The sequence below is a fragment of the Kitasatospora sp. Ki12 genome (assembly GCF_054601375.1).
This window is the reverse complement of the sequence record NZ_BAAIHT010000001.1, coordinates 2,792,927-2,848,963: the sequence shown is the minus strand read 5'-3', so window position 1 is coordinate 2,848,963 and position 56,037 is coordinate 2,792,927. Positions and strand designations below refer to the sequence as shown.

The window sequence follows — 56,037 nt, the reverse complement described above, 5'->3', positions numbered from 1 at the left end:
AAGCACTCGCCGACATGGCCAGGGAGCGGGACTCGGCCTGGTGGGATGAGTATCGAACGACACTCGCAGCCGCCCCGATCGATGTCGCGGAGATCGAAGGACGCGCGAAGCGGCTCAAGAGCTTCACCATCGGCATCATCCCGGGACTGCTGCAGACGAACTCGTATGCGACCGCGGTGTTCGCGACAGGGTTCACCCCTCTCCCCGAGCGAGAGGTCGATCGCCGAGTGAAGTTCCGGCTGCGGAGGCAGCAGATCATCCAGGCCGGCGAAACGCCGTACACAGCACTCGTCCACGAAGCGGCGTTGCGCATCCAGTACGGCGGGCCCACGGTGCTCAGGGAGCAGCTCGAATCCCTCATCCGGGACTCCGAACGCCCAGCCGTCTCATTGCGAGTCGTGCCCTTTGCGACAGCCAACTTCCCCGGCCCCAGTGAGAACCTGCTCTATGCGGAGGGACCGGTACCAGAGCTGGACACGGTCCAGGCCGACTCGTCTCATGGCTCCCACATCTTCGACTCACCCGCCCAGCTGGCGGGCTATCGCGCAACCTTGGAGCGCATCGAGGCCGTCGCGCTCCAAGAGAGCGAGTCACGGGATCACATTCGCTCGATCATGAAGGAAATGAACGACAGGCATGAATAGCACCGAGTGGCAGAAGTCCAGTTTCAGCGAGGCGAACAACAACTGCGTTGAGGTGCGCGCACGTGAAGAGGTGGTCGAACTCCGGGAGTCCGACGACGCGGACGTCATAGTCCGGACCACCCGCCTCAGGTTCGCCGCCTTCCTCCAGGGTGCCAAGGTCGGCGAGTTCGACCACCTCACCACCAACCCCTGAGCGAATCGTTCCGGCGGCCTCTTGCGCCCCGCAAGAGGCCGCCGGTGACTACCCTGGCTCCATGACCGGTTCTGCGTGGCAGAAGTCCAGTTTCAGCGAAGCCGCCAGTAACTGCGTCGAGGTGCGCGCTCTTGCCGGGGCGATCGAACTTCGCGAGTCCGACGAGGGCGATGTCATCGTCCGCACCACCCACTCCAAGTTCGCCGACTTCCTCCGGGGTGCCAAGGCCGGCGAGTTCGACCACCTCACCGCCAACCCCTGAACGAATCGTTCCGGCGGCCTCTTGCGCCCCGCAAGAGGCCGCCGGTGGCTGAGGGGCGGTGGGTAGCAGGCGCCTCCTCCCGGCCACGTGCAGGCCTCCCGACCTGGGGAGATGAGCAGGGCCCCTGTTATCGTGCGCCGATGTCAACGATCAGACAGTTCCAAGTGACCTTCGACTGCGCGGACCCTGTCCGCCTCGCCGCTTTCTGGTGTGAGGTGCTGGGGTACGTCCTGCCGGCGGTCCCGGAGGGCTTTGCCACGTGGGAGGAGTGCTACCGCTCGCTGCCGCCCGAGGATGCGGTCTACTTCGCGTGCACCGATCCCTCGGGTGTGGCCCCGCGTTTGCTGTTCCAGCGGGTTCCCGAGGGCAAGGTCGTCAAGAACCGGGTGCATCTCGACGTGCGGGCCGGCGTCGGGCTCGTGGGTGAGGAGCGCCTGGCCACGCTTGAGGCCGAATGCGCGCGGCTGATGGCGCTCGGTGCGAAGCACGTGCTGACGCAGCGCGCCGACGGCGTCAACGAGTCGTGCATCACGATGCAGGACATCGAGGGCAACGAGTTCTGCCTCGCCTGATTCTCCTCCGGGGCGCCAAGGCCGGCGAGTTCGACCACCTCACCGCCAACCCCTGAGCAGCACATCGCCCCGTCGAGCACCGGCTCGACGGGGCAACGGGGCGACGAGAAGCAGTCGGCCCGTCTTGGGGCGTCAGGACATGCCGCCGTGTAGGCGGCGGTCATCAGCAGGGTCGCCACGTCTCCCAGTACGCTGCTGAAGCTGGCCGACCAGCCCAGCGCCCGCACTTGCCCGGTCTGTGGGTCGGGCGCCACCTACCAGACGATCGACGGCCGATGGGGCTGCACCGCTTGCGGCTCCACCTGGGCCTGACCCCGGGGAGGACCCGATGGCGGCCTGCACGCAGTGCTCCGCTCCTGCGGTGATCGAGGACCTCGACGCACAGCCGCCGAAGCCCTGGTGCCTCGGATGTGCGACCGCCCTCGTACGAGCCGGTGATCCGGTGCTCAACTACCGCCAGCTCAACGGCGGGAGCGAGTACCGGCACATCCTGGCCGGTGGCAGCACCCAGGTCCTGCCCTTCGGCTGACGGACACACCGGAGCGGCCCGCTCCCTGCGCGCAGGGAGCGGGCCGCTCGTGACCATGGTCGCGGACTCAGACCTCCCGGGCGCCCGCGCGCCAGACCGCGGCCGTCAGCGGCACGCCCGGGCGGTACGCCAGGTGGACGTGCGAGGGCGCGTCGAGCAGCAGCAGGTCCGCCCGCGCGCCGACCGCCACCGTCCCCACGTCCGTCCGCCGCAGGGCGTGGGCGCCGCCCGCGGTGGCCGCCCAGACGGCCTCGTCCGGGGTCATGCCCATCTCCCGCACCGCCACGGCGACGCAGAACGCCATCGAACTGGTGAAGCTGGAGCCCGGGTTGCAGTCCGTCGAGAGCGCCACCACCGCCCCCGCGTCCAACAACCTGCGCCCGCTCGGGTACTCGGCCCGCGTCGAGAACTCCGCCCCCGGCAGCAGCGTCGCGACCGTCGCCGATCCCGCCAGCGCCGCCACGTCCTCGTCGGTCAGGTGGGTGCAGTGGTCCGCCGAGGCGGCCCCCAGCTCGACGGCGAGCTGCACGCCCGGCCCGTACGTGAGCTGGTTGGCGTGCACCCGCGGCGTGAGGCCCTTCTCGATCCCCGCAGTGAGGACGGCCCGCGCCTGGTCGCCGTCGAACGCGCCCTTCTCGCAGAACACGTCCACCCAGCGGGCGTGCGGCGCGCAGGCGTCCAGCATCTCGCCGGTGACCAGGTCGACGTACCCGGCCGGGTCCTCGGCGTACTCGGGGGCCACGATGTGCGCCCCCAGGTACGTCGTCTCCGGGGTGTGCTTGGCCGCGATCCGCAGCGCCCGGGCCTCGTCCTCGACCGTCAGCCCGTAGCCGGACTTGCACTCGATGGTGGTGGTGCCCTGCCGCAGCGCCTCCCGGACGAACCCGGCCAGCCTGGCCTCCAGCTCGGCGTCCGAAGCCGCCCGGGTGGCCGCCACCGTCGTGCGGATACCGCCCGCCGTGTACGCCTGCCCGGACATCCGGGCGTTGAACTCGGCCGTACGGTCCCCCGCGAACACCAGGTGGGCGTGCGAGTCGACGAAGCCGGGCAGCAGGGCCCGGCCCTCGGCGTCGAAGCGCTCGTCCGCGGCCGGGGCCTGCGCCGCCGGGCCGACCCAGGCGATCGTGTCGCCCTCGACCACCACGGCCGCGTCGGCCAGCAGGCCGAGCGGCCCGGTGCCCTGACCGGGGTCGTTGGTGACCAGGCTGCCGATGCCCGTGATCAAGGTGGTCCTGGTGCTCAAGACAACGCCTTCCGAAGGGAGCCAAACAGAGGAATCAGTAGTCCAGCGCGCGGATGGCGGACCGCAGCGCGCCCGGCACGTCGGCCACCAGCTGGTGCACCCCGTCCCGGACGACGTGCCGGCCGCCGACCACCAGGTGCCGCACGTCCGCCGCCGAGGCCGCGAAGACGGCGATCTCGGCGCCGAGCCGGGGCGGCGGCCCGGCCGTACGCACCGAGTCCAGCGCGATGACCGTGAAGTCGGCGAGCGCCCCGGCCTCGATCCGGCCGGCCTCCGGCCAGCCGAGCGAGGCGTGCCCGTCCTCGGTGCCGGCCCGCAGCAGCGCGTTGGCCGTCCAGTGCCCACGGGTACGGGTGCGCAGCCGCTCGTCCAGCTCCAGCGCGCGGGCCTCCTCGAACGGGTCGATGACCGCGTGGCTGTCGCTGCCCAGGGTGATCGGGCTGCCGCCCGAGGCGAGTCGGCGGGCGGGGCCGATGCCGTCCGCGAGGTCCCGCTCGGTGGTGGGGCACATGCAGACGGTCGTGGAGGAGTCGGTGAGGAGCCGGACGTCCTCGTCGGTGAGGTGGGTGGCGTGCACGACCGAGGTGCGCGGGCCGAGCGCGCCGTGGTCGGCGAGCAGCCGGGTCGGGGTGACGCCGTGCGCGGCGAGGCAGGCGTCGTTCTCGGCGGTCTGCTCGGACAGGTGGACGTGCAGCGGCGCTTGGCGCATCGCCGTCCAGTGCGCCACGGTGGCCAGCTGCTCCGCCGGGACGGCCCGGACGGAGTGGATGGCGGCGCCGATCCGGGCGTGCTCGCGCGGCTTCAGCGCGTCCGCCCGCTCGGCCCAGGCCTGCGCGTCGCCGTCGCTGAACCGCTGCTGCGGCTTGGTCGGCTCGGCGCCGAAGCCGGCCGACAGGTAGCAGGTGTCCAGCAGGGTGATCCGGATGCCGGCCCGGGCGGCGGCCTCGATCAGCGCCTCGCCCATCGCGTTCGGGTCGTCGTAGCGGGCCCCGCCGGGCGCGTGGTGCAGGTAATGGAACTCGCCGACGGCGGTGATCCCGGCCAGCGCCATCTCGGCGTAGACGGCGGTGGCGAGCTCCAGGTAGGTGTCCGGGTCGAGCGCCCCGGCGAACCGGTACATGGTGTCGCGCCAGGTCCAGAAGGTGCCGGAGCCGACCTGCACGTGCCCGCGCAGCGCCCGGTGGAAGGCGTGCGAGTGGGCGTTCGCCTGGCCGGGCAGCAGCAGCCCGTCGAGGCGGACGGCGCCGGGCGGGCAGGGCCCGCTGTCCGGCGTCACCGCGGTGATCAGCCCGCCCGGGCCGGTGGCGATCAGCACGTCCCGTTCGACCACCGGACCGTTGGGGTGCGGCAGCCACGCGTACTGCGCCCAGTAGCTCACTGCGGTCGCTGCGGTCACTGACACGCCAGGTCCTCCAGTACGTCGGCGAGGGCGGTCACCCCGGCCAGGCAGTCGGCCACCTCTGCGTGTTCGGCCGGGGAGTGCGAGACACCGGTGGGGTTGCGCACGAACAGCATGGCCGTCGGGATGGCGGACGCCAGGATCCCGGCGTCGTGTCCCGCGCCGGTGGGCAGCACCGGGGCGTCCAGCAGCTTGGCGAGCCGGTCGCGCAGCGGGCCGTCGAAGTCCACCACCGGGGTGTAGGACTCGCGGACCAGCTCGACCCGGACGCCGTCGCGCTCACCGCGCTCGGCCGCGGCCCGCTCGATCTCGGCGACCAGCGCGGTCAGGGTGCGCTCGTCGGCCGCCCGGGAGTCCAGCCAGCCGCGCACCAGCGAGGCGATCGCGTTGGTGCCGTTGGGCTCGACCGCGACCTTGCCGAAGGTGGCCAGCGCGCCCGCCTGCGCCGCCTTCTTGCGGGCGGCGAGCACGGTGTTGGCGTAGGTCAGCATCGGGTCGCGGCGGTCCTCGATCCGGGTGGTGCCGGCGTGGTTGGCCTCACCGTGGAAGTCGAACCGCCAGCGGCCGTGCGGCCAGATCGCCCCGGCCACGCCGACCGGCTGCCCCTCGGCGAGGTAGCGGCCCTGCTCGACGTGGAGTTCGACGAAGGCGCCGATCCGGGCCAGCCGGTCGTCGTCCGCGCCGATCCCGGTCGGGTCGTAGCCGGCCTTCTCCATCGCGTCGGGCAGCCGGACGCCGCCGGCGTCGCGCAGCTCGTACGCGGCCTCCGGCGAGAGCACACCGGCGGTGAGCCGGGAGCCGATGCAGGCCACGCCGAACCGGGCGCCCTCCTCGTCACCGAAGTTGACGATCGCCAGCGGCCGGGTGAACTCGGCTCCCCGGGCGCGGAGTTCGTCCAGCGCGGCGAAGGAGGAGACCACCCCGAGCGGGCCGTCGAAGGCGCCGCCGTCCGGCACCGAGTCCAGGTGCGAGCCGGTGACGACGGCCCCGCCGGCCTGCGGGTCGCCCAGCCAGGCCCACTGGTTACCGTTGCGGTCCAGCTCGTACGCCAGGCCGCGGTCGCGGGCCTGCTGCTCGAACCAGGCGCGGCACTCGGCGTCGGCCGAGTTCCAGGCGAAGCGGCGGTAGCCGCCGGACGAGGCGGAGCGGCCCACGGGGAGCAGCTCCGCCCACATCTGCTCGAAAGAAGGAGCCGTCACAGCTCACCCATCGGGATGCGGACCCCGCGCTCGGCGGCGACCTCGTCGGCGCGGTCGTAGCCGGCGTCCACGTGCCGGATGACGCCCATGCCCGGGTCGTTGGTGAGCACCCGGCGGATCTTCTCCCCGGCCAGCGCGGTGCCGTCGGCGACGGTGACCTGCCCGGCGTGGATCGAGCGGCCGATGCCGACGCCGCCGCCGTGGTGGATGGAGACCCAGGAGGCGCCGGAGGCGACGTTGACCATGGCGTTGAGCAGCGGCCAGTCGGCGATCGCGTCCGAGCCGTCCAGCATCGCCTCGGTCTCCCGGTACGGGGAGGCGACCGAGCCGCAGTCCAGGTGGTCGCGGCCGATGACGATGGGCGCGGCCAGCTCGCCCGAGGCGACCATGTCGTTGAAGCGCTCGCCGGCCTTGTCGCGCTCGCCGTAGCCGAGCCAGCAGATGCGCGCCGGGAGGCCCTGGAAGTGCACCTTCTCCTGGGCCATCTTGATCCAGCGGTGCAGCGACTCGTTCTCCGGGAACAGGTCGAGGACGGCCTTGTCGGTCTTGGCGATGTCCTGCGGGTCGCCGGACAGCGCGGCCCAGCGGAACGGGCCCTTGCCCTCGCAGAACAGCGGGCGGATGTACGCGGGGACGAAGCCGGGGAAGGCGAAGGCGCGGTCGTAGCCGGCCAGCTGGGCCTCGCCGCGGATCGAGTTGCCGTAGTCGAAGACCTCGGCGCCGCGGTCCTGGAAGCCGACCATCGCCTCGACGTGCCGGGCCATCGACTCGCGCGAGCGCTGGGTGAACTCGGCGGGCTTCTCTGCCGCGTAGGTCGCCATGTCGTCGAAGGAGACGCCGACCGGCAGGTAGCTCAGCGGGTCGTGGGCGCTGGTCTGGTCGGTGACGATGTCGATCGGCGCGTCCATCGCGAGCAGCTGCGGGAAGAGCTCGGCGGCGTTGCCCAGCAGGCCGATGGAGAGCGGCTGCTTCTTGTCGCGGGCCTCGGTGGCCAGCTGCAGGGCGTGGTCGAGGTTCTTGGCCTCGACGTCGAGGTAGCGGTGCTCGATCCGGCGGGAGATGCGGGACGGGTCGCAGTCGATGCAGATCGCCACGCCGCCGTTCATGGTGACGGCCAGCGGCTGGGCCCCGCCCATGCCGCCGAGGCCCGCGGTGAGGGTGATGGTGCCCTCCAGCGTGCCGTTGAACCGCTTGTTGGCGACGGCCGCGAAGGTCTCGTAGGTGCCCTGGAGGATGCCCTGGGTGCCGATGTAGATCCAGGAGCCGGCGGTCATCTGGCCGTACATGGTGAGCCCGAGGCTCTCCAGGCGGCGGAACTCCTCCCAGTTGGCCCAGTCGCCGACGAGGTTGGAGTTGGCGATCAGCACGCGCGGCGCCCACTCGTGGGTCTGCATCACGCCGACCGGGCGGCCGGACTGGACCAGCATGGTCTCGTCCTGCTTCAGGCCCTGCAGCGTCTTCACCATCGCGTCGAAGGAGCGCCAGTCCCGGGCGGCCTTGCCGGTGCCGCCGTAGACGACCAGCTTCGACGGGTGCTCCGCCACCTCGGGGTCGAGGTTGTTCATCAGCATCCGCAGGGCGGCCTCCTGCTGCCACCCCTGCGTCGTGAGCCCCGTCCCCCGCGCGGCGCGCACCTCACGCGGTCCGCTCGTCTGCTGCTGCACCATGGTCCCGGCCTCTCTGCGGATGGATTCATTCATGTTCTCTTCGACTGAATATAACTAAACAGATGGGTTTCGACCAGACCCCGGAACAATCCGATCAGCCGGGAGCCCCACCGGCCCCCAGGCACGCCGAAGCGCCCGTCCGGCAGTGCCGTACGGGCGGTGCGGGCAGGGCTCAGGCCGCCGCGCCGCCGTCCCAGTCGATGCCGATCTCGGCCAGCCAGCGGCGGTCGGCGGCGTCGGGGGCGGGCGGGGACGGCGGGCGGGGGACGTTCTGGACGGGGCCGAGGCCGTACTTCTCGGCCGCCACGGCGGCGGCGTCGGGTTCGATGACACCGACGTGGACGGCGGACTCGTCGCCCGGATCGAGGACGGTCAGTTCGGGTTCGGGCAGGCGCCGCAGGGTGACGCGGCGTCCGCAGGCGGGGCAGGACCATTCGTCGGCGCCCGAGGAGAGGCGGGCGACGAACTTCATCTCGTGGATCACGCGCATGGGCGGCACCCCCTGCAGTAGGGGATGCCCGGGTTCGTGACGACTACTCTCCCGCCGCCGCTCCGGCCTGTGCTTGTTCCTGGCTTCGCCTATTCCGGCCCGCGCTTATTCCAGGCTGTGCTTATTCCAAGAAGAGCCCGCGTGCCGTCGCCGACTGCTCGATCGCCTCCAGGCGCGCCTCGGCGCCCGGGAGTTCGTCGCACATGGCCTGCAGCAGCACCCGGCCGAGCATCATCGGCGCGCAGGCGGTGTCGAAGACCAGGCCGGTGCCGACGGCGGCCGGCAGCATCAGGTCGGACAGCTTGGCGACCGGGGCGAAGGCGCTGTCGGCGACGGTGAGCACCGTCAGCCCGCACTCCCGGGCCACCGCCAGAGCGTCCATCAGCTCGCGCGGGTAGCGCGGCAGGGCGAAGCAGAGCAGTGCGCTGGCGCCGGCCGCGGTGGCCTGTTCCAGCCGGTCGGCGAGCATGCTGCCGCCCTCGTCCAGCAGCCGGATGTCCGGGTGCACCTTGGCGGCGAAGTACGCGAAGCCGCGCGCCTGCGCCGAGGCGGCCCGCAGGCCGAGCACCGGCAGCGGGCGGGAGGCGGCGAGCAGCCGGGCGGCCCGGATGATCGGCTCCGGGTCGGCGAGCAGTTCGGCGAGGTGGCGCAGGTGGGCGATCTCGGCGAGCACGGCCTGCTGGTGCTCGTTGCGCACGGCGTCGTCCGGGCTCTCCGGCGCGGCGGGTTCGCCGCCCCCGAGCTCGCGCAGCTGCTTGCGCAGCGCCGGGTAGCCGTCGTACCCGAGCGCGACCGCGAAGCGGGTGACGGAGGGCTGGCTGACGCCGGCGAGTTCGGCGACCTCGACACTGGACAGGAACGGCGCCTCGGTGGCGTGCCGCACCAGCGAGTGGGCGATCCGGCGCTGGGTCGGCGTCAGCCGGTGCCCTTCGAAGAGCTGGAGCAGTCGGGCGGAGGGGCCGACGCTGCCGGTCTCGTCGATGGCGGTCATCAGCGGTACCTCCGGATGCGAGCGGGTCGGACGACGACTGTGCAGCAGCGCGTCGCGCCTGGCAAAGACGTCTCGTACGGCGGGACGTCGGGTGAGACGTCCGATGGGGCGTTCGGGGAGACGTCCCGGCGGGACATCCGGGGAGACGTCCCGGGGAGCGGACGGAGGGAGGCGGCATCCGGACGGTGGCCGGCCCCCGGCTAGGGGTAACCCTGATTTGTCCCTGAGCCCGCCCGGATTCCCCCCGCGAACGGATGGACCGGACGCCCCGGCGGGCCCACGCTGTTCTCCATGGACACTCGCCAGGACGATCTGCGGCGCGACCTCGACGCCACCCTGCAGGCCCGCAAGGAGCTCGGCAAGGAGTACGAGGACGAGCTCGTCGACTCCTTCATGAAGCGTCTCGACGCCCGCCTGGACGCGCGGGTCGAGCGCTCCGTGGCCCAGCGGATGGACGACTACGAGCGCCCCTACCACCACCGGGACCAGCGCCCCCGCCGCCAGGGCTGGGGCAAGCGCTCCGGCAACGGACTCGCGGTGGTCTCGATGGTGCTCGGCATCCCACTGACCGCCATCGCCACCAGTCCGGGGACCGGCGGCTTCGCCGGCCTGATGGTCTGCTGGGCGGGCATCGTCGGGGTCAACGTCGCCGCCGCGTTCGGCGAGCGCCGCAACCGCGAGGAGCGCCGGCCGCGGAGCGACTGGGACTAGGGCCTGGCTCGTGGATCCTTGCCCGGCCCTGGTCCCGGCCGCCCCGCGGCGAGGGGGCGTCAGGCCAGCGGGCCGGTGACCTTCTCCACCGCGCGCACCAGCTCGCCGGAGGCGACCAGCGCCGCCGCCGCCTCCAGGTCCGGCGAGAGGAAGCGGTCGCGGCCGGCGCCGCCGACCCCAGCCTCCCGGGCGACGGCCAGCGCGGCCGCGGTCGCCGGGGCGATCCGGCCGGTGGTGTCGGCCTGCTGGCGGATCTCCAGCGCGCGGGCGGAGGCGGTGAGCTCGACGGCGAGGATCCGGCCGAGGTTCTCGACGGCCTGGCGCAGCTTGCGCGCGGCCGACCAGCCCATCGACACGTGGTCCTCCTGCATCGCGGAGGACGGGATCGAGTCGACCGAGGCGGGGACGGCGAGCCGCTTGTTCTCGCTGACCAGGGCCGCCTGGGTGTACTGGGCGATCATCAGGCCGGAGTCCACGCCCGGGTCGTCGGCCAGGAAGGCCGGCAGGCCGTGCGAGCGGGCCTTGTCGAGCAGCCGGTCGGTGCGGCGCTCGGAGATCGAGCCGAGGTCGGCGGCGGCGATGGCGAGGAAGTCCAGCACGTACGCGACCGGGGCGCCGTGGAAGTTGCCGTTGGACTCGACCCGGCCGTCCGGCAGCACGACCGGGTTGTCCACCGAGGCGGCCAGCTCGCGGGAGGCGACCAGCTGGGCGTGGGCCAGGGTGTCCCGGCCGGCCCCGGCGACCTGCGGGGCGCAGCGGATCGAGTACGCGTCCTGGACCCGCGGCGCGTCGTCCTGGTGGTGGCCGGTGAGGCCGGAGTCCTTGAGGACGGCGAGCATGTTGGCGGCGCTCAGCGCCTGGCCCGGGTGCGGGCGGATCGGGGCGTGCAGCTCGGGGGCGAGCACCTTGTCGGTGCCGAGCAGCGCCTCCAGGGACATCGCGGCGGTGATGTCGGCGGTGGTGAACAGCCGCTGCAGGTCGGCGATGGCCATGACCAGCATGCCGAGCATGCCGTCGGTGCCGTTGATGAGGGCCAGGCCCTCCTTCTCCAGCAGCTCGACCGGCTCGATGCCGGCGGCGGCGAGCAGCTCGGCGGCGGGCTTCTCCATGCCGTCCGGGCCGGTGGCGGTGCCCTCGCCCATCAGGACCAGCGCGCAGTGCGAGAGCGGCGCGAGGTCGCCGGAGCAGCCGAGCGAGCCGAACTCGCGGACCACCGGGGTGATGCCGGCGTTGAGCAGGGCGGCCATGGTCTGCGCGACGAGCGGGCGCACGCCGGTACGGCCGGAGGCCAGGGTCTTCATCCGCAGGAACACCAGCGCGCGGACCACCTCGCGCTCGACCGCCGGGCCCATGCCGGCGGCGTGCGAGCGCACCAGCGACCGCTGCAGCTGCGCGCGCAGCTCGGGGCTGATGTGCCGCACGGCGAGCGCGCCGAAGCCGGTCGACACGCCGTAGACGGGACGCGGCTCGGCCGCGAGGGCGTCGATCCGCGCACGGGCGGCGGCCATCTCGGCCAGCGCGTCGGGACCGATCTCGACCCGGGCGTTGCCCCGGGCGACGGCCAGAACGTCCTCGGCGCTGACGTCGGCCTTGCCGACCAGGACCAGCGGAGCGTCGGGGGCCACAGCACTGTGCATATCCATATACACCATCACATCAGGTGAATGAAGATATGACAACAGGTGTTCGCCATCCGGATTCACCTTCGTCCGGATTCTCCGCCGTCCGGCTCCGCGCCGCACGCCGCGCCCCCCGTACGCCCCCCGCCCCGCAGCCGCCCCCGTACGCCCCCGCCCCGAGGCCGCCCGGGTCTCACCGCCGCCCGAGTTCCGCCTCGATCAGGTCGGCCGCCCGGGCGGTGCCGCCCTCGGCCCGGCCGGCAGCGGACAGCTCCCGCAGCCGCCCGGCCACCGCCGGATCACCGACCAGCTCCAGCAGCGCGGCGCGCAGCGCCTCCGGCGTCGCCTCCTCGGTGTCCAGTCGGCGGGCGACGCCCAGGCCCACCAGCGCGTCCGCGTTGGCGAACTGGTCGGTGGCCTGCGGCACCGCGATCATCGGCACCGCGTGGAACAGCCCCTCGCTGGAGCCGCCCATGCCGGCGTGGGTGACGAAGGCGTCCGCCTGGGCGAGCACCGACAGCTGCGGCACCCAGCGGTGCACCTCGACGGTGTCCGGCACCTCGCCGAGCTCGGCCGGGTCGGTGTGCGCGCCGATCTGCAGCACCGTGTGCCAGCCCGGCAGGTCCCCGAAGGCCTGGACGCAGGCCCGGTAGAACGCCGGGTGGTGGGTGAACGCGGAGCCCAGCGAGACCAGCAGCACCTTCTCGGCGCCGGCCGGCCGCTGCCACCGCCCCTGGTGGGCCCGGTCGCCGAAGCAGGGGCCGACGAAGCTGATCCGCCGGTCGTCGACCCGGTCGGCGTTGGGCTGCAGGGCCCGCGGGACCAGCGCGACCGCCCGCTCCGGACGGTTCTTGAAGATGTCCACGTTCTTGAAGGCGTCCACGTCGCGCCGCACCGCGCCGGCCTCGGCCAGCCAGTCGGCGAACCGGCGGTAGTGCTCGGCGCCGCCCGGGCCGGTGCGGATGGCCTCGAACATCTCGGCCAGGTCCTGCTCGAAGCCCTCCCAGCCGACGAAGGTCGGCGACAGCTGCACCACCGGCACCCCCAGCCGCTCGCCGAGCGCCCGGCCCGCGTAGCCCGCGATGTCGCAGAGCACCAGGTCGGGCCGGTCCTCGGTGAAGGCCTCCAGCAGGACGGGCCACATGGAGAGCGCGTCGTCCAGGAACAGCTCCTGGATCGCCACCGGGTCCTCCATCCAGCCGTTGGGGTCGTCGGCGAGCGGCAGCTTCGTCGGATAGGGGACGAAGGTGGCGCCGGTGGACTCGACGGTCTCCCGGAAGGAGGGGTCGTTGACGTAGCTGACCCGGTGGCCCCGGGCGACCAGCTCGGTGATCACGGCGAGGCTCGGGTTGACGTGCCCATGGGCCGGGACGGAGACCATCAGGATGTGTGCGGGGCGGAACACGGGCACCTCCGGGGGTAGCGGATGAGACGAGACGGATCGTCTCGCACTGTTCGCGAGACGATCCGTCTCGCGAGGTCTTGAGGAGACAATACGTCTCGTCTCGCCATTTCGCCTAGACTTTTCCTCCATGACCTCCAGAACCGCTCCCGACCCCGCCCGCCGCAGCGAGCGCTCCCGCGCCGCCGTCCTCACCGCCGCCACCGAACTCGTCGCCGAGGTCGGCTACGGCAAGGTCACCATCGAGGCGATCGCCGCCCGCGCCGGAGTCGGCAAGCAGACCATCTACCGCTGGTGGCCCTCGAAGGGGGCGGTCGTCTTCGACGCCTTCCTCGCCGCCAGCGAGCACGAGGGCAGCCTCGCCCTTCCCGACACCGGCGACCTCGCCGCCGACCTCCGGACCGTCCTGCGCGCCAGCTCCGACGAACTCGCCGACCCGGCCACCGACCGCACCTTCCGGGGCCTCGCCGCCGAGATCCTCAACGACCCCGCGCTGCACGCCGAGTACCGCACCCGCCTGCTGGACCCGCTGCTGGAGATCACCCGCGACCGGCTGCGCACCGCCCGCGAGGCCGGCCAGATCGCCCCCGACGCCGACCTCGACCTGGCCGTCGAACTCTTCTACGGCCCGCTCGCCTACCGCTGGCAGTACCGGCTCGGCCCGCTCAGCCACGACCACGCGGACCGGCTCGTCGACGCCGCGATGCTGGCCCTCACCCCGCCCGCGGCCAGGACGGGCCCTAGCGGCGGTTCCGGCTCCTGACCCAGAGCACGACCAGGACCGTGGCCAGCAGGCCGACCAGCAGGACCACGGCCAGCCAGCCGAGGAAGCCGTGGAAGAACCCGTGGAAGAAGCCGCGCTTGACCTTCTTCTTCGTCTTGGACTTCGACTTCGACCCGGCGAGCTGGCTGATCCGGTGCGCCCGGACGCCGTCCCGCGCCAGCGGCGCCCGCTCCGGTGCCGTCCGTGCCGGAGCCGTCCGCGCCACACCCGCCGGCCGCACCACCGCGGCCGCCGACGCCGGAGCGGCCATCGCCACCCCGCCGCCGAGCACCAGCACCCCGGCGACCGCCGCGCCCACCAACCGTCTGCCCATGACCCGCCCCCGTTCCCGTCCGGCCGACCGACCGACCGACCGGCGGTCCACCATCCCACCGCCCCACCCACCCACGGCACCCTCCGACCCCGACCGCGACCCACCCGCGACGCGGCGGTCACCGAATCGACACATCCCTCCAGGGCCCACGGGCCCGACGGGGAAAGGCGAGTCCGGGACCGGCCGAGGCAATCCCGACCCCCGACGAGCGCCGCGTGGATATGCTGGAGCAGCGGAGTCCGGGGTGCCGAACCGGCGATCCGGGGAGCCGCCCAGAACGGTCGTCCGGGGGGCCTGTGTCGAACGAAGAAGCAGTCAAAACCGCCTGGCAGATCCATGGTTCGCTGACCGAGGTGACCGGCAGGGTCGACTCCAAGGCCTCCTTCGCCCTCACCATCGAGTCCGCCGCGCTCGGCGCGATCGTCGCCCTGTCCGGCACCGGCACCGCCCTCGGCCGCACCTCCGGTGCCCTACCCGCGACGGCCTTCTGGCTCGGCGTGGCCGTCCTCGCGCTGGCCGCGGTCGCCGCCGTGTCGGTGGTCGTACCACGCGGCGGAGGCAAGCAGGAGAGCGACCCGCCGAACTTCGTCTACTACGGCCAGCTCCGGCACTGGACGCCCGACCGGCTCGCCACCGAGCTGGACGGTGCGGACCTGCTCCCCCTGCTCAGCAGGCAGTTGGTGGAGATGAGCCGGATCATCTGGATAAAGGACCGCCGGGTGCGGCAGTCCCTCCTGCTCGCCGTCGCCGGCTGCGGGCTGGTCACACTGGCGGGGCTGCTGGGATGAGAGCGGCCGGACCGGCGTCAGGCGGACGCGTGCCGTTCTGGCAGCTGCTCGACGCCCCGGCCCGGGCCGAACTGGCCGCCGTCGCCCGCCGGGTGCACTACCCGGCGGGCTGCTCACTGCTCCAGCAGCACGAGCACTCCGACCACCTGCTGGTGATCGAACGCGGCTGCGTCAAGGTCCTGGTGGAGTCGGGCGCGGGCTACCGCGCGATCCTCGCCATCCGGGGCGACGGCGACCTGCTCGGTGAACAGGCCGGCCTCGACGGCGGCTCACGGTCGGCCACCCTGTTCGCGCTGACCGACGTCACCGCGCTGCACATCCCGCTCAGCCGGTTCGGTGCCATCAAACACGCCGACCCCGCCGTCGCACAGGCCCTCCAACAGGTGCTCTCCGGCCGGCTGCGGGACGCCGACCAGCACCGGGCGGCTACCGGTTCCGCCGTCGTCCGCCCCCGCCTGGCCGCCCTCCTGCTGGAACTGGCCGAACGCTACGGCGATTCGGCGCCCACCGGCGAGGTCAGGATCTCCCTGCCGCTGTCCCAGGACGACCTGGCCGGCCTGGTGCTCAGCTCCCGGCGGACCGTCAACCGACTGCTGGAGGAGTGGCGGGATGCCGGCTGGCTGCGCACCGGGCGCCGGGTGATCGAGCTGCTCCACCCGGCGGAGCTGGAGAGACTGGCCCGTTCCGAGGGCCGGCTGCCGCCTTAGCACCCGAAGTCCGGCATTCAGCGTCGTCAGGGACCTGCGTTCGGCGTTCAGATGGCGTCCGGGTCGCAGTGGGCCAGCCCGTAGCGGTCCGCCAGCGGGTTCCACCCGGCGGCGAAGGCCTTCTTGGCGGCGGTCGCCAGCTGGCTCTGGCCGTACGCCTCGTTCCAGTCCGCGGTGTGCGGCGCGTTGCCGTCGCAGCCGGCCACGTCGTCCGCCCACCGCGCGAACGCCCGGTCGGCCGCGGCGGAGGCCTTCCAGGCCGAGGACAGTTGGGCCACCAGGTCCGTGCCGCCTGGCAGCGCCGAGGCGTCGACGCCCTGCAATCGGGTGACCAGGGAGTCCCGGCCGACCGCCGCCTGGCGGAGCTGGGAGGCCCGGTACCTGACATCCACGGCGCTCCCGCAGCCGTCCGCGGCCTCGACGGCGGACGTGACGACCTTGCGCGTCCCGTCGTTCCGGTTCAGCAGGATGTCGATGGCCTTCGCCTGGTTGACGGGGTCGCCCACCGGTGTCCCTCCGCCGCCGACCGTGCCTCCGCCGCCGGTGCCGTTGCTCCCGTTCGGGGTCGTCCAGTACGTGGACACGGCGGTCGGCGAGGACTCGGTCGACGGCGAACCCGTGCCGGAGTGGTCCCCGAGCGCGGACACCCCCTTGACGCCGGCCCACGCGAGCAGGCCTGCCACCAGCACCGCCGCCAGCACCCGTCCCGGCCCGGGCGGGGTGGCGGGGGGCGAGGCGGAGGCGTCCGGCCCCCGCGAGTGGGACGTCGGGTTCCGCGCGTCCGCCGTCAGCGTCGCCCTGATCCACGCCGTCACCTCATCCGGGTCGGGGCCCGACGGCTTCCGCAGCTCCTCGATCGCCTGCAGCAACGGCCTTTCCCAGTCCGCGAGTTCGGGGCGGCCTCGCGGGTCCGTGCGGAGCGCCGCCTCGGCGAGCCGGCCGAGGTCCGCCGAGAGCGTCCCGACCACCCCGGTGTCCCGGCTGTCCTGCTCCCCGGCGAGCAGCCGGACCACCAACAGGCCGAACTTGTACGAGTCCCCGCGTCCGGTCGCCGGCGGCTCGCCCTCCGGCAGGCTCCAGTCCGGGGTCTCCCGCTGGTCGAGCGCGTCCCGGCCGTCGACCCGCATCGCGTCGCAGTCGATCAGGAAGCAGCTCGGTTCCGCCCCCAGCCGGAACAACACGTTCTTCGGCGAGAGGTCGCCCACCACGACGCCCAATCGGTGCAGGCCGGCGAGCGTCCGGGAAAGGTCGAGCAGCAGCTGGAGCCGCTGCTCGACCGTGATCGAGATCCCGACCCGGCGCAGGTAGCCCTCGTCGTTCAGCAGGAACTGGAAGCCCGCGAGGTTCCGCCCGGCCTGCGGCGAGTCGATGAAGAAGCTGTCGGGAACCAGGCGCATCAGGATGCCGCAGCGGCCCCGGTCGTCCAGCACGACGGCCGCCGGCCAGGCCAGCCGCTCGCACAGCCAGAGCCCGGTCTCGGTGGGCAACCCGGGCACGAACTCCACCATCGCGTCCAGGGCCGGGCCGTCCAGTTCGTTCCGGCAGACGGCGGAGTACTCCTTGTACGCCACCGGCCATTCGCCGTTGATCTTCCGGCCGGGCAGCTCCCAGACGGTGCCCTGGCCGCCCTGGCCGAGCTTGTCACCCCTGGTCAGCCGCTCGACCCGGACCTTCGTCACGACGGGACCTCCACGGCGGAGGCCGGCCAGACCACGAGCAGGGTGCGGTCGTCGTCGAAGGTCTCCCGGGAGAAGTCCAGCAGGTGGGCGAGCCCGCGCGGCTCCAGCGTGGGCGCCAGATGCTCGGCGAACAGCCGGCCGACCGGGCCGGTGCCGTCGCCGAGCGGGCCACCGAAGCCGTCCGTGCCGACCAGCAACCGGTCCGAACCGGACACGAGGACGGAGTGCACCCGGACGTCGGCGGACACCCGGGGCAGCGCCACCACCGCCGAGGAGGCCACCGGCCCGCCGGCGCCGACGGGTTCTCGGATCACCGACATGAACCGGCCGCCCGCCGACAGCAGCCAGGCCCCCGAATCCCCGGCGGAGACCAGGTGCACGTCCAGCCCGAGCCGGACGGGCACCGCCACCCCCGTCACCAACGTGGTGGCCATCAGGCGCTCGGCCGCCGCCGCGTCCTCCCGGGACAACCTGAGGATCTTCGCCGTCTGCGCGACCAGCTGGTAGGCGGCGTGGTTGAGCACCTTGGCCCAGTTGAGCCGGTCCGGGCTGCAGCCCTCGTCCAGCTGTCTGGTCACCGTGTCCACCGCCGTCCGGCAGGCAAGGGTGGCGCCCAGGTGCGACTGCTCGGCGCCGGAGACACCGTCCGCGACCGCGAAGACCAGGGTCCCGGAGCCGTGCAGCCCGACCGCGATGTCGTCCTCCCGCGGCCGCCCGTTGCCCCGGTGCGCGTAGCCCCGGACGGAGGCGAGCCGGACCCGCACGTGCTCGCCGGACCAGCCATCGAAGACCGTGTCCGGCCGGTACGAGGAACCGGACGGCGGCTTGGGCTCGAACCGGTCCACCGGGCGGTCCAGTTCGACCGGTGCCCAGCGCGAGGGGGGCACCGCGTACACCGAGTCGCCGACCGGAGGGACGGGCACCGCCGCCGGGTGCGACGACCGGACCGGGGAGGGCAGGAAGCCGACCGGGCCCGGTCCGGCGGCCGAGGGCTGCCCGGGCGGCAGCGGCGGACGCCGGACGGGCGGGGGCACGGGCGGCAGCGCGGCCCGGTCGTCCGGACCGGCCGCGCGGTGCTCGGGGCCCATCGTCACACCACGTCGATCGCCATGCGGAAGCCCTCCGGCTTGTCCACCACCAGCTCTGCGTTCCCAGAGGCGAGCGACATCCCGGACGCGATGATGCTCGTCGTCAGCGCCGAGCAGAACTTGGTGATCGCCGCGCCGATGTCGGCCCCCGGGATCTGCACGAAGGCGTAGTTCTGCTCGGTGGCGACGTTCAGGATCGTGGACGCGTCGGCGGCACCGATGCCGAAGGCCGCGATGTTCGGTGCCACGCCCCGGGACCGGTCGGTCAGCTGCCGGTGCACGCTCGCCCAGTCCTCGTTGCTGTTGGGCTGGCCGTCGCTCAGGAAGAACACCGTGGGCCGGTAGACCGTGTATCCGGCCCGCTTCAGCTCCTGCACGTCCTGCGGGATGCGGGTGAGCAGCGCCGTGAACGCGGCCCGGTAACTCGTCCCGCCGCCGGTGCTGGACAGTACCGGCAGCTCGTCCTCCTGCCGCAGGTCGGCCAGGCTCATCCGGACGTCGACTCCGTTGGAGAAACCGAGTACGGAGAATCTGACTTTCGCCGCCGCCATCGGTTCGGCCAGCAGCGCGCGGTGCAGCGAGGCCAGTCCGGCGTTGAGTTCGCCGAGGACGGGTGTCATCGAGCCGGACTCGTCCGCCACCACGTACATCGGGATGAGGTTGCCACGGTTGTCGGCCATGGTCGGGACTGCCTTTCGTCGGGTGTGGTTCAGCGGTCGGGTCGGGGGTGGCTCAACCGGTGCCGCCGAGCCGGCGCAGGCCGGGCGGGCACTCGATGAACAGGTCGGGTCGGCCGCCGGCGAGGCTGCGGCTCAGGTACAGCACGGAGTCGCGCAGCAGCGAGGCGAACCTCTCGGCTGCGGTGGTCAGGTCGAGCCCGGGCTCGGCGAGGAATGCGAGTTCCGGGTAGCGGGCGATGGCACGGATCTCCGCCTCGTCCGCCCGGCCGATGCCCACCGAGATGATCGTCGGATGACGGGGGTTGGCCACCGGGTCGGTCAACGCCCTGACCGTCTCCCGCCAACGCGCGCCCTCCTCGCAGACCCCGCCGAACAGCACGAACAGCACCGGGCGGTGAACCACCTGGTGCTCGGCCTTGAGTCGCGCCACGTCCTCCGGGACCAGCTTGCGCAGCCGCTCGAACGCCAGGTCGTGCCGGGCGCCGGCCCGCACCGTCAGCCTCGGCATCACGGTGGTCCATTCGACCGCCGACATCGGCAGGTGCGCCGTGGTGTCCCCGGCCGCGCCGAGCACCGACATCCGCAGCCCGCTGGCCGCCTCCGGCGGGGTCAGCAGGGCAGAATGCAGGCCGCGCAGCGCGTTGTTGAGGCCGTCGAGGCAGCCCGCGACGGCCGCTGACTCGTCGATCAGCAGGTAGACCGGGAGCACCCCGTTCGCCGGACCGCCCCCCTGAGCGTCCGCGACCACCGTCCCCACCAGCGCGGACGGCCCGGACGGCACGAACGGCCCAGACGGCGCGGACGGTACGAACGGCGCGGACGGGCCCGAGGAGCCGGCCGGACCGCCCCACCGGACGGGCGGCAGCGCCGTGGCCGCCCCGCCTGCGAGCGTCGCGCCCTGCGCCCGGTGCAGCGCCTGCTGCCGGATCACCTCGACGTCGGCCGGCTGGATGAGGTCGTTCGCGACCATGAACTTGAAGACCTCGACCGAGCGTTCGTCGAACTGCTCCTGTCGGCCGACCAGCGCTGTCTCCCAGCGGCTGCGCATCTCGACCGCCTCGGCGATCCGGTCCGGGTGCTCCAACACGAACAGCCGGATCAGACCACCGATGTCGAGGTCGCCCTCGCCCAGGAGCCGGCGCCGCTCCTCCTGCAGCTCCAGCTTCACCCGCTGTTCCTGCTTCTCCCGGGCGAGCCGGCCGTCCAGCTTGATCCGGTCGACCACCTGCTCGCCCCGGGCCTCGGCCTCGGCCCGCAGCTGCGCCGATTCGGCCAGCCGCAGCTCCCGGTCCGCCCTGGTCAGGCTGGTGATGTAGTGGCGCGCCGCCTCGTCGGGGCGCAGGTCGACCATGCAGCGGTAGATGGTGATGCCCTCCGGCAGCACAATCTCCCGGGCGCAGTCCTGGTTCATCCGGTGCTCGGCCAGGGCGGCCTGGTCGATCGGGTAGCCGCGGGCGATCACCCGGAGCACGGCGGCGATGTGCCCGTAAACCACGATCAGGGCGTCGGTGACGTTCCGTCGGACCACCTCGACCGGGTCATGGACCCGGAAACCGACGTCCACGACGGCGTCGAAGCAGTGGGCCTGATCCTGGGAGGGCAGCGGCCAGCTCTTCAGGTGCGCGGTGCGCCGGTGGTCGCTGAGGTCCACCTCGTACCTGGTCCGGTACTTGCCGAGGAACTGCTGGGACCAGCTCAGCGGTTTTCCCTGGAACCACGCGAGTTCGCCGTCGTAGGAGGCATACACGGCAGCGGCGCTCGGCTTCAGCGATTTCACCGGGCCGGACAGCCCCCGTGGCACCGGCTCCTCGCCGATGATCAGCGGCAGGGTGGGGGTCATCTCGGGCTCTCCTGTCGGTCCAGTTCGGCCGTGACCGCAGCGGCGGTCCTCGACGCCGGGGCGATGCTGTGGGCGCCGGCCCAGTCGGCGGCCTGGCGGCGCAAGATGGTGGCGGTCCGCGGGTCGCCGTCCGCCAGCGCGCCGACCATCCGCACGAGGAGCACCCGCAGCCCCGGGTCCGTCTCGGCCAGCCGGGCCCACAGCCGCAGGACGTACTCGGAGGCTGTCCGGTGGACGGCCTCGTTCAGCGCCGCGCGCCACAGCTGGACGAACGGGGCGCGCAGCACCGGCTCCCGGTCCGTCCGCACCAGCAGGGCCGGCCAGTTCGGCGCCACGGCCGGCTCCGGGAGCGTCTCGGTCTCCACCACCCACTGGGCGCCGACGGCCAGGAAGGCCAGCAGGACGGAGGGGCGGGCCCGGTGGTCGGCCAGTGCCGTGCACAGCCGGCCGAGCACCACGGCGGTCAGCCGGTCGTCCTCGGCGAGGATGTCGGCCAGGCTGTCGCCGACCGCGATGGCGACCTGGATGTGGTCGACGACGCAGAGCCGGGCCAGGGCGTCGACCGCGGCCAGCGGCCCAGCGCCGCTGAGGCTCAGTGCGTACACCCGGGCGGCCGTCGCCTGGGCCAGCGGCCGGTCGGTGTCGCCGAGCCAGCCGGCCGCCAAGGTCTTGACCATGCCGAGCAGTTCGGGGTTCTTCGCGCTCACCGACAGGGCGTGGGCCACTGCGGTGCGCCGCCGACGGTCCGGGCTGGCCGCCCAGGGGTGGAGCACATGGTCCAGCAGGTACTGGAAGGACCGGTCGGCGAGCACCCCGAGCGCCACCCCGGCGTGCGTGCGGACCTGTTCGGACGGGTCGGCGACCAGTTCGCCGAGCCAGTCCAGCAGCACCTCGTGCAGCGGGTACTCCGCCCAGACGTGCTGGATCAGCCGGCGCGGGTAGCCCGGGTCCTTGTACTCCAGGCCGTCCGCCGGCACCCGCCCGGTGGCGCTGAAGAACCGCACCTGCACCACCTGGGCGCGCAGTCGGGCGAGCCGCCGGCGGCGCGGCACCTGGTACGGCTCGCGCACCCGCGGCAGGTGGCCGTCCGCGTCGGCCAGGACGGTGTAGTCCTCCGTGCCCAGGCGGCGGTGGAACGCACGGGCAGCCGCAGCGACGTCCTCCTGCGGGAGGCCGTTGAGCACCGCCAGGGCGACGGCGTAACAGCGCAGGAAGGGCTCGTCCAGGTTCTCGGCCCAGATCTCGAAGTCCTCGACGCCGCGGCGGGCCAGCTTCTCCCGGACCTCCGCGAGGTCGGGTACGCCGCCGGCCGCGGACTCGGCGGACTCACACAGCGCGGAGGCGAGTCCGGCCGCCGCCCGGCAGGCGCCGTCCGCGCCGAGGTGCTCGTCGAGCAGTTCCGGTACGCCCGGGCGCGTCAGCAGCAGGGTGGCAGCGGGCTCGCCGAGCCGCCAGTCCAGGTAGTGGCGGACGATCCGGGCGGGGTCCGGCGGTGCGGACAGGTCGATGACGTGGCCGAGGACTTCGGAGTCGACCAGTCCGCTCTCCTGGCCAACCGTCAGGACCAGCCGGGCCCCGGCCCGGTGGAGGGCGCCGCCCAGCCCCTGCACGAGCGAGCCGTCCAGGGTGGAGCAGTCCCCCGGCTGGTCGACCAGGAAGCCGACCGGCTCGCCCGGGCCGTCCTGGGCATCGGCCTCCAACCGCTCGATGAGCGCTCCGAGGTCGGAGGTGCGGTCCAGGTGGTAGATCCGGTCGACCGAGCATCCGAGCAGGAGCCGCAGCGCGGCCGTGGTCTTGCCGGAGCCGGCCGGGCCGCGCAGGATCGCCAGGTCCTGTTTGCCGAAGGCGGCCCGTATCCCGTCCCAGTCGGCCGGATCCGCGAAGGCGCTGCGCACCCGTTCCAGGACCAGCGGGGAGACCAGGCGCAGGGGTGCCCGGCCGCCGCCGACCAGGAAGACGTTCTTGTCCCCCGCGACCATGTCGCCGTCGATGCTCGCGAGCGCGTGGCGCACGGTGTCGCGGCGCAGCATGCCCTGGGCGAACTGGGTGGCCTCCGCGCTCTCCCGGGCCGCTCCACTGCGGGCGGAGCCGCCCTCCGCCCGCTCCCCGCCGGCGTCGCCGGACGACCCGCCGTCGGCACCGTCGCCGACCGGCGGGCCGTCCGGGGGAGGCCCGTCCGGCCCGGCGGCGGGCGGTGCCGCCGGACCGGTGGAGCCCCCTCCCCCGTCGACCGGCGGAACCCCCGTTACCGCCGGCCCGGTGTCCCCGGGCGTCGTCATCGACGGCCCGGGGCGTTCGGTGCGTGGTGGACGTTCTTGTCACCGGCCACCTGGTCCCCGTGCACCACCCCGGCGTGGAAGACCACCCCGCCCTCGGGCCGGCCGCCGGGGATGGGACCGGACACGGGGATGGGTGCGGGACCGGAGGCGGGACCGAGGCCCGCGTCCAGCCCGGGCGGAGCCGGGTACCCGGGCACGGTGATCCAGCCGCGGGCGGCGATCCCGTGCTTGGCCTCGAAGCCGACCGGCAGGTAGGCGGCCGGATCGACGGTGCGGTACTCGTGCCGGACCACGGCCTGGTAGACCTCGTCGGAGACGATGAACGCCAGATTGGCCCGGCCTGCCCGGGCCAGCACCTCGCGCAGCGGCGCGGCGTCGACCAGCCGGAATGTCCAGTTCACCGCGTCCCCTGACCAGCCGTCCGTGTCACGGCTGACCAGCCCTTGGTGCAGCGCGACCCGGAAGCGCAGGGCATGCGCCTCATTGAAGATCCGCGCCTTCTCCGCGAGGCAGTCGTCCAGGGCCCGGACGAGCGCCCCGGCCAGCAGCACCGGCGGGACCTGCGGCTGCACCAGGATCAGCACGCCGTCCCCGCGGTCCTCGGTGGCGACCGCCCCGGCCGGCAGGCCGGCCTCCGCCAGCGCGTCCCGGAGCACCTCGTACATCGCTTCCCGCAGCGACCGCTGGACGGGGTTCGGCCGTGCGCTGAACCCCTCGATGTCGAGCACCACGATCCAGTGGTGCACGGCCGCCAGTGTCATCCCGGCTCCTCTCGGCTCGGCGTCGACCAGTACCCCATTGGTACGCCACCGGGAGGCACACTTCTGCGCCAAATGACGCACAGGAGGTACTTTCTGACTTCACGCCAGGTGGCAGGTCGCGGGCATCGGCCAGGGTACGAAGGGCGTCCGGGCGCCTGCTCGACCTTGTCCGGATCGTTACTCCCCCGCAGCAGACCGCCCGCGAACGCGCCCCCGCGTGCGCCCCGGCGCATAAGGCCTTCCGCCTGCGCCGCTCACACCGCCGGCGGTGAGGCCGCGCCCGACAGGGCGACGGCGACCAGGGCCCGCATGGCGCAGGCGGCCTGGCCGAGGGGCAGCGTCGCGTCGTCGGCGAAGAGTTCCACGAGCCAGCCGCCGGCCGGGTTCTGGCCGCCGGCGGCGACCATGCCGCGGTAGCCGGAGACGACGAGCATCGCCTCCTCCGCCGGGTCGTTGCCGGCCGCGCCGGCCCGGAGGGCGAAGGCGCCGCCGCGGACGGCGCGGCGGGTCAGCGGGTAGTGGCGCAGGTCGAAGACGGCGTCGGGGGCCTCGATCTGGGCGCGCTGGGTCTCCGCGCGGGAGCTGCTGGGCCCGCTGGTCATCCGGTAGACGGCGTGCTGGGCGGTGCGCATGAGGTGGGAGCCGGGCGGCACGTACGAGATCCACCAGCCGACGGCGTCGAGCAGCCGGGCGGAGGCCTCGGCGACGACGACGAGCTTGCCGAGGGTGTCGGCGGGGTGGACGGCCCGGGCGGCGGCGGCCTGGTCGAGGGCGGAGAGGACGGCGGCGAGCAGTTGGCCGGGGTCGGCGCTGTGGGCCGCGCCGCGGAACCGCCGCCGGTCGCCGGAGCCGGCCCGGCCGTTCGTTCCGCGCCGCCCGTCGGCCCGGTGGTGCGGGTCGGCGGCGTCGGCGAGCAGCACCGTGGGGTCGGGTGCGAAGCCGGGGCCGTGGCTGCGGCCGGCGACGACGGGGTGGGCGGCCCGGGCGGCCTTGGCCCGGTACTGGGCGGCGTCGGCGAGCCGGAAGAGCCGGTCGGGGGTGGTGACGGGCCCGATGGAGTCGCCGGTGGAGGCGACGCCGCAGGCCACGCCCTCGCCCTCGGAGAGCGCGAGGGCCCGGGCGCAGAGCTCCTCGGCGACGGCGACCACCTCGTCGGCCTTCTGGCCCTCGACGAGCAGGCAGAACTCGTCGCCGCCGAGCCGGGCGGCGAGGCTGCCGGGGAGTTTGGCGGCGGCCAGCGAGAGCTGGTGGGCGAACCGTTCCAGCAGCCGGTCGCCCATCTCGTGGCCGAGCTGGTCGTTGACCCGCTTCAGCCCGTTGACGTCGCAGACGACCAGCGAGACCACGGTGTTGTCCCGGTTGTGCGCCTCCAGCGCGCTCTCCAGCCGGGCGTCGACGGCCCGCCGGTTGGCGAGGCCGGTGAGCGGGTCGGAGAAGGCGAGCTTGCGCAGGTCGGCGAGGCGTTCGGTCTGGGCGAGTCCGGCCGAGACCTGGGCGGCGAGCAGGGTCGCGTAGTCGGCGTCGGCCTCGGTGAACTCGGGCATCCCGACGGCCCGGGCGAGGTAGAGCTCGCCCCAGGCCTGCCCGTGCAGCACGATCGGCGCGACCACGCAGCAGGCCCGCCCGCGCCGGCGCAGCGCGGCGGCGCGTTCCCGGCAGTACGCGCCGGCGGTCGGGTGGGTGTGGCCGGCGTGCGGTTCGACGTTCTCGGCGGACTGCAGCCAGGCGCGCGGCAGCCGCCCGGTGGTCCAGCGCTCCTCCAGGTACGTGACGATCTCGGGGAAGTCGGCGACGGGGTAGGACTCGTCCTCGGGCAGTTCCTCCTCGCCGGGGGCGAGGTCGCCGTGGTTGACCAGGACCCGCAGCCGGCCGGATTCGCGGTCCCAGACCGAGACGGCGGCCATGGTGGCGCCGAGCGCCTCGGTGGCCCGGGCGGCGGCGGCCCGGACGGCCTCCAGCGGGGTGAGCGCGCCGGCCATGTCCTGGGCCAGCTCGACCACGGACTGCAGCCTCAGGTCGGGCAGCGGGTCCGGGTGCCGCGAGCCGCGGTCCGTCATGATCGCCTCACTGCTCACCGGCTCGCCCCGCTCCTGTGCTCGGTCCTGCCGGGGCTCCGGTCGGCCCGGACCCCCGTCGGCCGGTCACACCCGACCGGCCGCTTGCACCAAGACTATGGCGGTTTCGTTCGGTTATGCCCCGTTTGCCCGGACGGACCCGCGCCGGACCGTACGGGTTTCAACCGTTCGGCACCCGGCAGCCCCCGGAGGCATCCGGAGACCGTCGGAGGCCGTCGGAGGCACCCGGAGGCCGCCGGAGTGGCCGCACCCTCGCGGCTACCCCGTTCGCGGCCGGCTACTCCGCCCTCAGGCGCCGGGTCAGCAGCCACGGCTCGACCAGCCCGAGCCCGCGCACCGGCCGCCGCCACATCGGCTGCAGGTGGAACCGGGCACCGGCGTCCGGCCCCGGCATCGGCAGCCCGGAGGCGGGCATCCCGGCGGCCGCCGACAGCGCCTCGGCCAGGCCCGGCCCCTCCGAGTCGGCCGGGGCGACGCTGCCGTTCTGCTCCAGCGCGGCGGCGAACTCGCCGTCGATCAGCACCGCGTCCTTGGGCGCGATCGAGGTGAGCCGGCTGGCCAGGTTGACGGTGGTGCCGAAGACGTCGCCCATCCGGGAGGTGACCGTGCCGAAGGCCATGCCGACCCGCAGCGGCGGGATGGCCTCGTCCCCGGCCAGCGCCTCGATCAGGCTCAGCGCGATCTCGGCGGCGGTCGCCGGGTCCTCGGAGACGTAGAGGATCTCGTCGCCGAGGGTCTTGATCACCCGGCCGCCCTGTCCGGCGATCAGGTCGGAGCAGGTGTTCTCGAAGGTCTCGACGAGCTCGCCGAGCTCCTCCTCCTCCAGCCGCCGGGACAGCCGGGTGAAGCCGACCAGGTCGGCGAAGCCGACGGCGAGCCGGCCGCTGGTGATCTCGTGGTCCTCGGCGGCCTGCACCACCCGGCCGGTGACGGCGGCCAGCTGGCGCCGCCAGACGTACACCAGGAACTGCTCCAGCTCCGGCAGCAGCAGCTCGACCAGCGGGTAGGCGACGTCGGCGCGGGTCAGCCCGGGCTCGACGGACTGGGTGAGGTTCTCCAGGAAGGTGTCCATCTGCCAGCCGGCCAGCCGGGCCGTGGTCTGCCCCGTGGAGCGGGCCACCTGGATCGCCATCGACTCGCTCAGCAGGCCGGACTCGACCAGACCGGCCAGCCGCCGCAGCGCGATCACGTCACCGTCGGTGAGGGCCCGGGACTGGCCGATGTCGGGGAAGCCCATGGCCCGCCAGAACCGGGTGGCCAGCTCCATCGGGACGTCGGCGGCGCGCGCGGCCTGGTACGGGGTGTAGCGGCGTGGCGCGTCCAGGATCAGGCGTTCCAGTTCGAGCGCGACCGTGGGGTCGTGGCTGCCCGCCGTCGCGCCGTTGCCGCCGTCCTCTGCCACCGGTCCGTCCCCGTGCGGTCGCCGCACTCGCCTCGTGTCCTACCTGTCCGGGCGCACCGCCCGCCACCCGGGCGGGCAGTGGCGCGCCTCACACCGTTGCCAGGTGGAATGTTCGCACGGAATCGCCGGATCCGGGGCATCAGCCCGGGTCAAGGAGAGGTGAAGACTGCCGTTCAGCGGGGTTCGGGGCGCACGTGGACGACGTCACCCGCACCGACCGCCCGGCGTGCGCCGTCGGGTGTACGGACCACCAGCCGGCCGTCCCCGTCGATCGCCACCGCCTCGCCGGCCAGCTCGGTGCCACCGGGCAGGTGGACCTTCACCGGGCGGCCCAGCGTGGTGCAGCGGTCGGTGTAGGCGCGCATCAGGTCGCTGGCGTGCGGGTCGCCGGCGGCGGCCGTCCACTCCCGGTACAGCCCGGCGAGTTCGCGCAGCAGCGCCCGCAGCAGGGTGCCGCGGTCGGTGGTGGCGGCCCCGGCCAGCGCGAGGGAGCCGGCGGTGGGTACCGGCAGTTCCTCGGCCCGCAGCGTGACGTTGATGCCGAGGCCGATGACCACGGCGCCGCCGGACAGCTCGGTGAGGATGCCGCCCAGCTTGCGCTCCGCGCCGTCGATCTCCATCTGCAGGTCGTTGGGCCACTTCAGCCCGACCTCGACCTCGGCGATCCGGCCGAGCGTGCTGGCCGCGGCCACCCCGACCAGGATCGGCAGCCAGCCGTAGCGCTCGATCGGCACCTCCTCGGGGCGCAGCAGGACGGAGAGGAACAGCCCGGAGCGGGCCGGGGCGGTCCACTGCCGGTCCAGCCGGCCGCGCGCGGCGCTCTGCGCCTCGGCCACCAGCACGGCGCCCTGGGCGGCGCCGGCCCTGGCGCGGGCGGCCAGGTCGCTGTTGGTGGAGCCGGTCTCGGCGACGACGTCCAGGGAGGTCCAGAGACCGCCCGGGACGAGCAGGTCGTGGCGCAGCGCCTCCGCGTCCAGCGGCGGGCGGTCCAGGTCGGTCCAGGGGGACGGTCCGGAGTGGCCGAAGCCGCGCAGTCCGCTGCGGCGGGGGGTGTCGGAGGCGTTCATGCGGGAAACCCTAGGACGTGGGCACGGCCGCGGGGCGTAGGCCGCCCCATCGTCCCGCAGAACGGCCGTCAACAAAACTGTGTCGATGGCCATAACGCCAGGACGTGCCGGATCGCCCTCCGCGCTGGCTACGCTACCCAGCGGTAGTTCGTAGCGCCGCCCTGCCCTCTTGCGCGGACCCCCACCACCCGGTCCGCTCGCACTCGAACAGGTCGCGGCCAAGGATCAGGGAGAGCCACCGGATGACCGAGGCGCCGTACGACCCCCACACCACCGCGGGCAAGCTCGCCGACCTGCGCCGCAGGCTGGACGAGGCGGTGCACTCCGGCTCGTCCAAGGCCGTGGAGAAGCAGCACGCCAAGGGCAAGCTGACCGCCCGCGAACGGGTCGTGGAACTGCTGGACGAGGACTCCTTCGTGGAGTTCGACGAGTTCGCCCGGCACCGCTCGACCAACTTCGGCCAGGAGAAGAACCGCCCCTACGGCGACGGCGTGGTGACCGGCTACGGCACCGTCGACGGCCGCCAGGTCGCGGTCTTCGCCCAGGACTTCACCGTCTTCGGCGGCTCCCTCGGCGAGGTCTTCGGCGAGAAGATCGTCAAGGTGATGGACTTCGCGCTGAAGACCGGCTGCCCGGTCATCGGCATCAACGACTCCGGCGGCGCCCGGATCCAGGAGGGCGTGGTCTCGCTCGGCCTGTACGGCGAGATCTTCCGCCGCAACGTGCACGCCTCGGGCGTCATCCCGCAGATCTCGCTGATCATGGGCCCCTGCGCGGGCGGCGCGGTGTACTCCCCCGCGATCACCGACTTCGTGGTGATGGCCGACCGGACCTCGCACATGTTCATCACCGGCCCGGACGTGATCAAGACCGTCACCGGCGAGGACGTGGGCATGGAGGAGCTGGGCGGCGCGCGCACCCACAACACCAAGTCCGGCAACGCGCACTACCTGGCCGCGGACGAGAAGGAGGCGGTCGAGTACGTCAAGAGCCTGCTCTCGTACCTGCCGTCCAACAACCTGAGCGACCCGCCGTCCTACCCGGAGCAGGCCGACCTCACGGTCACCGACGAGGACCTCGAACTCGACACCATCGTGCCGGACTCGGCGAACCAGCCGTACGACATGCGCAAGGTGATCGAGCACATCGTCGACGACGGCGAGTTCCTGGAGACCCAGCCGCTGTACGCGGGCAACATCATCACCGGCTTCGGCCGGGTCGAGGGCCAGTCGGTGGGCATCGTCGGCAACCAGCCGATGGACCTGGCCGGCTGCCTGGACATCAACGCCAGCGAGAAGGCCGCCCGCTTCATCCGCACCTGCGACTCGTTCAACGTCCCGGTGCTGACCTTCGTCGACGTGCCCGGCTTCCTGCCCGGCACCGAGCAGGAGTGGGACGGCATCATCCGCCGCGGCGCCAAGCTGATCTACGCCTACGCCGAGGCCACCGTCCCGCTGATCACCGTGATCACCCGCAAGGCCTTCGGCGGCGCGTACGACGTCATGGGCTCCAAGCACCTGGGCGCCGACCTCAACCTGGCCTGGCCGACCGCCCAGATCGCCGTCATGGGCGCGCAGGGCGCGGTCAACATCCTGCACCGCCGGGAGATCGCCGAGGCCGAGGCGGCCGGCACCGTCGAGGAGAAGCGGGCCGAGCTGATCGCCTCGTACGAGGACACCCTGCTCAACCCGTACCTGGCGGCCGAGCGCGGCTACGTGGACGCGGTCATCGCGCCCAGCGAGACCCGCCGGCACATCGTCCGGGGCCTGCGGGCGCTGCGCGGCAAGCGCGAGGTGCTGCCGCCGAAGAAGCACGGCAACATCCCCCTGTAGGCCCCACCCCTGTCGGGAGAGAACCAGCCATGTCCCCGATCCACGTGCTGCACGGGCAGCCGACCCCCGAGGAGCTGGCCACCGTTCTGGCGGTGGTCCAGGCCCGGGCCGCCGCCGCGCAGGCCGCCGCCGAGGCGGCGCGTCAGGCCGGCGCCGGCCCGGCCTCCCCCTGGAACGACCGCTCCCGCCTGCTCCGCCCCGCCCTCCGCCCGGCCGCCGACGCCTGGCGGACCTCGGGCTGGGCGCGCTGAAACCGGTACGGGAGCCGTAGGGAAGCCCTACGGAAGCCGTACGGAAGCCGTACGAGAACACCGAGGCCCTGCGGTGCGGGACGTCCCGCGCCGCGGGGCCCTTCCGTCCGGATCGCCGGAAACCTGAGTACGGATACTCAGGCGCCCGCACCCGGGCACGGCGCACTCTGGACGGGTGCTCTGGTCAGACCCCCGCGACGAGCCCTCGCCCGAGGCCCGTCGGATGCAGGAGCGGATGCAGCGGGCCGGCAAGGTGCTCTTCGCCATCGTGCTGGTGGGCTCCGTCCTGATCATGATCTCCCGGTCGTTCACCTGAACGGGGGACACCGGCACCCCCTACGCTGGTGGCCATGACCGACCAGCGCTCCCTCGTCCTCGCCTCCGCCTCCCCCGCCCGCCTCGGGCTGCTGCGCCAGGCGGGTCTCGACCCGCGCGTGGTGGTCAGCGGCGTCGACGAGGACGCGATCACCGCTGCCTCCCCCGCCGAGCTCGCGCTCGTGCTGGCCGAGGCCAAGGCGAAGGCCGTCGCCGCCGAACTCGCCGACGGCGAGCTGGTGATCGGCTGCGACTCCGTCCTGGAGCTAGACGGGCTGGCGCTCGGCAAGCCCGCCGACGCCGCCGAGGCCGTCGCCCGCTGGCAGTCGATGCGCGGCCGCGCCGGGGTGCTGCGCACCGGCCACTGCGTCATCGACACGGCGACCGGCCGGCAGTCCTCGGCCACCGCCTCCACCACCGTCCGCTTCGGCACCCCGGACGACGAGGAGATCGCCGCGTACGTGGCCTCCGGCGAACCGCTGTACGTGGCCGGGGCGTTCACCCTGGACGGCCGCTCGGCACCGTTCGTCGAGGGCATCGACGGCGACCCGGGCAACGTCATCGGCCTGTCCCTGCCGCTGCTGCGCCGGCTGCTCGCCGACCTCGACGTGCGCATCGTCGATCTGTGGACGACGTGACCTCCCGCACCCGGTGTCCCTCCCTCTAAGCTGACCGCCGTCCGGACGGGGGAGGGAGCGGCGATGACCGACAGCGTGCTCAACGTGGTGCTGGGGCTGGTGGCCAGCGCGATCAGCGCCGGCCTCGGCTGGCTCGCCCAGGCCGTGCGGCGGCGCCGCCGGGTCGAACGGGTGCGGGAGTTCCTCGGGCTGCCGGCCGACAGCGAGTGCCTGATAGTGGTGCCGCGCAGCGTCGGCGCGGGCTCGCACGCGAACACCGTGACCCGCCGGGACGCCTACGCCCTGATGTGGCTGGCCGGGCTGGTCGAGGAGTGCGGCGCGCGGCCCGAGCTGGTCGCGCACGACGCCGCGCACCGGGGCCTGGGCGCCAAGACCGAGCTCTGCCTGGGCGGCCCGGTCAGCAACGAGCGGATGGCCGCCCACCTGGCCTGGGGCCTGCCGGGCGTGCTGGTCACCTCGGGCCCCGGCCCGGGCAGCAACGTGCTGGTGGTGGGCGAGCGCGACTACACGGCCGACCAGGACCAGGCGCACACCCTGCTGGCCCGGATCGCCACCCCGGACGGCGGCCGTCCGGTGTTCCTGATCTCCGGCCAGACCGGCACCGCCAACCAGGCCGGTGTGCGCTACCTGGTCGCCCACCACCGCGAACTCGCCCGCCGGCACGGCCGCAACGGCACCTTCGCGCTGGTGCTCCGGGTCGTCAACCCGGAGGCGTACGGGCCGGACATGGTGGAGCTGGTGGCCGACGTGACGGCCGAGGCGGTGCAGCGGCCCGCCGCCCGCTCCGGCGCCGCTTGAGCGGTCCGGGCGAGAGTGTGGTCCATGCCACCGTCCCGCCACGCCGCCGCTCCGTCACCCCCTGTGGCCCCCTGCCGCCGCGGCCCCACCCCTACGAGCTGCGGAGTCTTCCTACCGGCCGGTTCCGACCCCTGAATCCCATCACCGAGCGTGTGGGATAGTTCACAACCCGGGGCTACTCGCCGGTACTGCCCAGGAATCCATAAACTCAACGAGGTTCAAGAAGGGAGCCACAGTGCGCAAGGTGCTCATCGCCAACCGCGGGGAAATCGCCGTCCGCGTCGCCCGGGCCTGCTCGGACGCCGGTATCGCCAGCGTCGCCGTCTACGCCGAGCCGGACCGGGATGCGCTGCACGTCCGCGCGGCCGACGAGGCTTACGCGCTGGGTGGTGACACCCCCGCTACCAGCTACCTGGACATCTCCAAGGTCCTGAAGGCGGCCGCCGACTCCGGCGCGGACGCCGTCCACCCCGGCTACGGGTTCCTGTCGGAGAACGCCGACTTCGCCCAGGCCGTCCTCGACGCGGGTCTGATCTGGATCGGCCCGCCCCCGCAGGCCATCCGCGACCTCGGTGACAAGGTCACCGCCCGGCACGTGGCGCAGCGCGCCGGTGCCCCGCTGGTCGCCGGCACGCCGGACCCGGTCTCGGGCGCCGACGAGGTCGTCACGTTCGCGCAGGAGCACGGCCTGCCGGTCGCCATCAAGGCGGCCTTCGGCGGCGGCGGCCGCGGCCTCAAGGTCGCCCGCACCCTGGAGGAGATCCCGGAGCTGTACGAGTCCGCGGTGCGCGAGGCGGTCGCCGCCTTCGGTCGCGGCGAGTGCTTCGTCGAGCGCTACCTGGACAACCCGCGGCACGTGGAGACCCAGTGCCTCGCCGACAAGCACGGCAACGTGGTCGTCGTCTCCACCCGTGACTGCTCGCTGCAGCGCCGCCACCAGAAGCTGGTGGAGGAGGCCCCCGCGCCGTTCCTGACCCCCGAGCAGAACGCCGAGCTGTACCGGGCGTCCAAGGCCATCCTGAAGGAGGCCGGCTACGAGGGCGCCGGGACCTGCGAGTTCCTGGTGGCGGTGGACGGCACGATCTCCTTCCTGGAGGTCAACACCCGTCTGCAGGTCGAGCACCCGGTCACCGAGGAGGTCACCGGCCTCGACCTGGTCCGCGAGATGTTCCGGATCGCCGACGGCGAGGAGCTGGGCTACGGCGACCCCGAGGTGCGCGGCCACTCCTTCGAGTTCCGCATCAACGGCGAGGACCCGGGCCGCAACTTCCTGCCCGCGCCCGGCACCGTGACGCTGTTCGCCCCGCCGTCGGGCCCGGGCGTGCGCCTGGACTCCGGCGTGGAGACCGGCTCGGTCATCGGCCCCGCCTGGGACTCGCTGCTGGCCAAGCTGATCGTCTCCGGCCGCGACCGCAAGCAGGCCCTGGAGCGGGCCCGCCGCGCGCTGAGCGAGTTCAAGGTGGAGGGCATGGCCACCGCCATCCCGTTCCACCAGGCGGTCGTCACCGACCCGGCGTTCGCGCCGGAGGTGCACGGCAGCGACGAGCCGTTCACGGTCTTCACCCGGTGGATCGAGACCGAGTTCGCCAACACCATCCCGCCGTTCGCCGGCGGCGCCGGTGAGGGCGAGGAGGCCGAGGGCCGGGAGACCGTCGTGGTCGAGGTCGGCGGCAAGCGGATCGAGGTCTCACTGCCGTCCTCGCTGGGCGTCGCCGCGGCCCCGGCCGCCGGTGCGGCGGGTGCCGCCAAGGCCAAGCGCCGGGTGGGCGCCAAGAAGGCCGGCTCGGCCGTCAGCGGTGACACCCTGGCCTCGCCGATGCAGGGCACCATCGTCAAGGTCGCCGTGGAGGAGGGCCAGGTCGTCGCCGAGGGCGAGCTGATCGTGGTCCTGGAGGCGATGAAGATGGAGCAGCCGCTGAACGCCCACAAGGCGGGCACCGTCGTCGGCCTCAAGGCCGAGGTGGGCGCGAGCGTCAGCAGCGGCGCCGCGCTCTGCGAGATCAAGGACTGACCCGTCCGGAAGCTCCGACCGGTCCGTACGCCCTCGGGGCGTGCGGCCCGGTCGCGTTTCGGAGCGTCTTGTTTCGGAGCGGTCGCGTTTCGGAGCGGCGGCGGCCCGCCGGGCTCAGCGGCCGCGCGGCAGGCCCAGTTCGGCCAGCCGGACCGGCATCCCGCCGTGGCCGACCGGCCCGCCCGGTCCGCCGTGGGCGCCGGGGCGGCGCTGGCCGGGCAGCGGGGCGCCGCCGGAGGGCGGGGCGGTGCGGCGGGCCAGCGGGCCGGGCTGGGTCTGGTGGACGGGCCCGCTGCCGGTGCCGTGCACCGGGGCGTCGCCGCTCGGGGCGGCCCCGATCGGCGCCAGGTCGATCTGCACCCCGCAGTCGGCCAGCGCGTCCAGCTCGCGGGCGGTGCCGTCCTCCGAGGTGGCCTGCTCGTCGGTGACCAGCCGGGTGATCGTCTCGGTGGCGACGGTCGGGAACATGCTGTCCGTGCCGAGCTTGGTGTGGTCGGCGAGGACGATGACCTCGGCGGCCGACTGCACCAGTGCCCGGTCCACGCTCGCGGACAGCATGTTCGCGGTCGACAGCCCGCGCTCGGCGGTCAGCCCGCTGCCGGAGATGAAGGCCTTGGTGACCCTCAGCCCCTGCAGCGACTGCTCGGCGCCGCTGCCCACCAGGGCGTAGTTGGAGCCGCGCAGGGTGCCACCGGTCATCACCACCTCGACCCGGTTGGCGTGCGCCAGCGCCTGGGCGACGAGCAGTGAGTTGGTGACCACCGTCAGACCGGGTACCCGGGCCAGTCGGCGGGCCAGCTCCTGGGTGGTGGTGCCGGCCCCGACCACCACCGCGTCCCCCTCCTCCACCAGGCCGGCGGCGAGGTCCGCGATGGCGCTCTTCTCCGCCGCGGAGAGGTGGGTCTTCTGCGGGTATCCGGGTTCGCGGCTGAAGCCGCCGGGGAGCACCGCGCCGCCGTGGCGGCGGTCGAGGAGCCCTTCTGCCTCCAGCGCCCGCACGTCCCGGCGCACGGTCACTTCGGAGGTCTGGACGACGCGGGCCAACTCCCGGAGCGAGACGGCTCCGTTGGCGCGCACCATTTCGAGGATCAACTGGCGACGTTCTGCAGCAAACACAGAACCGACGGTAACCTGCGTGACCGTCTGCTTTCAGGCGTTTGCAGCTCGTAGCGGGAATTGCTCACGCACGAGCGGCGCGTGACCGTACAATACGCGCCGTCAATAGCCCTGGACTGCGCCCGCCGTACGGGTGACGATCACCCGTACGCGAAGGGCGGCCACCGACCGGCAGCCGCCCCCAACTTCACGCCTTGAGCTCAGGATTCGCCGTCGGCCCGCTTGCGGATGTGCAGCTGCCGGGCGGCCTCGGCGGTCGAGCCGGAGACCGACGGGTAGACGGTGAAGGCGCTGGCCACCTGTTCGACCGTCAGATTGGCGTCCACCGCGAGCGAGATCGGGTGGATCAGCTCGCTGGCCCGCGGGGCGACCACCACGCCGCCGACCACGATGCCGGTGCCCGGGCGGCAGAACAGCTTCACGAAGCCGTCCCTGATGCCCTGCATCTTCGCCCGCGGGTTGCCGCGCAGCGGGAGCTTGACCACGACGGCGTCCATCTTGCCGCACTCCACGTCGGCCGCCGTGTAGCCGACGGTGGCGATCTCCGGGTCGGTGAAGACGTTGGAGGCCACGGTCTTGAGGTTCAGCGGCTGCACCGCGTCGCCGAGCGCGTGGTACATCGCGATCCGGCCCTGCATGGCCGCCACCGAGGCGAGCATGAAGACGCCGGTGCAGTCGCCGGCCGCGTACACGCCGGGGGCGGTGGTGCGGGAGACCCGGTCGACCTGGATCTGGCCCCAGTCGTTCAGCTTGATCCCGGCCTCCTCCAGGCCCATCTCGGAGGTGTTGGGGACCGAGCCGACGGCCATCAGGCAGTGCGAGCCCTCGATCACCTTGCCGTCGGCCAGGGTCACCTCGACCCGGTCGCCGATCCGCTTGACGCTCTCGGCCCGCGAACGGCCCATCACGTTCATGCCGCGGCGCCGGAAGACGTCCTCCAGCACCTCGGCGGCGTCCGGGTCCTCGCCCGGCAGCACCCGGTCGCGGCTGGACACCAGGGTGACCTTGGAGCCGAGCGCCTGGTACGCGCCGGCGAACTCGGCGCCGGTCACGCCGGAGCCGACCACGATCAGCTCGCGGGGCAGCTCCTCCAGGTCGTACACCTGGGTCCAGGTCAGGATCCGCTCGCCGTCCGGCTGGGCGTCCGGCAGCTCGCGCGGGTGCGCGCCGGTGGCGATCAGCACCGCGTCGGCGCGCAGCGACTGCACGGTGCCGTCGGGCGCGTCCACCAGGACCTCGCGGGAGCCGTCCACGTCCTGCCCGCCGGAGCCGAGCCGGCCGCGGCCGCGCAGCACGGTGACGCCGGCCCGGGTGACGGACTGGGTGATGTCGTGGGACTGGGCGATCGCCAGTCGCTTCACACGGCGGTTGACCTTGCCCAGGTCCACGCCGATGACCCGGGCCGCCTGCTCCAGCGGCGGGGTGTCGTCCGCGACGAGGATGCCGAGCTCCTCGTACGAGCTGTCGAAGGTGGTCATCACCTCCGCGGTCGCGATCAGGGTCTTCGACGGAACGCAGTCCGTGAGCACCGCCGATCCGCCCAGACCGTCGCGGTCGACGACGGTCACCTCCGCGCCGAGCTGTGCGGCGACCAGGGCCGCCTCGTAGCCGCCGGGTCCGCCACCGATGATCACGATCCGAGTCACGCTCACCATTGTCCCGCACGCCGGGAGCGCCGCCACGCCGGGGTCGGCGCTCTGTGCGAATCCGGGGGCCCGGACCGCCCGCCGACCGGGCTACCCTGGCCCCCATGCCCCTTTACGCCGCGTATGCCACCAACCTCGATGCCCGGCAGATGACCCGCCGCGCCCCGCACTCCCCACTGCGCGGCACGGGGTGGCTGGACGGCTGGCGGCTCACCTTCGGCGGCGAGCAGCTCGGCTGGGAGGGCTCGCTGGCCACCGTCGTCGAGGACGAGAAGGACCAGGTCTTCGTCTCGCTGTACGACGTCTCGCCGATGGACGAGGACGGGCTGGACCGCTGGGAGGGCGTCCAGCTCGGCATCTACCGCAAGATCAAGCTGCGCGCGCAGACCCTGGACGGGTCCATCCCGGTCTGGACGTACGTGCTCAACGACTACGAGGGCGGCCTGCCCGCGGCCCGCTACCTCGGCCTGATCGCCGACGCCGCCGAGAGCGCCGGCGCCCCGCACGACTACGTCATGGACCTGCGCCGCCGGCCCTGCTAGGGCGTGTCTGACAATTCCCGCCGGGCGCGCGACGCCGGGGCACGCACCTCGCCGCGTTGTCGTCGGTCGCCGATGCTCCGCATGGACTCCCTCCTCCGCCTTGCGATGCACGCACCCCAACGCCGCGCGCTGATCCGACGCGAATTGTCAGACACGCCCTAGCCCCTCGTCAGGCCCCGGTCAGGGCCTGGCGCCCCAGCTGCGCGCCGTCTCCGCCAGCACCCCGGCCACCACCGCGCGCCGGGCCGGCTCGGTGCGCAGCCCGTTGCCCAGCTCGACGTGCAGCCACGGCACCCCGACGCCGGCCGCGAACCGGCCCTCGACGTTCGTGGTGCCCTCCAGCTGCCCGCACTTCTCCCGCCAGGCCCGGCAGACCGCGTACCCGGCCCGGCCCAGCCCGGCCGCCGTGAGCTCGGCGGCCGGTCCGGCCTGCCCGGCGCCGCTGGAGACCACCGCGTCCTGCCCGGGCAGGCTGCCCTCGTCGAAGCCGTGCACCTGGATGCCGGGCAGCCCGCGCCCGGTGAGCGCCTCGACCACGGCGGCGAAGACGGTGTCCGAGCGGTGCGCGACGTCCGAGGAGCCGTCCGCCCCGGCCCGGCGGTGCGCCCCGGCGAGCACCAGCACGCCGCCGGGCGCGGCGCGGAACAGCTCCACGCCGAGCGCCTCGGTACGGGCGTCCGACACCGGGTGGGGCACCTGCACGGACCAGTTCGCCCGGGCCGAGAGGTCCAGGTAGACCCGGCCCCAGCCGCGGCCCCGGTCCTCGTCCCCGTCGGCGATCTCGGCGACCCGGCGGCCGGTCGCGGCCTCGGTGAACTCGGTGAGCCGGTAGCCGGCCCTGGCCAGCTCCCGGCCCGCCTGCTCGGGCTGCCCGTCCAGCGCGCCGAGCACGCCGTCGGCCACCGCCCGGCGCTGCGTCGCGTCCGGCCCGGTGTACGGGCCGCCCGCCGCGAAGTCGGCCGTGTAGTCGTCGACCCGGGCCGCCAGGTCCACCGGGGCCGGGCCGGAGGAGGTCGCCGGGACCACCCGCGGCCGCTCGGCCCGGCCGCGCGCGGCGAGGGTCAGCGCCCCCGCGAGCGCCGCCAGCACCAGCAGCACCGCCACCGGCAGCAGTGGCGAGCGTCGCGAACCCCGAGTCTCCATGGCGGTCGAACCTACCGTGCTTGCCGGTGGCGCCATGATCCATGCCGAGGAGGGGCGAATCGACACCAAAGCGGCACCTGATCGCAACCGATATGTGACAACTTTTTCGAAACCTCTTCGTACGCTGGTCCGGCTTGACCCTTTCTTGATCATCGCTTGACCGGGACGGCCGCGTCGCCCTCCCGAAGCCGGCACGGTGAGCCCGGAGGAGAACGAGGCCCCTCGTGAGCACGGCACCGACCCCGCCGCGGCAGCACCGCTACCGCCGTCGGGCCGACATGCCGCTGCTCGGAGGCATCCGCCCGCCCATCGCGCTGCTGCTGGTCCTGCTGCTCGCGGTCGCCGCGATCACCGCCCTGGCCGTCGGCGGACTGCGCGTCGACGACACCCCGCAGGCCGTCCGCGAGTCCCACCAGTACGCCGCCGAGGACACCGCCGCCTCGCTGCGCGCCGGACTGCACGAGAGCGCCACCGACCTGCGCCGGGCCGCCGCCCGCTACGAGAACGCGCCCGCCGAGCCCGCCGCCGTCCTCACCGCGCTCGGCCAGGCGTACCGCAAGTGGCGCGGCACGGTGGTCGTCCGTCCCGACACCGGCCGGCTGCTGGCCGCCCGCGGCGAGACCGTCCCGCTGGCCGGCCTGGACCTCACCAAGGTCACCGACACCGCGCCCGCCCCCGTCCTGGTGCCCTCCGCCGCCGGCACCCGGCTGCTCACCTTCGCGCTGGTCGCCACCAAGGCCGACGGCCACGCCCTGCTGGTCGCCTCCGACAACCTGCGGCTGCCCGGCATCGCCACCCGCAAGGAACAGACCATCCAGGTCCTCGACGCCGCCGGCGCCGTCCTGGACACCACCGGCGCCGAGCTCACCGCCGAGGGCGACCGCACGGTGGTCACCACCGCCCGCGAGCGCGCCGCCCGGCAGCGCCCGGCGCCCGGCGAGACGGCCTCCGGCAGCCTGGCCGGCACCCCGGACGACAAGGGCCTGCGCCGGGTCGCCGGCTGGGCCGCCGTCGCCGCCCCCGGCGGGCACGACCAGGCCGCCCCGCTCGGCCTGACCGTGGTCTCCACCAGCACCGTCGACGGCAAGCCCGGCAACCTGCGCCACCCGATGCTCGGCCTGGCCGCCGCCGGTGCCCTGCTCGCGCTGGCCCTGCTGCTCGCCTGGTACCTGAACCGCGGCCTGCAACGCCCGCTGCTGGCCCTCTTCCTGGAGTCCCGCCGACTCACCCGCGGCGACCGTTTGACGGACCGGGTGCGGGGCCCGAAGCGCGGCGAGCCCGCCCGGATCGCCCGCGCCCTGGAGGAGCTGCGCCGCCAGCTCCTCGACCCGGCCCGTCCGCCGGCCGCGGCCCCCGCCCGCCGGCGCCGCCCCGGCACCGCGCTGCCGCTCGCGCTCTGCGCCGTCCTGGTGCTCGGCTGGTCCGGCCCGCTGCTGTTCCTCGGCGGCAACGACCCGACCGTACGGGTGCCCGGCCAGGTCGTGGCCGGCCAGCGCGACCGCACCGACACCGCCGCCGACCGGGTCCGCCAGGCGCTCAACGAGGGCTACGCGGACCTGCGTTCACTCGCCCCCTCGCTCACCGACGCCTCCGTCGGCAAGGCCGAGAACCTGCTGCGCGACACCCTCGCCGAGCACGACCGCTACCGCTCGCTCTACGTCCTCGGCGCCGACGGCGCGGTGCTCGCCCACGCCGGCGACTCCCCGCACCGCACCGGCCCGGAGGCCCTCGGCCCGAGCGGCGTGCTGCTGCTCAACAGCTCCGGCAAGGAGCCCCGGATCGCCGCCCGCGCGGCCCTGACCGCCGCCCCGCCCGACGCCGAGGCGGAGGGCGCCCAGGAGGCCAAGGGGCCGGTCCTGGTGGGCGAGTTCAAGACCGACTTCCTCGGCGGCCTGCTGGTCCGGCCGGGCCTCGGCCGGGTCTGGCTGGTCGACGACCGGCAGCGGGTGCTCGCCGCCAACGAGGGCTACAGCTCCTTCGGCGACCTGCCGGACGGCCGGGCCCGGAAGATCCTCACCGACGCCAAGAAGTCCGCCGCCGCCGACGTGCTCCGCGACGGCGGCGACCCGGCCCTGCTCGCCGCCGCCCCGCTCGGCGGCAACGGCAGCGTCGCCAAGCTCGGCTGGTCCGTGGTCACCGACCACCCGGTGGCCTGGCTGCACCTCGACCAGAACCGGGCCGACCGGCGCGCGGTCCTGGCCGGCATGCTCGGCCTGGCCGCCGCCGCGCTCTGCCTCGGCTGGCTGTACATCGCCGTCGGCCTGCCGCTGCGCCGCCTCGCCGCGAGCGCCGAGGCGCTGGCCGCCGGGGACCGCCGCACCGTGCTCTACCCCGTCCACCACGACGAGGTCGGCGCCGTCGCCCGCAGCCTGGAGCTGATCCGCCAGGAGCTGGTGCGCGCCGACCTCGCCGAGCGCGCCGTGCGCCGCACCCCCACCGCCGCCGCCTCCACCTCCGCCACTGATTCCGCCGCCGCCACCCGCTGAGCCCCGCCCGAAGGACTTCCCGTGCTCTTCCTCTACGTCGTGCTGCTGGTGTGCTGCACCGTGCTGCTGGTGGCCGGCATCGTCGAGCAGCGCCGGCACTTCACCGCGCTGGAGCAGATCCCGACCCGGGTCCTGGTCAACGGCATCCGCGGCAAGAGCTCGATCACCCGGCTGTGCGCGGGCGCGCTGCGCGGCGGCGGGCTGGTGACGGTCGCCAAGACCACCGGCACCGCGGCCCGGTTCATCCACCCCGACGCCACCGAGGAGCCGGTCTACCGCAAGTTCGGCATCGCCAACGTGGTGGAGCAGATCGGCATCGTCCGCCGCGCCGCCACCTACCGGCCGGACGCCCTGGTGATCGAGTGCATGGCCGTCATGCCGGCGCTCCAGGAGGTCAACCAGACCAAGCTGATCCGCTCCACCGTCGGCGTGCTGTGCAACGTCCGCGAGGACCACCTGGCCGAGATGGGCCCGACCCTGGACGACGTCGCCCGCTCGCTGTCCCGTTCGATGCCGGTCGGCGGGGTGTGCGTCACCGCCGAGCGGGAGCGCGCCCACATCCTGCGCGCGGAGGCGGCCAAGCGGGACTGCCGGCTGATCGTGGTGGACCCGGAGACGGTCACCGACGAGGAACTGCGCGGGTTCAGCTGGTTCACCTTCAAGGAGAACGTCGCGATCGCCCTCGCCGTCGCCGAACTCCTCGGCGTGGAGCGGGAGACCGCGCTGCGGGGCATGTGGGCGGCCCCGCCGGACCCGGGCGTGCTCTCGGTCGAGCGCTACCGCACCGAGGACGGCAAGCGGCTGCGCTTCGCCAACGTCTTCGCCGCCAACGACCCCGAGTCCACGCTGATGAACGTCCGCCAGCTGGAGGACCTCGGCGCGATCCACCGCCCGCTCAGCGTGGTGGTCAACTGCCGCCCGGACCGGGTCGAGCGCAACGGCCAGATGGGCCAGATCGTCCCGGACCTCGACCCCGACACGGTCTTCCTGATCGGCCACCCCACCAAGAGCGCCCGCGACGGCATCCCGGCCGGCTGGCCGGGCCGGGTGGTCGACCTCGGCGGCGACAAGCGCGACCCGGCACGGCTCACCGCCGAGCTGCTGGCCGAACTCGGCCCGGACTCCTCACTGGTGGCCGTCGGCAACATCCACGGCCAGGGCGAGCTGTTCCTGGAGGAGCTCGCCCGGCTCGAACCCGACGAGGCCGCGGACGCGCCGGAGACGCCCGAGTACGCGTACCACGAGCCCGAGCCGCTCTACCCGGAGCCGGAGGACCACCCCTGGCCCGGGTACTACGCCGAGGCGGTGCCGTACCCCGAGCCGGTCCGGTACGCGGAGCCGACACCGTACGCCGCGCAGGCCCCGTACGCCGAGCCCGTGTACCGCCCCGAGCCGGTGTACCGCCCCGAGCCACTCCCCGAGTCCTGGTACGACCCCCACCACCGCACCGCCGCCCCCTACGGAGACCAGCCGTGATCCCCACCGAGCTCACCCCCGAGATCGCCGCCATCGGCATCGCGCTCGGCCTGGTCTTCTCGCTGGTCTGCTACCTGACCACCAACCTCTCCCCCGGCGGCATGATCACCCCCGGCTGGCTGGCCCTCACCCTGGTCGAGTCGCTCCAGCGGGTGGCCATCGTGATCGGCGTGACGGTGCTGACCTACCTCGCCATCCGGGTGGTCCAGAAGCTGGTGATCCTGTACGGCAAGCGGCTGTTCGCCGCCGTGGTGCTGATCGGGGTGCTGCTGCAGGCCACCGTGATGCTGGTCCTGCAGCGCGAGCTGCCCACCCTGTACGCCAACCAGACGCTCGGCTTCATCGTCCCCGGCCTGATCGCCTACCAGCTGGTCCGCCAGCCCCGGGCGGCCACCCTGATGGCCACCAGCACGGTGACGCTCGCCAACTACGTCGTCCTCACCGCCGGCGTCCTGCTCGGCGCCCTGCCCGGCACCTGATCCCGACGGGAACCCCCATGCCAGTGACCCGCAAGTCCCTGCTCAGCGGCGGCCTCGCCGTGACCCTGCTGGCCGCCAGCGGCTACCTCACCGTGCAGCTGCGGGACCGCGACCGGCAGCCCGCGGCCGGCAGTTCGGCGCCGCTGATCACCGCTGCCGCCGCGCCCGACTCGGCCACGGCCGCGGCCGCCGCCGCGCCCGCCCGGTACCGCTACGAGCGGCTGGCCGGGCCGGACCGCACGGTGGTCCGGGACGCCCGCGGCGGCGTGGTCGCCACGCTGACCGACAACGCCCGCACCGCCGTCCTGGCCGGCCCCAGCCGCACCTTCGCCGAGCCGGGCACCACCACCGCCACCGTGGTGACCGACAGCTGGGTCCGGCTGATGCCGCAGCCCTGGAAGCCGGGCGCCGAGCAGGAGGGCTGGTTCCGCACCTGGTTCCAGCAGTCGCTGGGCTCCACCGCCGACGACGTCCTGGCGGCGGCCGGCCAGTACGTGGCCGGCGCGCCCGCCGAGAAGGACGCCAAGGGCGTGCGCTTCAAGGGCGACGCCTCCTTCGGCCCGCTCAACCCCAACGGTTCGGCCGGCAACGACCTGCGGCTGGAGCAGACCGACTTCTTCGACTACCTCGGCGTTCCGTACACCTTCGCCGACAAGGTGACCCGGCAGCCCGACAAGGCCCGCTACGGCGCCTTCGACTGCTCGGGCTTCGTCCGGATGGTGTACGGCTACCGCTCCGGCTACCCGCTGCTCTCCAAGGACGCGGCCGGCCCCGGTCTGCCGCGCACCGCCAACGGCCTGGCCCGGCTCGGCCCCGGCGTCCCAGTGATCCCGCTGACCACCGCCGCCGGCTCCGACACCACCCTGCGCCCGGCCTCGATCGACCCGCTGCAACCCGGCGACCTGGTGTTCTTCGAGATCGACGCCCGCACCGGCGCCCGGCTCGACCACACCGGCATCTTCCTGGGCCTGGACACCGACGGCCACCCCCGGTACATCTCCAGCCGGGAGGAGGCGGACGGCCCGACCTTCGGCGACAAGGGCGGCACGGCGCGGCTGGACGACAACGGCATGTACGCGAAGGGGCTGCGCAGCGCGAAGCGGCTCTGAGCCGTCCGTGGTCCGTGCGCGTCCCGGGGGTGTGGAACCCCGGGGGCGTGGAACGCCGGGGGTGTAGAACCCCGGGTGTGTGGAAATCGACAAGGCGGGTCACCCGGAAAGCGCCACCGAGCTGTGCTTTCGGGTCAACCGGGTAACGATCCGGCACGCCGCGCTGGATTTTCTACGCGCGTAGTCGATTCCCGTCTATCCTCGGACCCGTGAACGCTTCTCCTCAGTCGGTCGTCTCCGCCGACCCCTACGCCGCCGCCCAGGCCGCCGCCGAGCGCCTGCGCGAGCTGACCGGTGCCGAGCGGCACGACGTCGCCCTGGTGATGGGCTCCGGCTGGGTGCCGGCCGCCGACGCCCTGGGCGAGACCGTGGCCGAGTTCCCGGTCACCGACCTCCCGGGCTTCCCCGCCCCCGCCGTCGCCGGCCACGCCGGCAAGATCCGCTCGGTGAAGATCGGCGACAAGCGCGCCCTGATCTTCCTCGGCCGGAACCACTACTACGAGGGCCACGGCGTGGCCACCGTCGTCCACGGCGTGCGCACCGCCGCCGCGGCCGGCTGCGGCATCATCGTGCTGACCAACGGCTGTGGCGGTCTGCGCCAGGGCTGGACCCCCGGCCAGCCGGTGCTGATCAGCGACCACATCAACCTGACGGCGGACTCCCCGATCGTCGGCGCGAACTTCGTCGACCTCACCGACCTGTACTCCAAGCGGCTGCGCGCGCTCTGCCACGAGGTCGACCCGTCCCTGGACGAGGCCGTCTACGTGCAGTTCCGCGGCCCGCACTACGAGACCCCGGCCGAGGTCAACATGGCCCGGGTGATCGGCGGCGAGCTGGTCGGCATGTCCACCACGCTGGAGGCCATCGCCGCCCGCGAGGCCGGCTCCGAGGTGCTCGGCATCTCGCTGGTCACCAACCTGGCCGCCGGCATGACCGGCGAGCCGCTCAACCACGAAGAGGTGCTGGAGGCCGGCAAGGCCTCCGCCGAGCGCATGGGCGAGCTGCTGGCGAAGGTCCTTGAGCGGATCTGACGCCCACCAGGCGCAGAATGCATGAGTGACGGGGCCCACGGGGCGGCGTGATCCGCTGATCACACCGTCCCGTGGGCCCCGTCCGCGTGCCCGACCCCTTCCCGGCGGAACCCCCGTCCCGGCGGACCCCGGTTCCGGCGAACCCCCGGTCTCAGCGAACCCTCCGGCCGACACACCGACGCACTCCCGATGGAGCTGGCATGACGCAGGCACCCACCACCGACCTCCTCGCCCGGGCCCGGACCTGGCTGGCCGAGGACCCCGACCCGCAGACCCGTGAGGAGCTCACCGCCCTGCTGGCCCGGGCCGAGGGCCCGCAGGCCGAGTCGGACAGCAAGATCGCCTGGTCCGAGCTGGCCGAGCGCTTCGCCGACCGGCTCCAGTTCGGCACCGCCGGCCTGCGCGGCGAGATCGGCGCCGGCCCGATGCGGATGAACCGCTCCGTGGTGATCCGGGCCGCCGCCGGCCTGGTCGCGTACGTCAAGCAGCAGGGCCTGGGCGACCTGGTCGTCATCGGGTACGACGCCCGCCACAAGTCGTACGACTTCGCCCGCGACACCGCCGCCGTGGTGGTCGGCGCCGGCCTGCGCGCCGCGCTGCTGCCGCGCCCGCTGCCCACCCCGGTGCTCGCCTTCGCCGTGCGCCACCTGGGCGCGGCCGCCGGCGTCACCGTCACCGCCAGCCACAACCCGCCGCAGGACAACGGCTACAAGGTCTACCTGGGCGACGGCTCGCAGATCGTCCCGCCGGCCGACGCCGGGATCGCCGCCGAGATCGACGCGATCGGCTCGCTGGACGAGGTCCCGCGCGCCGAGGACGGCTGGGAGGTGCTCGGCGAGGACGTGGTCGAGGCCTACCTCGCCCGCGCCGTGTCCATCGTGGACCCGCACAGCCCGCGCGAGCTCGACGTCGTCTACACCCCGATGCACGGCGTCGGCCGCGACACCCTGGTCGCCGCCTTCCGCCGGGCCGGCTTCCCCGCGCCGACCGTGGTCGCCGAGCAGGCCGAGCCCGACCCGGACTTCCCGACCGTGGCCTTCCCCAACCCGGAGGAGCCGGGGGCGATGGACCTCGCCTTCCGCACCGCCGCCTCGGTCGGCCCGGACATCGTGATCGCCAACGACCCGGACGCCGACCGCTGCGCGGTGGCCGTCCCCACCAACGGCAACGCGGCCGGCAGCGGCAACGGCACCTCCGGCTGGCGGATGCTGCGCGGTGACGAGGTCGGTGCGCTGCTCGGCTCGGCCCTGGTCGCGAAGAAGGCCGAGGGCACCTTCGCCACCACCATCGTCTCCGCCACCCTGCTCGGCCGGATCGCCGAGGCGGCGGGCCTGGGCTACGCCGAGACGCTGACCGGCTTCAAGTGGATCTCCCGCGCCGAGGGCCTGCGCTACGGCTACGAGGAGGCGCTCGGCTACTGCGTCGACCCGGAGGGCGTCCGGGACAAGGACGGCATCACCGCCGCCCTGCTGGTCGCCGAGCTCGCCGCCACCCTCAAGAAGTCCGGCCGCACCCTCTCCGACCTGCTGGACGACCTGGCGCTGGAGCACGGCCTGCACGCCACCGACCAGCTCTCCGTCCGGGTGCAGGACCTCTCGCTGATCGCCGACGCCATGCGCCGCCTGCGCGAGCAGCCCCCGACCGTCCTGGCCGGCCTGACCGTCACCCGCGCCGACGACCTCGCGGCCGGCTCCGCCGAGCTGCCGCCCACCGACGGCCTGCGCTACTACCTGGCCGGCGAGGCCGTCCGCTCGGCCCGCATCGTGGTCCGCCCCTCCGGCACCGAGCCCAAGCTCAAGTGCTACCTGGAGGTCGTCCTGCCGGTCGCCTCGGCCGCCGACCTGGCCGCCACCCGCGACCGCGCCGCCGAGCTCCTGGCGACCGTCAAGCGGGACCTCGCCGCGGCCGCCGGCATCGACGGCTGACGCTTCGTCCGCCGGTCGCACGAGCGCCTCCCGCCTGGGGGGCGCTCGTGCCGTGTCCGGGCCGACCGGCTGTCATAGGCTCGGCCCATGGACTACTCCGACCAGGTGAGCACCGAGCAGCGCCTCGCGGCGATCGAGGCCAAGCTCGACGCCGTCATCAGCCACTTCGGCATCCCCTACCCCCGCCCCGAAGGCCTGCCCCCGGCCGTGGCGTCCCACGACCCCCGCACGATGCCGGAGGTGGTCGAGTACGTGCGGCGCGGCAAGCAGATCCACGCGATCAAGGCCTACCGCGAGCGGACCGGAGCCGGCCTGGCCCACGCGAAGAAGGCCATCGACCTCCTGGCCGCCCAGCTGGGGTGTGTCTGACAATTCCCGCCGGGCGCGCGACGCCGGGGCACGCACCTCGCCACGTTGTCGTCAGTCGCCGATGCTCCGCATGGACTCCCTCCTCCGCCTTGCGATGCACGCACCCCAACGCCGCACGCTGATCCGACGCGAATTGTCAGACACACCCCAAGGCCCTGACCCGCCGCTTCCCGCGCCGAACACGACGGTGGCCCGCCGGGGAGTCCGGCGGGCCACCGATCACGTCACGGGTCTCAGGCGGCGATGACCGCGATCAGGGCGATCAGACCGGCCAGCGCGGGGGCGATCACCCACCAGCACCAGCGCACCACGACCGGGCCGGCCGCCTCGGGGCGCCCGGCGTTGCGCTCGGCCGTCCTCGTCAGCACCTCGGTCACCTGGTCGGACCAGGCCCGGGTGGGGTCCGAGGAGCCCTGGACGACCGGGTTGGTCCGGGCCGCGAGGCCCATCCCCAGCCCGGTGCGGGAGGCGTGCTCGGCGTTGCTCCGGCTCCGCGCCCGGTTGGCGCGCTTGCGCTGGCGCAGCGACACCGGGACCGCCCAGACCTGGTACTTCTTGCCGCCGGCGAGGAGTTCGACCGAGTAGCCGGCGCGCAGCGCGTCCACCGAGGCCCACGGCGCGGTGACGGTCCGCCACGGGTTGCGCACCACCAGTCGGTCGGCTGAGGCGCGCACCACCGGGCGCAGCGTGTAGGCGATCACCGGGAAGGCGAACACCGGCGCCGCGGCGAGCGCGACGTACGGGGTCTTCCCGGTGCCGGTCACCACCGCGTCGCCGATCAGCCAGGCGGCGACGGCCAGCAGGAACACGCCGGAGATCACGCCGGGGACGGAGCGGTACACGCGGTCCGCGTACTCGGGGTCCCCGCCAGGGGCGGCCGGGCCCGGGGTGGGCTTGCCGTCGGAATCGGTCATGGCGTCGATTCTGCCCCATGGCCCTCACCCCGAGGTCTCGGTCCGGCCACGAAAGGCGGGTGCCCTGGCGGCCCACTACGCGCGTAGATATGCTGGTCTGGTGACTATGTCCACTGTTGCAGCCAATGCCCCCGGCGTTGCGGGCAGCGGCCTTCAGGACGTTGCGGCGTCCGAGGCCTCGCTCCGCCGCTTTCTGCACGGCCTGCCCGGCGTCGACCAGGTCGGCCTGGAGGCGCGTGCCGCCGCTCTCGGTACCCGCTCCATCAAGACCACGGCGAAGGCGTACGCCATCGACCTGGCCATCTCGATGATCGACCTGACCACGCTGGAAGGCGCGGACACGGTCGGCAAGGTGCGCGCACTGTGCGCCAAGGGCAGGACCCCCGACCCGACCGACCCGACCACCCCCCGTGTCGCCGCGATCTGCGTCTACCCGGACATGGTCGCCACCGCCAAGGACGCCCTGAAGGGCACCGACATCCAGGTCGCCTCGGTGGCCACCGCCTTCCCGGCCGGCCGCGCGGCCCTCCCGGTCAAGCTCGCCGACACCGCCGACGCGGTGGCCGCGGGCGCCGACGAGATCGACATGGTGATCGACCGCGGTGCCTTCCTGTCCGGCCGCTACTTCGACGTCTACAACGAGATCGTCGCCGTCAAGGAGGCGTGCAAGCGCCCCGACGGCAGCTACGCCCACCTCAAGGTGATCTTCGAGACCGGCGAGCTGCAGACCTACGACAACGTCCGCCGGGTCTCCTGGCTGGCGATGCTGGCCGGCGCCGACTTCATCAAGACCTCGACCGGCAAGGTCGCCGTCAACGCGACCCCGCCGGTCACCCTGCTGATGCTGGAGGCGGTCCGCGACTTCCGCGCGGCGACCGGCGTCCAGATCGGCGTGAAGCCCGCCGGTGGCATCAAGACCACCAAGGACGCCATGAAGTACCTGGTGATGGTCAACGAGACCCTGGGCGACGACTGGCTCTCCCCGCACTGGTTCCGCTTCGGCGCGTCCAGCCTGCTCAACGACCTGCTGATGCAGCGCCAGAAGCTGGCCACCGGCCGCTACTCCGGCCCCGACTACGTGACGGTGGACTGATCACCATGGCCAAGAAGAAGAACATCGAGGAGCCCGCGGCCAAGCCCGCCGGAGGCCTCTTCACGTACGCCCCCGCCCCCGAGTCCCCCGCCGCCGCGGGCGACATCGCGTCCTCGTACGGCCACTTCATCGGCGGCGAGTTCGTCGACTCCTCCGGCAGCGAGGCGCTGAAGACGGTCAACCCGGCCACCGAGCAGGTGCTCGCCGAGTTCGCCCAGGGCACGGACGAGGACGTCGACCGCGCCGTCGCCGCCGCCCGCAAGGCCTTCGCCGACTGGTCGACGCTGCCGGGCAGCGAGCGCGCCAAGTACCTGTTCCGGATCGCCCGGATCATCCAGGAGCGCGGCCGCGAGCTGGCCGTGCTGGAGTCTATCGACAACGGCAAGCCGATCCGCGAGACCCGCGACTTCGACATCCCGACCGTCGCCGCGTGGTTCTTCTACTACGCGGGCTGGGCGGACAAGCTGGACTACGCGGGCTTCGGCGCCAACCCGCGCCCGCTGGGCGTGGCCGGCCAGGTCATCCCGTGGAACTTCCCGCTGATGATGCTGGCCTGGAAGATCGCGCCCGCGCTGGCGACCGGCAACACGGTCGTCCTGAAGCCGGCCGAGACCACCCCGCTGACCGCGCTGCGCTTCGCCGAGATCTGCCGCCAGGCCGGTCTGCCGAAGGGCGTCGTCAACATCGTCACCGGCGACGGCCGCACCGGCGCCGCGCTGACCGCGCACCCGGACGTCAACAAGGTGGCCTTCACCGGCTCCACCCCGGTCGGCCGGGCGATCGCCAAGCAGCTGGCCGGCAGCCGCAAGAAGCTGTCGCTGGAGCTGGGCGGCAAGGCCGCGAACATCGTCTTCGACGACGCGCCGATCGACCAAGCGGTCGAGGGCATCGTCAACGGCATCTTCTTCAACCAGGGCCACGTCTGCTGCGCGGGCTCGCGCCTGCTGGTGCAGGAGTCGGTCCAGGACGAGCTGCTGGACGCCCTGAAGCGCCGGATGTCCACCCTGCGGGTCGGCGACCCGCTGGACAAGAACACCGACATCGGCGCCATCAACTCGGCCGCCCAGCTGGCCCGGATCACCGAGCTGACCGACGCAGGCGAGGCCGAGGGCGCGGACCGCTGGTCCCCCGAGTGCGAGCTCCCGGGCACCGGCTTCTGGTTCAAGCCGACCATCTTCACCGGCGTCAGCCAGGCCCACCGGATCGCCCAGGAGGAGATCTTCGGCCCGGTGCTGTCGGTGCTGACCTTCCGCACCCCCGACGAGGCGGTCCAGAAGGCCAACAACACCCCGTTCGGCCTCTCCGCCGGCATCTGGACGGAGAAGGGCTCGCGCATCCTCTGGACGGCCAACCGGCTCAAGGCCGGCGTGGTCTGGGCCAACACCTTCAACAAGTTCGACCCGACCTCGCCGTTCGGCGGCTACAAGGAGTCGGGTTACGGCCGCGAGGGTGGCCGCCACGGTCTGGAGGCCTACCTCGATGTCTGACACGACCTTCGCGCGTCTTGACGTCCTCAAGACCTACAAGCTGTACGTCGGCGGGAAGTTCCCGCGCTCCGAGAGCGGGCGGGTGTACGAGGTGACCGACTCAAAGGGCGAGTGGCTCGCCAACGCCCCGCTGGGCACCCGCAAGGACGCCCGGGACGCCGTCGTGGCCGCCCGCGCCGCGGTCAAGGGCTGGGCCGGCACCACCGCGTACAACCGCGGCCAGGTGCTGTACCGGGTGGCCGAGATGCTGCAGGGCCGGCGCGAGCAGTTCGCCGCCGAGGTGGCGCTCTCCGAGGGCGTCGGCCCGAAGAAGGCCGCCGCGCTGGTGGACGCCGCGATCGACCGCTGGGTCTGGTACGCGGGCTGGACGGACAAGGTCGCCCAGATCGCGGGCGGCGCCAACCCGGTCGCCGGTCCGTACTTCAACCTGTCGACCCCGGAGCCGACCGGCGTGGTCGGGATCGTCGCCCCGCAGGCCGGGTACGGGCACTCGCTGCTCGGCCTGGTCTCGGTGATCGCCCCGGCGATCGCCACCGGCAACACGGTCGTGGTCGCGGCCGCCGCGGACGCCCCGCTGCCCGCGCTGTCGCTGGGCGAGGTGCTCGCCACCTCGGACGTCCCGGGCGGCGTGGTCAACATCCTCTCGGGCCGGACCGCGGACATCGCCCCCACCCTGGCCTCGCACCAGGACGTCAACGCGGTGGACCTCACCGGTGCCATCGCCGCCGACGGCCCCGGCGCGGCGCAGGCGCTGGAAGCGGCCGCCGCGGATACCCTGAAGAGGGTGGTCCGTCCGGAGCTGGACCCGTTCGCCCAGGACTGGACGAATGCGCCCGGTACGGACCGGCTACTCTCGTTCCTGGAGACGAAGACGGTCTGGCACCCGATGGGTATCTGACCCGCCGAAGCTCCACCGCTCCACCCGTTCCGCCCGGCGGAACGGCAGTCACAACTCCACAAGCTGGCCGTCCCCAGTGCCCTCTCCCCCCCAGGGCCCGGACGGTCATTGGACGGACCCGCGCCTCTCCCCCCCCTGGCGCGGGTCCGTCGGCGTTCCGGTGCGTTCCGCCCCGACCGCGTTCCGTCGACTTTCGTCACCCCCGCCGCCGACTTTCGACGATCCCGCGGGCCCGCCCGGCCGGGCCAGAATCGCCGGAGACGGAGACGGGGACGATCGAGGGGGACGCATGGGCGAGTTCATCGGCGAGCTGATCACACTGTTCGCGGACGGCTTCCACCGCAGGTGGCACGTGGCCCGCACCCGGCGCAGGCTGGCCGCCGGCCGTCCGGTGCGGATTCCCTGCTCCGCCCGGTCCGGGCCGCGGCCGGAGTACGTCAACGGCAGCCTGCACATCACGCCGGGCGCCCGGGCCGCGGCCTTCCGCGCCCGCGGCACCGACCGGCTCGACCTGCCCGCCGGGGGCACCTTCCACGAGCCCGAGCCCGACACCTGGCACAGCCAGGACTGGGCCGCCACCGCCTACCTGCCGCCCGGCGCCGAGCAGCCGGTCCACCTCCAGGTGGACAGCCGCTACCTCCCGATGGTCCACGTCGCCCTCGCCGACCCCCGCTCGCGGCAGGTGGCCTGAGTCACCGCCGAAGTCGTGCCGAACGGTTTCGGCATCGGGCCCGGATGCGTCAGACTGGTGTCCCGTGAGTGACTCCCCCATGAACCCCGCACCGGCCGCGCGCGCCCGGGTGATCCTGCTCTCCGGGCCCTCCGGGTCGGGGAAGTCCTCGCTCGCCGAGCGCAGCGGCCTGCCGGTGCTCCAGCTCGACGACTTCTACAAGGACGGGGACGACCCCACGCTGCCGCGGCTGCCGGACGGCGCCGTCGACTGGGACACCCCGCTGGCCTGGCACCGCGACCAGGCCGTCGCCGCCATCCGCGCCCTGCACGAGTGCGGCCGCGCGGACGTCCCGGTGTACTCCATCCCGGACAACGGCCGGATCGGCACCCGCACCCTGGAGCTGGACGGCGCCGACGCGTTCATCGCGGAGGGCATCTTCGCCGCCGAGATCACCGCCGAGTGCGCCGCGGAGGGCCTGCTCGGCGACGCCCTGTGCCTGCGCAACGGCGCGCTCACCACGGCCTGGCGCCGGCTGCGCCGGGACGTCCGGGAGGGCCGCAAGTCGCTGCCGGTGCTGCTGCGCCGGGGCCTGCGGCTGATGCGGGCCGAGCGGTCCATCGTCGGGCGGCAGGTCGAGCTCGGCTCGTACGCGTGCGCCGGCCCGGAGGCCGAGCGGCGGATCCGCGCCGCGTCCCGCTCGACGGAGCTCTCCGCGGCCTGATCCCCCGTCGGCCCGAGCCGCCGCGGCTCCGGCACGGCTCCGGCACGGCACGACGACGGGCCCGGTGCGTCTCCCCCGCACCGGGCCCGTCGCCTTCCCGAACGATCCTCGGCTCCCCCACGGGCATGCTCCCCCGAGCCGCTGCCCCCGGACCGTGACCGTCCGCTTCCCGTCCCCCGACGGGAGTCCTCGCCCGCGCGCCGTCCGGCCGCGTTACGCGACCAGCTCGCCGAACGCCCGGACGGTGTCGCCCGACTTGTTCAGGTGCTCGTCGTCGCGCAGCCGGCGCAGGGCGCGCCAGATGCTGCTCTTGACCGTGCCGACGCTGATCCCCAGCACGTCGGCGATCTCCGGGTCGGTCTTGCCCTCGTAGTACCGCAGCACCAGCATGGTCCGCTGGTTCTCCGGCAGCTTCGCCAGCGCCTGCCAGAGCACGGTGCGCAGCTCGGTGCCGCCCATCGCGTCGGTGTCGCCGGCCGTCTCCGGCAGCTCCTCGGTCGGGTACTCGTTGACCTTGCGGCGCCGCCAGGCGGAGATGTGCAGGTTGGTCATGGTGCGGCGGAGGTAGCCCCCGACCGCGGCCTTGTCGGTGATCCGGCCCCAGGCCCGGTAGGTGCTGAAGAGCGCGCTCTGCAGCAGGTCCTCGGCCTCGTAGCGGTCACCGGTGAGGTGGTAGGCCGTGGCGTACAGGGAGGCACGGCGCTCGCGCACGTACGCGGTGAACTCCGTGATGTGGTCCTCCGCGGCGGCCGAGTGCTCCCCCTGCGCGCCTCCCTGTCCGGCCTCGGTGGTGCGGGCCGCCGCGGGGTTCAGCCGCAGCAGCGTCGCACCGGCGGCCTCGCGCCCGGACGGTTCCCCCGAACCGACCGCGCGCAGACCGTTCCCCCCGGTCCCCCGGTTCCCCCCCGGGGTGTCCTTGCCCTCACCGCGCACGGGGAGGATCCCCCGCAGCGTGAGGGTGTTGGCGGAGTCGGCCGAACTCCCCAGCCGGCCGATCCCGTACAGCTCCCCCGTCCTGCCGCCTCCGCTCACCCGGTGAGCGGCAGGGTTTCCACCGGTGCTGTGCGCGCACCCCCGTACGGTCACGGCACCGGAGTTCTCGTCGGTCCTGACCTCGTAGCGGGTCCGGTGGGCGGTGGCTGACGAACGCGCGGTGCGGACAGCCGGGTTGGTCCGGGTCTGAAGCGTGGCGTTCATCGTGCGCCCCCTGGGTCGGTACGAGCGGTTCCGGTAGCCGCCCTCCAGCCGGCCTCTTCGGCCCGCTGTCCTGCGGCGACATGGAAAATCCTGCCCGCCGGTTGTGATGGCGCTGTCCGCCGACTGTCACAGGGGTGTCACAGGCGGGGGCCTTTCGTCCCGGTCCGCCTCCCTCCGAACCGGACGCCGGTGGCGGTGCTTCCGGTTCCCGTGCGGGACGTGATCGGCCCGGGGGGTGATTCGGGGCTGCGGGTGGGCCAAAATGGGGCCGTGCCTTTCCTCCTATTGATCGAGGACGACGACGCCATCCGGACCGGCCTCGAACTCGCTCTCACCCGCCAGGGCCACCGCGTGGCCACCGCCGCCTCCGGCGAGGACGGCCTGAGGCTCTTCAAGGAGCAGCGGCCCGACCTGATCGTCCTGGACGTGATGCTGCCCGGAATCGACGGCTTCGAGGTCTGCCGCCGGATCCGCCGCACCGACCAGCTGCCGATCATCCTGCTGACCGCCCGCTCGGACGACATCGACGTGGTGGTCGGCCTGGAGTCCGGCGCGGACGACTACGTGGTGAAGCCGGTGCAGCCGCGCGTGCTGGACGCCAGGATCCGGGCGGTGCTGCGCCGCGGCGAGCGGGAGAGCTCCGACTCCTCCGCGTACGGCAGCGTGGTGATCGACCGGGCCGCGATGACCGTCACCAAGGACGGGCAGGACCTCCAGCTCACCCCGACCGAGCTGCGGCTGCTGCTGGAGCTCAGCCGGCGCCCCGGGCAGGCGCTCTCCCGCCAGCAGCTGCTGCGGCTGGTCTGGGAGCACGACTACCTGGGCGACTCCCGCCTGGTGGACGCCTGCGTGCAGCGGCTCCGGGCCAAGGTCGAGGACGTGCCGTCCGCGCCGACCCTGATCCGCACCGTGCGCGGGGTCGGCTACCGGCTGGACCCGCCGGCCTGACCGGCGCCGACCGACCCGGCCCGACCCGTCCGGCCCGACCCGTCCGACTCCTGACCGCCCGCATCACGACAGGCTCCTGTGACTGACCATCAGACGACTGCCCGGCGCTTCCCGGCGGCCCGGTGGCGCCGGCTGCGCTCCCTGCGGGTCCGGCTGATCGCGGTGTTCGCGGCGGTTGCGCTGCTCGCCGCCGTCTCGGCCTCCGGCATCGCGTACTGGCTGAACCGCGACGCGGTGCTCAAGCGCGCCCAGGACACCGCGCTGAACGACTTCCGGGTCTCGCTCAGCCGCAACGTCTCCGAGCTGCCGCTGAACGCCGCCTGCCCGGAGCTGGCCGCACTGGCCTCCAACGTCGCCAGCTCCGGCCTGAGTTACGACGTGGTGGTGGTCGACCCGGCGCACCCGGAGTGCGCCGCGGCCTCCTCCGACCCGACCCGCTTCACGCTCGCCGACGTACCGGCCGCGCTGCAGTCCACGGTCGCCAAGCCGCGCGAGGTCTCCGAGAGCAACCCGTACCCGTACCACCTGTACTGGCAGCGGCAGAACCTGGGCGGC

The 56,037-nt window shown here is 73.5% G+C and carries 52 protein-coding genes and 1 pseudogene (2 of these 53 only partly in view); 30 read left to right on the top strand and 23 right to left on the bottom strand.

Annotated features, from left to right (window positions below):
* From ACYP53_RS12565 to ACYP53_RS12545, 5 genes are all read left to right on the top strand, one after another.
* Nucleotides 1–644, top strand: partial view of a helix-turn-helix domain-containing protein gene (locus ACYP53_RS12565; RefSeq protein WP_189916192.1) — the 3' portion only. It extends 217 nt beyond the left edge of the window; the window shows 644 of its 861 coding nt (coding positions 218–861); the start codon falls outside the window, past its left edge; it ends in the stop codon at nucleotides 642–644.
* Nucleotides 637–837, top strand: coding sequence for a DUF397 domain-containing protein (locus ACYP53_RS12560; RefSeq protein ID WP_459647409.1), 201 nt, complete (start codon nucleotides 637–639; stop codon nucleotides 835–837). Before ACYP53_RS12565 ends, ACYP53_RS12560 begins: the two co-directional genes overlap by 8 nt.
* A gap of 61 nt (nucleotides 838–898) precedes the next feature.
* The gene (locus ACYP53_RS12555; RefSeq protein ID WP_459647408.1) at nucleotides 899–1,099 is read left to right on the top strand and encodes a DUF397 domain-containing protein; all 201 of its coding nucleotides are present in this window, start codon (nucleotides 899–901) and stop codon (nucleotides 1,097–1,099) included.
* A 140-nt stretch (nucleotides 1,100–1,239) separates the two neighbouring features.
* Complete coding sequence (locus ACYP53_RS12550) at nucleotides 1,240–1,671, top strand: VOC family protein (protein ID WP_459647407.1); 432 nt, start codon at nucleotides 1,240–1,242, stop codon at nucleotides 1,669–1,671.
* 328 nt (nucleotides 1,672–1,999) lie between these two features.
* Nucleotides 2,000–2,200, top strand: a complete 201-nt coding sequence (locus ACYP53_RS12545) for a hypothetical protein (RefSeq protein WP_459647406.1) — start codon at nucleotides 2,000–2,002, stop codon at nucleotides 2,198–2,200.
* Between the two features lie 67 nt (nucleotides 2,201–2,267).
* Here ACYP53_RS12545 and hutI read toward each other — a convergent pair whose 3' ends face one another.
* The 6 genes from hutI to ACYP53_RS12515 all read right to left on the bottom strand — a co-directional run bounded on the left by hutI (nucleotide 2,268) and on the right by ACYP53_RS12515 (nucleotide 9,189).
* Nucleotides 2,268–3,443: an imidazolonepropionase gene (gene hutI / locus ACYP53_RS12540; protein ID WP_459647405.1), complete on the bottom strand. Its 1,176-nt coding sequence runs from the start codon at nucleotides 3,441–3,443 to the stop codon at nucleotides 2,268–2,270.
* Nucleotides 3,444–3,477: 34 nt separating this feature from the next.
* A complete protein-coding gene (locus ACYP53_RS12535; RefSeq protein WP_459647404.1) occupies nucleotides 3,478–4,845 on the bottom strand; it encodes a formimidoylglutamate deiminase in 1,368 nt (455 codons plus the stop codon).
* Nucleotides 4,836–6,017 (bottom strand): allantoate amidohydrolase, encoded by a 1,182-nt coding sequence (locus ACYP53_RS12530; protein WP_459647972.1) that lies wholly within the window; start codon nucleotides 6,015–6,017, stop codon nucleotides 4,836–4,838. Before ACYP53_RS12530 ends, ACYP53_RS12535 begins: the two co-directional genes overlap by 10 nt.
* 20 nt (nucleotides 6,018–6,037) lie before the next feature.
* Nucleotides 6,038–7,741, bottom strand: coding sequence for a urocanate hydratase (hutU, locus tag ACYP53_RS12525; protein WP_229928583.1), 1,704 nt, complete (start codon nucleotides 7,739–7,741; stop codon nucleotides 6,038–6,040).
* Nucleotides 7,742–7,880: 139 nt separating this feature from the next.
* The gene (locus ACYP53_RS12520; RefSeq protein WP_189916186.1) at nucleotides 7,881–8,198 is read right to left on the bottom strand and encodes a hypothetical protein; all 318 of its coding nucleotides are present in this window, start codon (nucleotides 8,196–8,198) and stop codon (nucleotides 7,881–7,883) included.
* 121 nt (nucleotides 8,199–8,319) lie between these two features.
* The gene (locus ACYP53_RS12515; RefSeq protein WP_189916185.1) at nucleotides 8,320–9,189 is read right to left on the bottom strand and encodes a MurR/RpiR family transcriptional regulator; all 870 of its coding nucleotides are present in this window, start codon (nucleotides 9,187–9,189) and stop codon (nucleotides 8,320–8,322) included.
* Between the two features lie 291 nt (nucleotides 9,190–9,480).
* Between ACYP53_RS12515 and ACYP53_RS12510 the strand changes: the two genes are divergently transcribed.
* A complete protein-coding gene (locus ACYP53_RS12510; protein ID WP_459647403.1) occupies nucleotides 9,481–9,900 on the top strand; it encodes a hypothetical protein in 420 nt (139 codons plus the stop codon).
* 59 nt (nucleotides 9,901–9,959) lie between these two features.
* Here the strand turns inward: ACYP53_RS12510 and hutH are convergent, their stop codons facing one another.
* A complete protein-coding gene (hutH, locus tag ACYP53_RS12505) occupies nucleotides 9,960–11,537 on the bottom strand; it encodes a histidine ammonia-lyase (protein ID WP_459647402.1) in 1,578 nt (525 codons plus the stop codon).
* A gap of 175 nt (nucleotides 11,538–11,712) precedes the next feature.
* Nucleotides 11,713–12,900: a macrolide family glycosyltransferase gene (locus ACYP53_RS12500; protein WP_459647971.1), complete on the bottom strand. Its 1,188-nt coding sequence runs from the start codon at nucleotides 12,898–12,900 to the stop codon at nucleotides 11,713–11,715.
* A 151-nt stretch (nucleotides 12,901–13,051) separates the two neighbouring features.
* On the opposite strand from ACYP53_RS12500, the gene ACYP53_RS12495 reads away from it, so the two are divergent.
* Nucleotides 13,052–13,684, top strand: a complete 633-nt coding sequence (locus ACYP53_RS12495) for a TetR/AcrR family transcriptional regulator (protein WP_189916181.1) — start codon at nucleotides 13,052–13,054, stop codon at nucleotides 13,682–13,684.
* On the opposite strand, the gene ACYP53_RS12490 is transcribed toward ACYP53_RS12495, so the two are convergent.
* Nucleotides 13,662–14,018, bottom strand: a complete 357-nt coding sequence (locus tag ACYP53_RS12490; protein ID WP_189916180.1) for a hypothetical protein — start codon at nucleotides 14,016–14,018, stop codon at nucleotides 13,662–13,664. The two genes, ACYP53_RS12495 and ACYP53_RS12490, sit on opposite strands and share 23 nt — an antisense overlap.
* A 353-nt stretch (nucleotides 14,019–14,371) precedes the next feature.
* On the opposite strand from ACYP53_RS12490, the gene ACYP53_RS12485 reads away from it, so the two are divergent.
* Nucleotides 14,372–14,806, top strand: coding sequence for a Pycsar system effector family protein (locus tag ACYP53_RS12485; RefSeq protein ID WP_459647401.1), 435 nt, complete (start codon nucleotides 14,372–14,374; stop codon nucleotides 14,804–14,806).
* A gap of 29 nt (nucleotides 14,807–14,835) precedes the next feature.
* On the top strand, nucleotides 14,836–15,513 hold the full coding sequence (locus ACYP53_RS12480) for a Crp/Fnr family transcriptional regulator (RefSeq protein WP_459647400.1): 678 nt from the start codon (nucleotides 14,836–14,838) through the stop codon (nucleotides 15,511–15,513).
* A 47-nt stretch (nucleotides 15,514–15,560) separates the two neighbouring features.
* Here the strand turns inward: ACYP53_RS12480 and ACYP53_RS12475 are convergent, their stop codons facing one another.
* The 9 genes and pseudogenes from ACYP53_RS12475 to ACYP53_RS12435 all read right to left on the bottom strand — a co-directional run bounded on the left by ACYP53_RS12475 (nucleotide 15,561) and on the right by ACYP53_RS12435 (nucleotide 28,384).
* Entirely contained in the window at nucleotides 15,561–17,192 is a 1,632-nt protein-coding gene (locus tag ACYP53_RS12475) for a serine/threonine-protein kinase (protein WP_459647399.1), read from the bottom strand.
* Nucleotides 17,189–18,280 carry a protein phosphatase 2C domain-containing protein gene (locus ACYP53_RS12470; protein WP_459647398.1) on the bottom strand — a complete coding sequence of 364 codons (1,092 nt, stop codon included), beginning with the start codon at nucleotides 18,278–18,280 and terminating at the stop codon, nucleotides 17,189–17,191. Before ACYP53_RS12470 ends, ACYP53_RS12475 begins: the two co-directional genes overlap by 4 nt.
* A 2-nt stretch (nucleotides 18,281–18,282) precedes the next feature.
* On the bottom strand, nucleotides 18,283–18,960 hold the full coding sequence (locus ACYP53_RS12465; RefSeq protein ID WP_459647397.1) for a vWA domain-containing protein: 678 nt from the start codon (nucleotides 18,958–18,960) through the stop codon (nucleotides 18,283–18,285).
* A gap of 52 nt (nucleotides 18,961–19,012) precedes the next feature.
* Nucleotides 19,013–20,800: a hypothetical protein gene (locus ACYP53_RS12460; protein ID WP_459647396.1), complete on the bottom strand. Its 1,788-nt coding sequence runs from the start codon at nucleotides 20,798–20,800 to the stop codon at nucleotides 19,013–19,015.
* On the bottom strand, nucleotides 20,797–23,079 hold the full coding sequence (locus ACYP53_RS12455; RefSeq protein WP_459647395.1) for a hypothetical protein: 2,283 nt from the start codon (nucleotides 23,077–23,079) through the stop codon (nucleotides 20,797–20,799). Before ACYP53_RS12455 ends, ACYP53_RS12460 begins: the two co-directional genes overlap by 4 nt.
* Entirely contained in the window at nucleotides 23,076–23,840 is a 765-nt protein-coding gene (locus ACYP53_RS12450; RefSeq protein WP_459647394.1) for a hypothetical protein, read from the bottom strand. The genes ACYP53_RS12455 and ACYP53_RS12450 overlap by 4 nt, the downstream gene beginning before the upstream one ends.
* Before the next feature lie 845 nt (nucleotides 23,841–24,685).
* Nucleotides 24,686–25,897, bottom strand: a pseudogene (locus ACYP53_RS12445) (GGDEF domain-containing protein); the annotation flags it as partial.
* Nucleotides 25,898–26,192: 295 nt separating this feature from the next.
* Nucleotides 26,193–27,317, bottom strand: coding sequence for an adenylate/guanylate cyclase domain-containing protein (locus tag ACYP53_RS12440; RefSeq protein WP_229928582.1), 1,125 nt, complete (start codon nucleotides 27,315–27,317; stop codon nucleotides 26,193–26,195).
* 173 nt (nucleotides 27,318–27,490) lie between these two features.
* Entirely contained in the window at nucleotides 27,491–28,384 is an 894-nt protein-coding gene (locus tag ACYP53_RS12435) for a biotin--[acetyl-CoA-carboxylase] ligase (RefSeq protein WP_459647393.1), read from the bottom strand.
* A 242-nt stretch (nucleotides 28,385–28,626) separates the two neighbouring features.
* Between ACYP53_RS12435 and ACYP53_RS12430 the strand changes: the two genes are divergently transcribed.
* The 6 genes from ACYP53_RS12430 to ACYP53_RS12405 all read left to right on the top strand — a co-directional run bounded on the left by ACYP53_RS12430 (nucleotide 28,627) and on the right by ACYP53_RS12405 (nucleotide 34,229).
* Entirely contained in the window at nucleotides 28,627–30,216 is a 1,590-nt protein-coding gene (locus tag ACYP53_RS12430; RefSeq protein WP_189916177.1) for an acyl-CoA carboxylase subunit beta, read from the top strand.
* Between the two features lie 29 nt (nucleotides 30,217–30,245).
* Nucleotides 30,246–30,467, top strand: coding sequence for an acyl-CoA carboxylase epsilon subunit (locus ACYP53_RS12425; protein WP_189916176.1), 222 nt, complete (start codon nucleotides 30,246–30,248; stop codon nucleotides 30,465–30,467).
* A gap of 175 nt (nucleotides 30,468–30,642) precedes the next feature.
* Nucleotides 30,643–30,783 carry a morphogenic membrane protein MmpB gene (gene mmpB, locus ACYP53_RS12420; protein ID WP_189916175.1) on the top strand — a complete coding sequence of 47 codons (141 nt, stop codon included), beginning with the start codon at nucleotides 30,643–30,645 and terminating at the stop codon, nucleotides 30,781–30,783.
* A 34-nt stretch (nucleotides 30,784–30,817) separates the two neighbouring features.
* Nucleotides 30,818–31,420, top strand: coding sequence for a nucleoside triphosphate pyrophosphatase (locus tag ACYP53_RS12415; protein ID WP_189916174.1), 603 nt, complete (start codon nucleotides 30,818–30,820; stop codon nucleotides 31,418–31,420).
* 63 nt (nucleotides 31,421–31,483) lie between these two features.
* Complete coding sequence (locus ACYP53_RS12410; protein ID WP_189916173.1) at nucleotides 31,484–32,218, top strand: hypothetical protein; 735 nt, start codon at nucleotides 31,484–31,486, stop codon at nucleotides 32,216–32,218.
* A gap of 235 nt (nucleotides 32,219–32,453) precedes the next feature.
* Complete coding sequence (locus ACYP53_RS12405; RefSeq protein WP_189916172.1) at nucleotides 32,454–34,229, top strand: acetyl/propionyl/methylcrotonyl-CoA carboxylase subunit alpha; 1,776 nt, start codon at nucleotides 32,454–32,456, stop codon at nucleotides 34,227–34,229.
* A gap of 114 nt (nucleotides 34,230–34,343) precedes the next feature.
* Here the strand turns inward: ACYP53_RS12405 and ACYP53_RS12400 are convergent, their stop codons facing one another.
* On the bottom strand, nucleotides 34,344–35,309 hold the full coding sequence (locus ACYP53_RS12400) for a DeoR/GlpR family DNA-binding transcription regulator (RefSeq protein WP_229928600.1): 966 nt from the start codon (nucleotides 35,307–35,309) through the stop codon (nucleotides 34,344–34,346).
* A gap of 236 nt (nucleotides 35,310–35,545) precedes the next feature.
* Nucleotides 35,546–37,000, bottom strand: a complete 1,455-nt coding sequence (locus ACYP53_RS12395) for an NAD(P)H-quinone dehydrogenase (protein ID WP_189916170.1) — start codon at nucleotides 36,998–37,000, stop codon at nucleotides 35,546–35,548.
* Between the two features lie 95 nt (nucleotides 37,001–37,095).
* Between ACYP53_RS12395 and ACYP53_RS12390 the strand changes: the two genes are divergently transcribed.
* On the top strand, nucleotides 37,096–37,533 hold the full coding sequence (locus ACYP53_RS12390) for a gamma-glutamylcyclotransferase (protein WP_189916169.1): 438 nt from the start codon (nucleotides 37,096–37,098) through the stop codon (nucleotides 37,531–37,533).
* A 180-nt stretch (nucleotides 37,534–37,713) separates the two neighbouring features.
* Here the strand turns inward: ACYP53_RS12390 and ACYP53_RS12385 are convergent, their stop codons facing one another.
* Nucleotides 37,714–38,676 (bottom strand): hypothetical protein, encoded by a 963-nt coding sequence (locus ACYP53_RS12385; RefSeq protein ID WP_189916168.1) that lies wholly within the window; start codon nucleotides 38,674–38,676, stop codon nucleotides 37,714–37,716.
* 224 nt (nucleotides 38,677–38,900) lie between these two features.
* Between ACYP53_RS12385 and ACYP53_RS12380 the strand changes: the two genes are divergently transcribed.
* From ACYP53_RS12380 to ACYP53_RS12350, 7 genes are all read left to right on the top strand, one after another.
* Nucleotides 38,901–41,162, top strand: coding sequence for a HAMP domain-containing protein (locus tag ACYP53_RS12380; protein WP_459647392.1), 2,262 nt, complete (start codon nucleotides 38,901–38,903; stop codon nucleotides 41,160–41,162).
* Nucleotides 41,163–41,183: 21 nt separating this feature from the next.
* Nucleotides 41,184–42,638, top strand: coding sequence for a poly-gamma-glutamate synthase PgsB (gene pgsB, locus ACYP53_RS12375; RefSeq protein ID WP_459647391.1), 1,455 nt, complete (start codon nucleotides 41,184–41,186; stop codon nucleotides 42,636–42,638).
* Nucleotides 42,635–43,117 (top strand): poly-gamma-glutamate biosynthesis protein PgsC/CapC, encoded by a 483-nt coding sequence (locus tag ACYP53_RS12370; protein ID WP_189916166.1) that lies wholly within the window; start codon nucleotides 42,635–42,637, stop codon nucleotides 43,115–43,117. Before pgsB ends, ACYP53_RS12370 begins: the two co-directional genes overlap by 4 nt.
* 17 nt (nucleotides 43,118–43,134) lie before the next feature.
* Nucleotides 43,135–44,226, top strand: a complete 1,092-nt coding sequence (locus ACYP53_RS12365; protein ID WP_189916165.1) for a C40 family peptidase — start codon at nucleotides 43,135–43,137, stop codon at nucleotides 44,224–44,226.
* Nucleotides 44,227–44,435: 209 nt separating this feature from the next.
* Nucleotides 44,436–45,257, top strand: a complete 822-nt coding sequence (locus ACYP53_RS12360; RefSeq protein WP_189916164.1) for a purine-nucleoside phosphorylase — start codon at nucleotides 44,436–44,438, stop codon at nucleotides 45,255–45,257.
* 200 nt (nucleotides 45,258–45,457) lie between these two features.
* Nucleotides 45,458–47,182, top strand: coding sequence for a phospho-sugar mutase (locus ACYP53_RS12355; RefSeq protein ID WP_189916163.1), 1,725 nt, complete (start codon nucleotides 45,458–45,460; stop codon nucleotides 47,180–47,182).
* Nucleotides 47,183–47,269: 87 nt separating this feature from the next.
* Nucleotides 47,270–47,551, top strand: coding sequence for a hypothetical protein (locus ACYP53_RS12350; protein ID WP_459647390.1), 282 nt, complete (start codon nucleotides 47,270–47,272; stop codon nucleotides 47,549–47,551).
* A 233-nt stretch (nucleotides 47,552–47,784) separates the two neighbouring features.
* Here ACYP53_RS12350 and ACYP53_RS12345 read toward each other — a convergent pair whose 3' ends face one another.
* The gene (locus ACYP53_RS12345) at nucleotides 47,785–48,465 is read right to left on the bottom strand and encodes a PH domain-containing protein (protein WP_189916161.1); all 681 of its coding nucleotides are present in this window, start codon (nucleotides 48,463–48,465) and stop codon (nucleotides 47,785–47,787) included.
* A 106-nt stretch (nucleotides 48,466–48,571) separates the two neighbouring features.
* Between ACYP53_RS12345 and deoC the strand changes: the two genes are divergently transcribed.
* The 5 genes from deoC to ACYP53_RS12320 all read left to right on the top strand — a co-directional run bounded on the left by deoC (nucleotide 48,572) and on the right by ACYP53_RS12320 (nucleotide 53,337).
* Nucleotides 48,572–49,558, top strand: coding sequence for a deoxyribose-phosphate aldolase (gene deoC, locus ACYP53_RS12340; RefSeq protein WP_189916160.1), 987 nt, complete (start codon nucleotides 48,572–48,574; stop codon nucleotides 49,556–49,558).
* Between the two features lie 5 nt (nucleotides 49,559–49,563).
* Complete coding sequence (locus ACYP53_RS12335; protein WP_189916159.1) at nucleotides 49,564–51,045, top strand: aldehyde dehydrogenase family protein; 1,482 nt, start codon at nucleotides 49,564–49,566, stop codon at nucleotides 51,043–51,045.
* The gene (locus ACYP53_RS12330; protein WP_189916158.1) at nucleotides 51,038–51,943 is read left to right on the top strand and encodes an aldehyde dehydrogenase family protein; all 906 of its coding nucleotides are present in this window, start codon (nucleotides 51,038–51,040) and stop codon (nucleotides 51,941–51,943) included. Before ACYP53_RS12335 ends, ACYP53_RS12330 begins: the two co-directional genes overlap by 8 nt.
* A gap of 289 nt (nucleotides 51,944–52,232) precedes the next feature.
* Nucleotides 52,233–52,634, top strand: a complete 402-nt coding sequence (locus ACYP53_RS12325) for a hypothetical protein (RefSeq protein ID WP_459647389.1) — start codon at nucleotides 52,233–52,235, stop codon at nucleotides 52,632–52,634.
* Nucleotides 52,635–52,698: 64 nt separating this feature from the next.
* Nucleotides 52,699–53,337 (top strand): ATP-binding protein, encoded by a 639-nt coding sequence (locus ACYP53_RS12320; RefSeq protein ID WP_189916156.1) that lies wholly within the window; start codon nucleotides 52,699–52,701, stop codon nucleotides 53,335–53,337.
* Between the two features lie 213 nt (nucleotides 53,338–53,550).
* Here ACYP53_RS12320 and ACYP53_RS12315 read toward each other — a convergent pair whose 3' ends face one another.
* Complete coding sequence (locus ACYP53_RS12315; RefSeq protein ID WP_444542940.1) at nucleotides 53,551–54,213, bottom strand: SigE family RNA polymerase sigma factor; 663 nt, start codon at nucleotides 54,211–54,213, stop codon at nucleotides 53,551–53,553.
* 591 nt (nucleotides 54,214–54,804) lie between these two features.
* Here ACYP53_RS12315 and ACYP53_RS12310 point away from each other — a divergent pair.
* Together ACYP53_RS12310 and ACYP53_RS12305 are read left to right on the top strand one after the other, a co-directional pair.
* Complete coding sequence (locus tag ACYP53_RS12310; RefSeq protein WP_030257458.1) at nucleotides 54,805–55,482, top strand: response regulator transcription factor; 678 nt, start codon at nucleotides 54,805–54,807, stop codon at nucleotides 55,480–55,482.
* A 78-nt stretch (nucleotides 55,483–55,560) separates the two neighbouring features.
* A protein-coding gene (locus ACYP53_RS12305; RefSeq protein WP_189916155.1) for a sensor histidine kinase crosses the window boundary here: on the top strand, nucleotides 55,561–56,037 show its 5' portion. The gene runs 1,071 nt beyond the window's last position; 477 of the gene's 1,548 nt are visible here — the first part of the coding sequence; the start codon lies at nucleotides 55,561–55,563; its stop codon lies beyond the right edge, outside the window.

Coding starts and splice junctions, on each gene's coding strand:
- ACYP53_RS12560 (WP_459647409.1), top strand. CDS start 637: ATGAATAGCACCGAGTGGCAGAAGTCCAGTTTCAGCGAGGCGAACAAC.
- ACYP53_RS12555 (WP_459647408.1), top strand. CDS start 899: ATGACCGGTTCTGCGTGGCAGAAGTCCAGTTTCAGCGAAGCCGCCAGT.
- ACYP53_RS12550 (WP_459647407.1), top strand. CDS start 1,240: ATGTCAACGATCAGACAGTTCCAAGTGACCTTCGACTGCGCGGACCCT.
- ACYP53_RS12545 (WP_459647406.1), top strand. CDS start 2,000: ATGGCGGCCTGCACGCAGTGCTCCGCTCCTGCGGTGATCGAGGACCTC.
- ACYP53_RS12530 (WP_459647972.1), bottom strand. CDS start 6,017: ATGTGGGCGGAGCTGCTCCCCGTGGGCCGCTCCGCCTCGTCCGGCGGC.
- hutU (WP_229928583.1), bottom strand. CDS start 7,741: ATGAATGAATCCATCCGCAGAGAGGCCGGGACCATGGTGCAGCAGCAG.
- ACYP53_RS12520 (WP_189916186.1), bottom strand. CDS start 8,198: ATGCGCGTGATCCACGAGATGAAGTTCGTCGCCCGCCTCTCCTCGGGC.
- ACYP53_RS12515 (WP_189916185.1), bottom strand. CDS start 9,189: ATGACCGCCATCGACGAGACCGGCAGCGTCGGCCCCTCCGCCCGACTG.
- ACYP53_RS12510 (WP_459647403.1), top strand. CDS start 9,481: ATGGACACTCGCCAGGACGATCTGCGGCGCGACCTCGACGCCACCCTG.
- hutH (WP_459647402.1), bottom strand. CDS start 11,537: ATGCACAGTGCTGTGGCCCCCGACGCTCCGCTGGTCCTGGTCGGCAAG.
- ACYP53_RS12500 (WP_459647971.1), bottom strand. CDS start 12,900: ATGGTCTCCGTCCCGGCCCATGGGCACGTCAACCCGAGCCTCGCCGTG.
- ACYP53_RS12495 (WP_189916181.1), top strand. CDS start 13,052: ATGACCTCCAGAACCGCTCCCGACCCCGCCCGCCGCAGCGAGCGCTCC.
- ACYP53_RS12490 (WP_189916180.1), bottom strand. CDS start 14,018: ATGGGCAGACGGTTGGTGGGCGCGGCGGTCGCCGGGGTGCTGGTGCTC.
- ACYP53_RS12470 (WP_459647398.1), bottom strand. CDS start 18,280: ATGGGCCCCGAGCACCGCGCGGCCGGTCCGGACGACCGGGCCGCGCTG.
- ACYP53_RS12465 (WP_459647397.1), bottom strand. CDS start 18,960: ATGGCCGACAACCGTGGCAACCTCATCCCGATGTACGTGGTGGCGGAC.
- ACYP53_RS12460 (WP_459647396.1), bottom strand. CDS start 20,800: ATGACCCCCACCCTGCCGCTGATCATCGGCGAGGAGCCGGTGCCACGG.
- ACYP53_RS12455 (WP_459647395.1), bottom strand. CDS start 23,079: ATGACGACGCCCGGGGACACCGGGCCGGCGGTAACGGGGGTTCCGCCG.
- ACYP53_RS12450 (WP_459647394.1), bottom strand. CDS start 23,840: ATGACACTGGCGGCCGTGCACCACTGGATCGTGGTGCTCGACATCGAG.
- ACYP53_RS12435 (WP_459647393.1), bottom strand. CDS start 28,384: ATGAACGCCTCCGACACCCCCCGCCGCAGCGGACTGCGCGGCTTCGGC.
- ACYP53_RS12430 (WP_189916177.1), top strand. CDS start 28,627: ATGACCGAGGCGCCGTACGACCCCCACACCACCGCGGGCAAGCTCGCC.
- ACYP53_RS12425 (WP_189916176.1), top strand. CDS start 30,246: ATGTCCCCGATCCACGTGCTGCACGGGCAGCCGACCCCCGAGGAGCTG.
- ACYP53_RS12415 (WP_189916174.1), top strand. CDS start 30,818: ATGACCGACCAGCGCTCCCTCGTCCTCGCCTCCGCCTCCCCCGCCCGC.
- ACYP53_RS12410 (WP_189916173.1), top strand. CDS start 31,484: ATGACCGACAGCGTGCTCAACGTGGTGCTGGGGCTGGTGGCCAGCGCG.
- ACYP53_RS12400 (WP_229928600.1), bottom strand. CDS start 35,309: ATGGTGCGCGCCAACGGAGCCGTCTCGCTCCGGGAGTTGGCCCGCGTC.
- ACYP53_RS12395 (WP_189916170.1), bottom strand. CDS start 37,000: ATGGTGAGCGTGACTCGGATCGTGATCATCGGTGGCGGACCCGGCGGC.
- ACYP53_RS12390 (WP_189916169.1), top strand. CDS start 37,096: ATGCCCCTTTACGCCGCGTATGCCACCAACCTCGATGCCCGGCAGATG.
- ACYP53_RS12385 (WP_189916168.1), bottom strand. CDS start 38,676: ATGGAGACTCGGGGTTCGCGACGCTCGCCACTGCTGCCGGTGGCGGTG.
- ACYP53_RS12365 (WP_189916165.1), top strand. CDS start 43,135: ATGCCAGTGACCCGCAAGTCCCTGCTCAGCGGCGGCCTCGCCGTGACC.
- ACYP53_RS12355 (WP_189916163.1), top strand. CDS start 45,458: ATGACGCAGGCACCCACCACCGACCTCCTCGCCCGGGCCCGGACCTGG.
- ACYP53_RS12350 (WP_459647390.1), top strand. CDS start 47,270: ATGGACTACTCCGACCAGGTGAGCACCGAGCAGCGCCTCGCGGCGATC.
- ACYP53_RS12345 (WP_189916161.1), bottom strand. CDS start 48,465: ATGACCGATTCCGACGGCAAGCCCACCCCGGGCCCGGCCGCCCCTGGC.
- deoC (WP_189916160.1), top strand. CDS start 48,572: ATGTCCACTGTTGCAGCCAATGCCCCCGGCGTTGCGGGCAGCGGCCTT.
- ACYP53_RS12335 (WP_189916159.1), top strand. CDS start 49,564: ATGGCCAAGAAGAAGAACATCGAGGAGCCCGCGGCCAAGCCCGCCGGA.
- ACYP53_RS12330 (WP_189916158.1), top strand. CDS start 51,038: ATGTCTGACACGACCTTCGCGCGTCTTGACGTCCTCAAGACCTACAAG.
- ACYP53_RS12325 (WP_459647389.1), top strand. CDS start 52,233: ATGGGCGAGTTCATCGGCGAGCTGATCACACTGTTCGCGGACGGCTTC.